Consider the following 57,671-nt stretch of genomic DNA (forward strand, 5'->3'; position numbering starts at 1 on the left):
GCATGAGCTTTAAAATATTAGAAAAGGGTTTTCAACACTTTTATCAGTGAACATTTTAGTATCAAATATCAATAGTATCTATGTGGAATAAGCCTTATACTCTGAAAGAAGGTACAGCAATCGTCGCTGGATTATTGGTTACAGGCGGATTATTACAGGTAACATTAGGTCCCTTAGAGTGGGGACTCTTCGCTTGGCCGGCCAATTTTATCACTCTCATCTTATTCGTTTTCCTTCTTATCGTAGCATATTTGTTACGTAAGCGGTCGTATTTCTGCCTCTTCATGTCCACCATGCAAGCGGCGATACCTGCTATTGCAGCTGCGGCAATACTCACTCTTATCATGGGAGTTACCAAGCAAGTGGCAGAAGGAAAGCGTCCTATGGATCCTGTCGGACTAACGAAAATGCTCAGTTTCTGGCCATTTATCTTAGTCTATGTATGGATGACAGCTATCGTAGGAGAGGTTACTATCAACCAGATAGCACGTTTCTCATGGCGTCGTTTCCCTACATTGGTAAGCCATGTCGGACTGTTTCTCATTCTGACATGCGGCACACTCGGTAGTGCAGACATGCTTCGTGTGAAGATGTATTGCGAAACTGGTCAGCCAGAGTGGCGTGGTTTGGATGCGTTTAACAATGTTCATCAGCTTCCTGTGGCTATACAACTGGAGAAGTTCACCATTGATGAGTATCCTCCCAAGCTCATGTTGATTGACAAGACTGGGCGTCCTCTTCCTCAGGACAAGCCCGAGAACCTACTTGTTGATAATGGAATGAAGAGCGGACAACTGCTTGATTGCAAGATAGATATACTCAAACGTATTGACAATGCAGTACCTGTTATGCTCAGTAAGATGATCGGTAAGATGCCCGAAGGTATGATGGGTAACATCCGTATGGACTCTTTAGGACAGGCAAGGAACAAGGATGGCTACATTGCCAGTGATGCTTCCGGTTCAGCTTGTGCGTTATTGGTAAGAGTGACGAGAGGTGTCAATGCCAACGGCAGTAGTGATTCGAATCTGATAAAAGGTCAGAAGCAAGTTGTGACAGGCTGGATTACCAGTGGCAGTTACCTCTTCCCTTATCAAGCATTGCGCCTGAAAGACGGCCGAATGTTAGCCATGCCCAACCGCGAACCACGTCGTTTCGCTTCACTTGTTAATATTTACACCCAAAGTGGACAAAACATTCAGACGGAGATAGAGGTCAACAAGCCTTTCACCATTGAGGGTTGGAAGATTTATCAGCTCAGTTATAACGAGCAGATGGGCAAATGGAGCAATCTGAGTGTCTTCGAATTAGTGACCGATCCTTGGTTACCAGTAGTTTATATAGGTATATTCATGTTATTAATAGGTGCCGTTGGGATGTTCCTGACAGCAAGTCGTAAGAAGGAGGTAGAGCCATGATCTGGAGTTATTTCATTATTTTCGCATTGGTATCAGTAGTCTTGTGGGCAACAGGCGCATGGGCTGCATGGCGCAATCGTCGTGCTTTGGCTTTTGCCACCACAGGCTTTGGACTCGCCATTTTCTTTGCTTACATCCTTATTATGTGGATAACTCTGGAGCGTCCGCCGCTCCGTACGATGGGCGAGACGCGTCTTTGGTACAGCTTCTTCCTTCCTTTGGCAGGCGTCATTGTCTACAGTCGTTGGCAATACAAGTGGATATTGAGTTTCTCAACACTCCTTGCAACCGTCTTTGTATGCGTCAATCTCTTCAAACCAGAGATTCATTCCAAGACCCTTATGCCTGCTTTGCAGAGTCCATGGTTTGCTCCTCACGTCATAGTCTACATGATGGCGTATGCACTTTTGGGTGCTGCGGTGGTCATGTCAGTGTATCTGCTCTTCTTCAAGAAAGGCGATGACACTGCGAAAGAGATGGAGATTACTGATAATCTCACCTATGTTGGATTGTCTTTCATGACCCTTGGCATGCTCATGGGTGCCCTTTGGGCGAAAGAAGCATGGGGACATTACTGGTCATGGGACCCTAAAGAGACGTGGGCAGCCATCACCTGGCTTTCCTATCTGGTCTATGTACACTATCGTCAGTACCGTTCACGCGACATTCGTCCTGCGTTGTGGGTGCTTATCATTGCCTTCTGTCTGCTTCAGATGTGCTGGTGGGGAATCAATTACCTTCCTTCTGCACAGGGTGTGAGTGTACATACGTATAACTTAAGCTAAGTATTGTTGTGCTAAGAATTACCTTTACAAAACTAACATATATATAAATTCTAAAATCAAACGAAAGCGTTCATTTTCTGATTTGTAACTTTAAGACTATCAGTAGGTTATGAATAGGGTTGTAAAAGACGCCCTTTTGACCTGCGAAAGGTGCCCTTTTACACTTCAAAAGGGCACCTTTTACAATGCAAAACATGCCCTTTTGGAATGCAAAAGGGCATGTATTGTTTTATACACTACGATTTTTTATTACATAATGTCTTCTTCCCGCCCTGCCAGGTACTCCTGTCTGCCGATTGAAAGCAGGACATCCGATGCTGTCTTCTGCAATGTTACAGCATGTAGCTTTGTGTCATATAATCTGTGGAAGAAGCCCATCAATCGGCATTTTTCCATAAAACGCTTTGTCTTTCCATATCTTTTTTATACTTTTGACACCTGAAAAAGAATACATATTATGCGACAAATTATCCAATATTTCACAGATGATGACCTCTACAAGTTGACCATGTGCTGTGCCGTCATTGACAATTTCCCACGTGCACACGTATGTTATCAGTTCGTAGACCGTGATGATACGGTTTATCCAGAGGGCTTTGCGCGTGAAGTGGAACACCAGATAGCATTGCTTGAGTCCGTCATTATCACCGATGAAGAGATCCGTTTCCTCCGCAGAAAATGCAATTATCTTCCAGAATGGTTCCTTACTTACCTCCGAGGATTCCGCTTTTCACGTGATTGGGTGAAGGTTTGGCAAAGCGAAGAAGGCCATTTGCACATTGAGTTTGAGGGCTTATGGGCTGATACAATCCTACTTGAAGTGAAGGTTTTGGCTATTGTTTCAGAGTTGTTTTACCTCTTTAATGAGCAAGCACAAGGCTTTGATTATCAGGAACTATATGATAAGACCTATCATAAGGCTGAACGTTTGCTTGAAGCAGGGTGTGTTTTCTCCGACTTTGGTACACGTCGTCGTGCCAGTTTAGTGGCTGAAGACACTGCCGTCCGTGCTATGAAAGACTGCTATGAGAGCCGTCAGTGGAAGGGAAGGTTCGTTGGAACGAGTAATATCCACCTTGCAATGAAGTATGATCTGATGCCTGTCGGCACCATGGCGCATGAGTTTATCTGTGCAATCGGTGGTATGTTCGGTCCGCAAATGGCGAATTACATGGCTATGGAAGCATGGCGTAAGACCTATCGTGGTGCACTTGGAACTTATCTTTACGATTCTTTCGGGTGGGATATCTTCTCTTATAACTTCTCAGAGGACTTTGCCAACCAGTTCAAAGGGCTTCGTGTTGACTCTGGAGACAACATTGAGCAGTTGGAAAAGATCATTGATAAGTATAAATCCTTCGGTATTGACGCCCGTGACAAGCAGGTGTTGTTCTCCAATGCGTTGGACACTGACCGTGCGATAGAGATACAGAAGTATGCTGAAAGTAAGGTGAAACCATCCTTCGGCATCGGTACTCACTTCACGAATGACTTCCCTCACGTGAAGCCAATGAATATTGTTATCAAGCTGGTGTCGGTGAAAATAACGGAGTTATGGCCTTTCTATAACGATACTTGCAAGATATCAGAGGACAATGGCAAGCATACTGGTAAGCCAGAAGTCATCCAACGGTTCATGGAAGCAATCCATTACAAGGGTTAAAACCGTCAGAAAACAGTTACCCCCAGCGTCTTTCCTTTCGGAGAGGAGCTGGGGGTAATTGTTTTATCGTGCTTCAATCTGTCTTAATCCCTTCTTATAATAGAGGTAATAGAGCACGCCTGCCGTCGTAAGACCAAATGGGAAGGCAAACCATATACCTACTAATCCATAGCCTAACTGTATTCCCAACAAGTAACCTAAGGGTAGGGAAACAATGAAAAAGGCAATGAAAGCAATCCATATCAGTGGTTTCACATAGGCTATTCCACGCATGGCATTGGCGTAATTGCACTGCAATCCGTCACCAAACTGATATACCATAAAGGGTATAACGGTCAAAGACACCATGGATGTAACGGCTGCATTGTCGGTAAACAACCCTCCAATGCTGTTGCGGAGCAGGAAGATTGGGACCGAAGTAGCCACAGCAAGTAGCAGAACAAGGTGGAATCCAGCTGTGACATTGCGTCTTACGGCTTCATAATCACGCTGTCCCATGAAGTTGCTGACGCGTACTGCCACAGCAGAAGCCAGTCCGTAGTAGATCATATAACCCAACTGTGAGATGGTCAACATCACCTGATGCGCAGCCAAAGCCGTCGTTCCGATCCATCCAACCATAAGACTTGACAGGCTGAAGGCTGCCGTCTCCATACCCATCTGCAGTGCAAGCGGTAGTCCGATAGATGTGATCTGTCTGAAATCAGTACGGTTAATCTTGCCTTGTTGCCATCCCTTGTGATATTCTTTATACCTTTTACTAAAGAAAAAGATCGTAGCCATCACGACAGTCATCATGATTCTGGATGCCATAGTGGATAGTCCTGCACCGTCCAGTCCCATCTCTGGGAAGCCGAACTTACCATATATAAGCACCCAGTTGCCGCATACGTTCATCACGTTTCCTGCTATCAGTACCCACATAGGGAGCCTTGTGTCGGTTATTCCATCAGCAAACTGCTTGAAAGTATTGAACCAACACACGAAAGGTAGCGACACTAACTGTATCAGAAAGTAGGAACGCATCAGCGGAAGGAGCTCCTCCGGCTGTCCTAAACGGTGCAGATTAAGGTAGAGTAGGGACATTCCCGCTACCAAGATCAGTGCCATACACGTGTTAGCAGCTACTGCACTCTTCATCAATTCACCAATTCTTCCCGTCTTTTCCTGCCCATATAGGTTGCCAACAAGCGCTGTTACGGCATAAGTAAAGCCCAAAGCGAAGATGATAACGAGGTTGAACATGTTGTTAACAAAGGCTGCTGCCGCCAATTCCTGCGTACTATGATGCCCGATCATCAGTGTATCGGCAAAGCTAAGGATGATGTTTCCCAGCTGACCAATGATGATTGGGACGCCTAAATAAGTGAGATTACGATAGTGGGTTGCGTATTTCGCAAACTGATAGCTCATAAAGTTAATTTTAAATGGACTGATACAATCGGCCGCAAAGGTACGAAAAAAAACTGTATTTTCATACAAATAGAGCCTTATTTAGTCTCATTCGTGTGTTATTCATTGACTAAAAACAAAAAAGAGGACGATAAATCGTCCCCTCTTTTATGGTTTATGATGTGTAATTTTGATTACAAATCGAACTTATAACCAAGTGTAATCTGGAATACACTGTTCTTATCTTTACCGTTCTCAAATACCTTTGTGAGGCCCCAGTTGTAACGAGCATCGAGCTGGAAGTTGCTGTATTCGTAAGAAACACCTACTGGAATTGAGAAATCAACAGACTGTGCTTTGATGTCATGGCTACCAGTTCCTGTGCCAAAAGGAGTGCTAGTGTCTGTCTTTACAGAACTACTAACCTTGAAACCGGGCTGAATACCCAACTTAACAGCAAGACCTTTGACAACATAAACGTTTGCCATGATAGGTACATTGATGTAATCAAGCTTCGTAGTAGCTGTTGTTGATGCGACAATAAAGTCTGATGTGCCTTTCGCACCTTGCATAGAATAGAGTGCACCAGCGCTAATTGAGAAGATATCGCTAACCTGATACTCTCCTTCAACACCTGCAACGAGACCTACACGTGGGTCAGAATCCTTTATATCAGTAAGGTTTGCGATACTAACACCAATCTTTGGCTGAAGATTAAATGAACCAACTGCGTGCTGAGCGAATGCTCCTACTGATGAAAACATCATCAATGCTGCAAATAAAACCTTTTTCATAACTTTCTTTTTTTAGTTTAGTAAATATCTAATGAATACAATTTACTGATTTCTTATTACTCTTTAAAACGGGGCAAAGATATAGTAATAAATATAATCTTCAAAGAATTGCGCGTTAAATAGTATTTATTATCGTTATCTAAGGTGATTACATATACGAATGCTTTACGTGTATTACGTGATAAGGTGGGCACTTTGCCATACTGCATGTGCCCACCTTATTATATATATGCATGATGATACATTATGTATATGTGCAACGAATCTGTTGAAAGAAGCGGTGATTCGCACCCAAAGAACAGTCCGTTTCAAGCTTCGTTCACTTCCTTTCGAGTTTAGAACCCTGCTTTTAGGGAGTTCTTAATACCTCTTTTTCAAGTCCGAAAGTTTATCTTCTTGAAGTTTCAATCACTTCCTTTCGAGTTTAGAACCCTGCTTTCTTCAGACTCTTAATGCTTCACTTCACAGCTCAGTTCCTTACCTTCTTCAAACTCTTTCACACTGTTGAGCGTTGAAACGGCAATGTTATAGAGAGCCTCTTTGGTGAAGAATGCCTGGTGAGAGGTGAGAACCACGTTTGGAACCATGAGTAAACGAGCCAAGACATCATCGTCAATCATCTTGTCACTCTTATCCTCATAGAAATATTCTTTCTCCTCTTCGTACACGTCAAGACCTGCTGATCCAACCTGTTTTGTGCGCAATCCCTCGATAAGATCCTCTGTATGAATAAGCTGACCACGACCAGTATTGATGATCATCACGCCCTTTTTCATCTTGGCGATGCTGTCTTTGTTGACCAAGAACTTCGTATCTGGCGTCAACGGACAGTGTAATGAGATGATATCACTATTGGCATAGAGTTCATCCAACTGTACAACCTTCACGCCATATTGCTTTGCAAACTCCTCATCTGGGTACAAGTCGTACGCCATCACATTCATTCCGAAGCCGTGAAGAATCTTGATTAGCTCCTTGGCAATGCGTCCCATACCGATGACACCAGCCGTCTTGCCGTACATATCAAAGCCTAACAGACCGTGCAAGGTGAAGTTTCCGTCACGTGTACGGTTCACAGCACGATAGATTTTACGGTTCAGACTCAGCATCAATGCCACTGCATACTCTGCAACAGCATGTGGTGAATAAGCAGGAACACGTGTTACTCTGATGCGACCCTCGGCTGCTTTGAGGTCAACATTGTTGAAACCAGCACAACGAAGTGCAATAAGTTTAACACCATTTGCCACCAACTCGTCAATCACTTGTGCGTCACACTCAGCGTTAACGAAGATACATACCACGTCAGCTCCCTTTGCCAAGGGTACAGTACTGATACTTAAACGCTCCTCGTAGTAGCGAATATCGAAATTAAAATCTTTGTTTACCTCATCAAATGACTCTCTGTCATACGATTTTGCATCGAAAAAAGCTATCCTTGTTGCCATGAAACCTGTTTGTTTTTAATAATTATAATTGTGTTTTAGATAATCCCTTGCATCTTAATGTCTAAGAGAGTTCTTTACATTTTCTAATGTCTCAGGTAATCTACTATCTTCAAGTTATCCAGTGTCTTGCGTAAGACTCTACAAAGTTACGTATTATTTGTAATATTTGCAAGTATAGAATTAGAAAAAATAGGGAGGAAAATGGGCTATAAATAACGCAGATTATCCATGTTTATAATGATTCTATAGATATTAAAGTACCAGTCTGTTAGACTCAAAAAGAACGAAAGTGTAAAGCAAGAAACTGACAAATTCATCGCGGAGGTTGCTCCTTTCTTTTCGTGCTTATATAGAACCAGAGAGCGAGGAAGGACAGTGTATGTAATAGAATTTCATGGTATGCTAACCAATACATGCTCTTTTGCAATGCAAAAGGTGCCCTTTTGCATTGTAAAAGGGCACCTTTTGATGAGTAAAAGGGCATGTTTTGCAACGCAAAAGGGCACCTTTTACAAGCCTCTTTGTAACCTTTTGATTCCTTGATAGTTACAAAGTCTGTTTTAATAGGATTTACTCTGATTTTCAATCAATGGCGAGTTGAAATATGTAAGGTTATTTCAAAAACACCATTTGCATATCTTTCTTCTTTCAGGAGCAAGCCATGAAGATGAGTCTTACAGCTCCCTTGCAATCGTAACTGTCAGAGTTTCCCCACCTCGGAGAGCACTTCAGCCACGTCTTCAGGCGTATTAAAGAGCATACCTTCCTCCAGTTCTTCATCTGAAAGTTGGCGAAGAAGCTCCTTAGCTGATGCTTCATCAAAGCGTGGTTCGCCCTTTTTGTTCTTTACATTGAGGAGTATTGAGAGGATTTCTTGGCGATATTCTTCTATTGACATGATGTGAATTGATATTTAAGAATTGACTTTTGCGGTTGGAATCTGTTATGCTCTTAAGATGAAATGTGGGTGTTCGGCATCGCCATAGTTGGCTTGATACGTAAAACCTTCGTACTCAAAACCCAGTAAATCAGTAGGTGAGGAGAGTCGGTTGCGCAGGATGAAGCTCGTCATTGCTCCCCGACAACTCTTTGCATAGACGCTGACAGCCTTCAACCGAGTACCCTGGTCGACCATGAAAAGCGGCTGGATGACATGCACTTCCTTCAGGATTCTTTTCCAATCGAAAAGATGTTGAAACTCCTCCGTAGCCAGATGAACAAGCGTTCCGTCGTCCTTCTTCACCGCATCAATCAGCATATCCGTCAGTCGGGGTTTCCAATAAGCAAACATATTGGCCCCATCAGCCGATGGAAGTTTCGTCTTTCCTTCCAGCCGATAGGGATGAATAAGGTCTAAAGGACGCAGCAGCCCATAGAGAAAACTCGTTATCCAAAGATGAGAATCAGCATAACGAAGGTCGTCTTTACTGTATTCCTGTGCCTTCAGACACTTGTATGCCTGTCCATAATACGCCAATATTGCAGGCAAAGCCGCTTTTTCGTTGAAGAAATCCTGGCATCGCAGCTTGTTCTCCACGGCTATCTTCTTGTTGCAATGCAGCTCTGTAGCAAGCTCTTCTGCTGACATCTCACCCAATTCCAGCGCCAATTGTCCCGCTTCTTGTCGGAAACAAGGCTGATGAGTGTTGGGTACTTGCACCTCAGTGGTGCTGTTCATTATCTTTGCTGATGCCAGTATGATTTGCATTTCTTTCTTTTTAAGCCTTAAACTCTTTCACTTCTCTAACTCCTTTTCCACTTGTTTATCAATACTTTAGCCCCATGTTATAAAGGATAAAGCCGTAGATGTCAGCCTGTTCCTCCAACTGTTTCGACAGAGGTTTCCCACTTCCGTGTCCTGCTTTGGTGTCAATACGGATGAGTGTTGGTGTGTTTCCTGCATTATCAGCTTGTAAAGTAGCTGCAAACTTGAAGGAGTGTGCAGGTACAACACGGTCATCGTGGTCCGCAGTAGTAATGAGTGTGGCAGGATAATGAGTGCCTGGTCGGAGGTTATGGAGTGGGGAGTAGCCCTTCAGATACTCGAACATCTCCTTCGAGTCAGCACTTGTTCCATAGTCAGGAGCCCAGTTCCAACCGATGGTGAACTTATGATAGCGCAGCATATCCATTACTCCCACCTCTGGAATACATACTTTGAAGAGGTCAGGACGCTGTGTCATGCAGGCTCCAACGAGCAATCCGCCGTTCGAACCACCCACGATAGCGAGGTAATCCTTGCTTGTATATTTGTTCTTTATCAGCCATTCGCCAGCTGAGATGAAGTCATCAAAGACGTTCTGCTTGTTCATCTTCGTTCCAGCAAGGTGCCATTCCTCTCCGTATTCACTACCACCACGCAGACAAGCTTGGGCATATATGCCGCCAATCTCAAGGAAAGGAATGCGATTTGATGAGAAATGAGGAGGCATAGCGATGTTGAATCCACCGTAAGCATATAGATAAACAGGGTTCTTACCATTGCGTTTCAAACCCTTCTTATAGGTGATGAAGAGTGGAATACGTGTGCCATCCTTGCTTGGATAGAACACTTGTTCGCTGACATAGTCGCTCTCATTGAACTTAACCTTCGGTGAAACATACACCTTACTGGTGTTCGTTGCGAGGTCATATTGGTAGATTGAACCTGGAACGGTGAAGGATGAGAAGTAGAAGAACACTTCCTTACGGTCCTTTTCACCATAGAAGCCCGCGCTACCAAAGGTTGGGAACTTGATTTCCGACAGTTGTTTACCATCTAAAGAGTAAACAAAAGCGTGGCTTGAAGCGTCTTTCATGTAGTTAAGAATCATCTTTCCGTCGGCAAACGTCACACTTTCAAGCATGTCTTTAGCCTCTGGAACAAGCGTTTTCCACTCGTTGAAGCCCGGATGAGCAAGGTCTGTAACCATCAAACGGTTCTTTGGAGCACCGTCATTGGTAAGGAAATACATTTTATCTCCGATGGTTTCAACCAGACTATACTGTAGATCGAGGTTGGATGTCATCTGAATGAACTGGCTGTTGGGCTGGCGTAGGTCGCGAACATATACGTTATTACCTGATCCGGCACCGCTTTCCGTGAGGAACATCATCGTCTCTTCCTGGTTTACATACACCGAATAGAAGCGCATTGGGTTAGCAGGATTCTGATAAAAGAGGACATCCTGCGACTGTGGAGTGCCTATTTTGTGATAGTAAATCTTCTGAATTGAGTTGACATTGCTGAACTCTCGCCCCTTCTGTGGTGCGTCATAAGCACTGTAATAGAAGCCATCTCCCTGCCAGGAAGCACCTGAGAACTTCGCCCAAACAATGTGATCATCAAGTAATTTGCCCGTCTTTGCATCCATAACGTAGAACTCTTGCCAGTCACTTCCGCTGCGTGAGATACTGTAAGCAGCGTATTTCCCGTTGTGAGAGAAGCTGATTCCCTTCAAAGCTACCGTACCATCATCTGACAGTTTGTTAGGGTCGAGGAAGACACGGGCGTTCTTTTCATCGCCCAAACGGTCCATAACGTACATCACACTTTGGTTTTGTAGACCGCTATTCCTATAGAAATACCACTTACCAGTCTGCTTTATGTAAGACGGAGCAGACACTTTCTCGTAGTTTACAAGCTCTTTCATGCGCTTAAGGAGCTTAGAACGGAAGGTAATACGGGACAGATAATCCTGTGTTATCTTGTTTTCAGCCTTCACCCAGTCGGCAGTTGCGCGTGAACTATCGTTCTCTAAAGGACGGTAAGGGTCAGGAACTTGCACGCCAAAGTACGTATCTACTGTGCCATCTTTGGGTGCTTGAGGATAAATAATCTTCTGTGCTACCATGTTTGTTGCGGTTAATATTGCCGCTGTTAACAATAGATGTTTTCTCATAATAGTAATAGTTTTTGTGAAATTATAGGTAGATGTTATGATTATCGGCATTGAAAAGCATCGTATTCCCTTGTAAGAGAGGGTTGATTTCATGTGTGTGGGCAATGAGAAATCCATCAGCAACACTCGCAACTTCAATACTTTGTCGAGTATTTCATGTGTGTGGGCAATGAGAAAGCTCATCAGCAACACTCGCAACTTCAATACTTTGTCGAGTATTTCATGTGTGTGGACATTGTGAAATCCCATCAGTAACACTCGCAACTTCAATACTTTGTCGAGTATTTCATGTGCTTGGGCAATGAGAAATCCCATCAGAAACACCATGAAAAGTATGAAAACAAGATGTCTTCCACCCCTTCTCATGCGATGAAAAAGGATGGAAGACACTTCATTTTACTTCAAACTTTGTTGATACCATTCGTAAAGTTTCTCCACACCATCGGCTATTTCAACCTTATGTGTCCACCCTAAGCGATGGAGTTTCTCAACATCAATGAGCTTACGGGGCGTTCCGTTGGGCTTATCTGCATCCCAAATGATGTCTCCAGTGAAGTGAACTGTCTTCTTAACAAGTTCTGCCAGCTCCTTAATGGTCAGTTCTTTACCCGTTCCAACATTGATGTGACAGTTGCGGATCTCGCCCAATGAAGGGATAGCACCCCCTCTTCCTTCCGAGTTATTACGGTCTACAGCACCGTCAATCTTTGCTCCATAGAAGACACTTGAGTACTTCTCGATACCTATGATGTCCTTAAAATCGACATTCAACAGCACATGTACGCTGGCATCAGCCATGTCTTCACTCCACAGGAACTCACGAAGTGGACTGCCATCGCCCCACAATGTCACCTTATTATCTTCTATTCCGTAGAAGGCAAGAGCCTTTAGTATGCGCTCTTCCGTGTTCTTTCCGTCCACATTTCCTTCTCCAATCTCAGCCCGAAGCTTGTCAGTTGGGTTGATAGGACGCTTGTTCATGTCGTTACGAATAGCCTCCCAATCATGCTCATGGATAAGTTTTGCGAGGTAAATCTTGCGCATCATCGCTGGCATAACATGTGAATTCTCCAGATGGAAGTTATCATTCGGACCGTAGAGGTTGGTTGGCATGACAGCGATATAGTTCGTTCCATACTGCAGATTATAGCTTTCACACATCTTCAGTCCGGCAATCTTTGCAATGGCATACTCCTCATTGGTATATTCAAGAGGTGATGTGAGCAACGAATCTTCCTTCATTGGCTGTGGAGCATTCTTAGGATAGATGCACGTACTACCAAGGAATAGCAGCTTTTCTACGCCATGTAGATAGCTTTGTTCAATGACATTGCACTGCATTTTCATGTTTTGCATGATGAAATCAGCGCGATATAGCGAGTTAGCCATGATACCTCCGACGAAGGCTGCAGCCAAAACGACAGCGTCAGGACGCTCTTCATCGAAGAATTTCTTTACTGCCTGCTGATCAGTCAGGTCGAGTTCCTTGTGGCTTTTGCCCACAAGATTGGTGTAACCTCTTTGCTTTAGGTTGTTCCAAATGGCTGATCCAACCAGCCCATGGTGCCCAGCAATGTATATTTTACTATTCTTATCCATAAGAAAAAAGCCCCGTCTCAACCCTCCCTGTGGGGAGAAAGCGCCTAAGGGGATGTGGTTTCACTTTACGAATGTCCCATATATAGGTGCTGTAACCTTCTATATCAGAAGCGGAAAGATGGCGGAATATACCTTATTATATTATTGTTTAAAACTTACATGTGTTCGAAGTGCTATCTGAGTCAGTCTGATGTTGCCTGTATGACCCCCTCCATCGACTCCAATCATCATCTTCTTCTGAAGACAAAAGAGCCCAATGAAGTGTTCTGTTTCTTACTCTTCAACTGTCCATACCCCAACACATCACCCTCCCAAAGGGGAGGGATGGGGCTGCACTCCGAGCCTTATTGCTACTTCACGATACCCTTTTCCAGATACTCTTCAAGGTTCGTTCTAACCTTTTCAGCGGCACCTTCAGATGCGACCTTAGCCATATCGCTGTCTACCATCAGGTTGACAAGCTCCTCAAAGCTGGTACTGTTAGGATTCCAACCAAGCTTTGCCTTTGCCTTTGTTGGGTCACCCCAGAGGTTCACCACGTCAGTTGGGCGATAGAAATCAGGACTTACCTCGATGAGAACATTACCTGTTGCCTTGTCAATACCCTTCTCATCCATGCCTTCACCTTTGAATTCGAGTTCTATTCCGACACGTTTGAAGGCGTGATAGCAGAACTCACGTACACTGTGTTGCACACCTGTAGCAATCACAAAGTCCTCTGGTTTGTCCTGCTGGAGTATCAACCACATACATTCTACATAGTCTTTGGCATATCCCCAGTCGCGAAGTGAACCGAGATTACCCAAATAAAGCTTATCCTGCTTCCCTTGTTTGATGCGTGCAGCAGCAAGTGTTATCTTACGGGTAACGAAGGTTTCGCCACGACGTTCGCTCTCATGATTGAACAAAATACCTGAGCAGCAATACATGTTGTAAGCCTCACGGTACTCTTTCACAATCCAAAAGCCATACTGTTTAGCCACAGCGTAAGGGCTATAGGGATGGAATGGGGTGTTCTCGTTCTGTGGAACTTCCTCCACTTTACCATAGAGTTCGGATGTGGAAGCCTGATAAATGCGGCATTTCTCCGTCATTCCGAGCTGGCGAACAGCCTCAAGGATACGCAGAACGCCCACTGCATCAACGTCAGCAGTGAACTCTGGAGAGTCGAAACTAACCTGAACATGGCTCTGAGCAGCGAGGTTGTAAATCTCTGTTGGGCGTACCTTGCTGATCACACCGAGGATACTCATTGAGTCGCCAAGGTCGGCATAATGCAAGTGGAAGTGTGGTTTTCCTTCCAGATGAGCGATACGTTCACGATAATCAACCGATGAGCGACGAATCGTACCATGTACTTCATAACCTTTACTGAGTAATAACTCTGCTAAATAAGAGCCATCCTGACCAGTTACGCCAGTGATAAGAGCAATCTTTCCCATTCTATGTGATGTTTATATATTATGTTTCTTTCGTTAGTTATATTCCCTAAAGAATGCACAAAGATACGAATTAAATTTAAATATCATACTATACGATGGGGATATTCTTTCATGTTTACACCTTATTATATAATATAGGGGAGTGGCGAAGCTGTTCTTTGGCAGTGCAGGAAAGGGTGTTTCCAATGCCGATGGATATCCAATGAAAGCAGGGAAGATATGGGGTGATTGTAAGATAAATTCCTATTCGGAAAACAAAAGAGGCCCTTTTGCATAGTAAAAGATGCCCTTTTGCAATGTAAAAGGGCATCTTTTGAAGTGTAAAAGGGCATGTTTTACAACGCAAAAGGGCACCTTTTACAAGCCTATCTGTAACTGCTTGATACTCCAAAGGTTACAAAGACGTTTTTTAGTGATTATTGTCTACGCGAGTTCGGGATAAGAAAAGGCTTGAAAAAGTTGGTAATCTCGTCAAAAATTCGTATCTTTATAGGTGAAAATCAATAGATTACAAGATTTTTGAACGATGATTACCAAGGACAAAGTTACTGAAATTTTCTGTATAATCGACGAGTTTGATAAGAATTTGAGTGCCGAATTAGCGAAAAACCTGCGTCTACCGTCCCATAACAGTGACGGCAAACGCTACCGAAACCGCAAGGGCAGACTCTCGGAAAGTGAGATTATGACCATTTTGGTATGCTATCATTTCGGCGCATATCGCAATTTCAAGGAGTATTATTTGAATTGGGTCAAAGGGGTGATGCGTCAGGATTTTCCCGACGCGGTTTCCTATAACCGCTTCGTTGAACTCATGCCAAGAGTGTTCTTTAAGATGATGCTGTTCATGAAGCTCTATGCCTTCGGCAAGTGTACGGGTATAACATTCGTTGACAGCACAATGATACCCGTATGTCACAATGTACGACGATATTACAACAAAGTCTTTGCCGGCCTCGCCAAGGACGGAAAGGGTACCATGGGCTGGTGTCATGGATTCAAGCTGCACCTGCTATGCAATGATTCTGGTGAAGTGATAACGTTCTGTCTTACAGGAGCAAATGTGGATGACAGAGATAGCAGGGTATGGACGGTATTTGCAAAGGTCTTATTTGGGAAGATCTTTGCTGATAGAGGGTACATCAAGCAGGAACTCTTTGATAGTCTGTTCAGTCAAGGTATCCAACTCGTTCATGGGCTCAAGGCTAAGATGAAGAACAAACTGATGCCTATGTGGGACAAGATTATGCTGAGGAAAAGATACATTATCGAGTGCATTAACGAACTACTCAAGAACAAAGCCAACCTTGTTCACTCAAGACACCGCTCGATACACAACTTTATCATGAACTTGTGTTCTGCCCTTACAGCATACTGCTTCTTTGAGAACAAGCCAGAGGCACTGCCAGTGTATGTGGAAAAATCAAGGCAGTTGGAACTTTTTTCATACTAAACTTATCCCGAACTCAAGTATTGTCTGATTTGGGAACAATACTTCTTTAATTTTTGTAAGGGTATTTCAAGACAAAAAACTGCGCCTGTTGCATTCGTTGCAGGCGCAGTAATCTGTGACGAGAGACAGTAGATTAGAAGTGAGAAGAGATCTTCTCTTGTTTTAATCTATGCTCCTTCTCCTCCTTTCCTTGAGTTTCCTTTATATCTTCGGTGGGTTTTTCCGCTCGTGTTCTGTGAGGAATCCCGACCGATAAGCATAGAGAAGCTCCTTCAGAGCATCAATCTGGTGACGTAATTCCCGACCCTTATCAGTGTCCTCAACACGCAGACGACGTTCGTTCATCTCCACAATCTGCATCGTAGAAACAATGTCTGTCCCACGCTCAATGGCATCTTCTGTGGAGGTAAACGGTTCGTGCTGAACGAGCTGGAAGCCACGTGAATGGAACACAAGGGTGTATCCAGCAATACCAGTTTCCTTGTGGTAAGCCTGTGAGAAGCCCCCATCAATGACCATCAGTTTACCGTTTGCCTTGATAGGGTTCTCTCCTTTCACCACATGAACAGGTACATGGCCGTTGATGATGTGGCGATTAGGCTGTTCAACACCGAACTCATCGAGTATCATATCCACTACTTTCTCATCATTACGCATACTGAAGTAATAGCCTTTCTCCTCTTGATGCGTCTCCTTGTCAGCAATGAAATAGCGTTCAAAGGTAGCCATCTTATCCTTATCGAAGAGTGGACTGTCTGGTCCACACCACAGATAAAGGAAGTAATCAATGGCATAATCACGCTCTTCCTCGCCCTCTTCGTCCGTCGGAACTTGGAAAGCTGAGCGGATAAGCATGCCCGTCTGATACATCAGCTCCTTACCTTTCAGTTTCAATCCGGGCTTCAGTTCAACCTCTTTCAGCTCCCCGTCTTTCGTCAAAGGGATGGAAGCATGATAGAGCAGGTTATGATTGAAGATGTTATACATACAGCCATGCCGCAGCAAAGAGCGTATATGCCCACGCAGTTTCTCACTTGATGTGAACGACTGGTGCAGTTTTTCAATGATAGCCTCTTCCTCTTTTGTCAGCTTATCAGGGTTCTTCGGATCGATAGTAGGGAAGTTGCACGACCGCATGGTGTATTCTTTCCCGTTTATTTTGATTGTTCCTTTCTTGTAATCAATGCTGTTCAGCAGTCGTCTGTCGTCCATTTTCCATTCAGGATGCCTACTGATGATCTGCGATTCAATCTTGAATTGCATGATACTGATGGCTTTGTGCATCTGTGCAGTAAGTGTTTTACTGCGTTCATCGAGTGGGTTATCCTTTGAAACCTTCGGCATGAACTCCTCACAAGGGTCGTTTGCATACGCATCCATAGCGAAAGTAGCCAACTGAATGAGGTTGATACCGTATCCATCCTCAATGGTTGTCATGTTAGCATAGCGTAGTGCGATACGGATAACGTTGCATATGCAGGCATCATTTCCGGCATAAGCCCCCATCCACAGTACGTCATGATTACCCCATGTGATGTCCCATGTGTGGTAAGCCTTCAGTGTATCCATGACGATATGTGCCCCTGGACCACGGTCATAGACGTCGCCAAGGATGTGAAGTTGGTCGATTACCAACCGTTGTATCACCTCACAGATGGCTATAATGAAGTCATCTGCGCGCCTTGTTGATATGATTGTGGAGATGATAGCACTGATATAGTCGGTTTTGTCCTTGTCGTCAGCATGCTCATGCAGTAGCTCCTGGATGATATAAGAGAAGTCAACAGGCAACGCCTTGCGTACCTTTGAACGTGTATACTTGCTTGATACGTCTCTACAAACCTCTACTAAGCGGTATATTGTGATGTGATACCAGTCCTTGATGTCCTTCTCCTCGCGCTTCACCAGCGCCAGTTTCTGTTCCGGATAATAGATAAGTGTGCACAATTCCCGCTTCTCCGTGCTTCGCAAAGTGTCTCCAAAGAGTTCGTTAACCTTACGTTTTATGTTTCCCGAAGCATTCTTCAGCACATGCTGGAACGCCTGATATTCACCGTGAATATCGGCAAGGAAGTGTTCAGTTCCTTTGGGAAGGTTGGCTATTGCCTCAAGGTTTATGATCTCAGTACTGGCATCTGCTATCGTAGGAAACGACTGTGAGAGCAGCTGTAAGTAACGTTCGTCTTTCTTTAAGTCGTATTTCTTATATGTCATTGAATAATCTTTCTTTTTCTTGTTCGTAATGTTTTAGTCCTTCTTTCTTAGTGTCTTTGTGTGAAGTTCTGCCTGATGATGCCCCTTGTTGTACGGTCGTTCAGAGGTTTGATGGGCATGTATCCTTCTTCCAACCGCAGCTTATCAGCAAGTAACTGGATGATACGCCGTGCGAAACTGTATAACCTCATGTGGCGCAAAACATCAGCCAGTCGGTCCTCATCGTAGTCATTGTACTTGATGATTGTGTACAGATCAGCCAGATGACGGAGTGATAACATGCGCTTCTTCTGCACCTGTTGGATGTTAGCTATCATGATAGCAATCTGTCGAATGAGCTTTTCTTCCCGCTTGGTGTTGTCATTCAGTCGTTGTTTTGTCAGTGGTCGTCTGCCCACAAGCTTCTTGTCTTCAATCGCTTTTGCCTCCTTTGGCGCCATCAAGGCATAGCGTTGTATGCGTTCAGTATCAATGTTTGGGGCGTTGAGTTGCATCATTTCAATGCCTTTATCAATGATATCTCTTATTCCTTCATCATCCGCATAAAGCAGAATGCGACGCCATTGTTCCGGCTTCAGACTACGAAGGTTCAGCAGTTGGTCGCTTGGTAGGATGTTATGTATCGACTCCTGCGTCAGACCAACGTGTAGTAGCGCTGGTATAGCATCCTGTTCCATGCTGCCCATAGCCGACTGATAGCGTGTGTCAAGCACCTTTTTATAAAAGGCAACAGCGCTTTTTGCCATGTCATCATCGCTGAATTGGCTGTTGAGAATACTGTCTGGAACCACGTCAATACGCTTTTTCCATCCCAGACGGTTGATGGTTTGCTTCTCACGTTCCGTACTTACCATGATTGCATCGACCTTATGTACCATCTTATATTGGTAGATCATGGACTTCATAAACTTCCTTATCTTCTGTTCTTTGGTACGAATACGCTCCTCAAGTCCCCAGTGTGGAGAGAGAACGACGGCAGTTCCTGTCGCCAAAGCCCATCGTGTGCGCAGTGAAGCCTGATAATCCCAGCAGGCATGGATGTGCACTACGTCGGGCTTTTCCTTAGAAATGATCTTCTTGAAGTCGTCATTGCGTGTGACAGTCAGCACATCAGCGTATTCCTTCTCAGCCGTTGTGAGTCGCAGAATACTGTCTGTTAGTAGGTCACCTGCCTTTAATCTGTCAATGTAATGGATGATTCGCATTTATATTTTATGTGAAATGAAGTCGTTTTTATCCGCTTTGTGATACATCATCTTGTAACTTATGTAGTGCCAAATGATGGCTATCTCGTAAGGAACAACCCTCCATGTGGGGATATTCTCATTGAATTGGTTCAGCTTTTTCTTTGCTATCACCGTGCGAAGGACCATCGTCAGCAGTAGTGATAACGCCGCTGCAACAACGATTGTCAGCTGGTTGAGCAGCAAACCAGTGATGATTGCAGCTATCTCCATGAGGTAATTGAGATGCAGAACCACCTGATCAAGACATGGAAGGATCCTGTGTCGTGGTGTTCGTAACATGTGTTGACGGTTCTCCATATAGAAAAGATGTTTGTTTTTCCATATCTTTTCCGTTGGAATCTCCTCTATAAGCGTTCCTTCTGGTGTGTTTTCGAAGGCAAGGTTACGCCCTTTGGCGTATTTGTTTACCATGAAATCATATTCACCCCGTAGGTATTTGAGGTTTCCCCGGAAGCCTTCTTCCTTCAAGAAGATACCTTTTCGGAAGAGAAGAGCAGTGAAACAGCAACGGTAAGCCTTGTCTTTCTGATACTCACGCATGATATATAACGCACGAAAGAGCCGTTCGAAGCGTCGATAAGCAGGTGTTTCATCCTCGTAACGGGTGTAACCAACGACGAGATCCTTGTCTTTTGTGCAGTTTCTGGCTATGGTCTGCAACCAATTCTCCGTCTGTGGATAGCTGCAGATGTCTGCCATTAGTACCCAATCATACCTTGCAGCCTTGACACCTAAGGTGATTGCGAGCTTCTTTCTGCTCATGTATCGGGACGATTGGGGTATGAATGTGGTGTAAAGATGCTCATTATCGGCAAACCTTTTCAGCACATCTTCGGTCTCATTGTCCTTCTGTGGCGCCACAACAATGACCTGAAAGGGAGCTTCATATTGCTGATTCAGGTAAAGTGGGAGGTACTTTGATAGTTCTTCAGCATTGTCATCAGGTGCGAAGATGATGGAGATTGGGGGTAGTTTTGCCTCGTTCTTCTCCTCTTCTGTGTCTGTTTCATCCTCCAATACAGGCTCTGTCATCCTCACTTTTCTAAAGAAAGGACTGACAAGAGGCGTCAACAATGCCATGACAAGCAGCACTGCTGAGAGGATGATGGTCGTATTGTCAAAGGTAAACATTCGTATTTTTTATTCTTTTTTTCTCGTCTTTTGTGGGTATAAGGTGCTGATGCGCCATCTTTCCCGTATTGTTTTGGATGCCGACTGGCAGCATCCTGTGTAGCATTTAGAGTTCGTCCGACATGTAACCAATGGGTAGTTTCCTACAGTTATACTGTGAAGCCATGATCTCACCATAAGCTCCTGCAGAGCGAAGTGCTATGAAATCGCCGCGATGAACCGTGTTTAAGTCTACAGCCTTAGCGAAAACGTCACTCGATTCACAGATAGGTCCGACGACATCGTAGGTCTGTTTGGGGTCATCATTGGATATATTCTGAATCTTATGATACGCCTGATAGAGAGCAGGACGTATGAGATCAGTCATTCCAGCATCCACAATGGCGAACTGTTTGGCCGTTCCTTGCTTCACATAGAGTGTCCTTGTGATGAGTGAACCCATCTGTCCTACCACGGAACGACCCAACTCGAAGTGCAGTTTCTGACCTTCTCTCAGCTTCAAATGATGTGCATAAGTATTGAAATATGCCTTGAAATCAGGGATAGGTATGCGATCCGGATGTTGATAATCAATACCTAATCCACCGCCAACGTTGATGTTTTCAACCCTGATATGCTGCTTTTCCAAGTTGTCTTGTATGTCATTGATGCGGTTACAGAGTGCTTGAAAGTCGCTCATGTCCAATATTTGCGAGCCAATATGGAAGTGTAAGCCAACGAAACGGACGTTATCCATCTCCAAAGCAGTATGGATTGCTGCCTCCATGTCCTGCATTGCGATGCCAAACTTGTTCTCTGCGAGTCCTGTAGTAATCTTTGCATGGGTGTGAGCACCGACGTTTGGATTGATGCGGAAGCATATATTAGCCACCTTTCCTTTCTTTCCTGCCAGTTCGTTGATGACCTCAAGCTCTGCAATACTCTCTACATTGAAGCAGAAGATGTTACGATCAAGTCCTAAGTTTATCTCCCAATCAGCCTTACCAACACCTGCATAGACAATCTTTTTGGCTGGGAATCCACTGTCAAGGCTGCGTTGTATCTCACCGCCACTAACACAATCGGCACCTAAACCAGCATGATTGATGATGCTAAGTACACGTGGGTTGGCATTAGCCTTTATGGCATAATGCACTACAAAGCCCTCATGTCGTTTTACTTCTTCGTTGATTTTCTCTAACGTCTCGTGTAGAAGATCACTGTCATAATAGTAAAATGGTGTCTCAATATCCTTGAATTTGTCTGTGGGAAATATCTTTTGCATCTGTCTTGTGTCGTATTTTGAAATATTACCGGGTGCACTCTCATGTGCACCCAGCCTGTTTTTTGTCCGTTATCCTTCTGCTTTTCTCTTGTTTAGAAGAGCACTTTTGACAGTGATTGCAGTGCACGTTTCTTGTCAGAGTCCTTGATGAGGAATGAGATATTATAGTTACTACCACCGTAACTGATCATTCTTACAGGGATATCCTTCATTGCATCGGTGGCTAAAGTCTCAAAACCGAGGTTGCTCCAGTCAAGATCTCCTACCACACAGACGATGCACATGTTTGTATCTACAGTCACTGTACCGTACTTTTTCAGCTCATCAACGATCTCATTCAGATGAGTTGCGCTCTCAATAGTCATGGAAACGCCCACCTCACTGGTTGCAATCATGTCGATAGAGGTCTGATAACTCTCAAAGATCTCAAACACTTTGCGGAGGAAACCAGATGCTCCGAGCATGCGACTGGACTTTATTTTGATGGCTGTGATGTTGTCTTTGGCTGCGACAGCTTTGATTTTGCCTCTTACCAGTACGTTATCAATGATGGTTCCTTCGGCATCTGGCTCCATGGTGTTCTTCAGTCTGACGGGTATTCCAGCGTATTTGGCAGGCTGAACACAGGTAGGATGGAGGATTTTAGCACCGAAGTAAGCCAGCTCTGATGCTTCTTCGAAGTTCAGTTGGCGTACGGCTTCCGTGTTTTCTACCACACGTGGGTCGTTGTTATGCATTCCATCGATATCTGTCCATATCTGTATTTCCTCGGCATTGATGGCTGCTCCCACCAGAGAAGCGGTGTAATCAGACCCTCCACGCTGCAGGTTGTCAATCTCGCCATAGGCATTCCGACAGATGAACCCTTGTGTGATATATACCTGATAGCCCTCATTCTGCTGCATGATGGCGGTCAGTTTCTCCTTAATATATTGTGCATCGGGTTCTGCATTCTTATCTGTGCGCATGAAATCGAGTGCAGAAAGTAATGTAGCCTTTACCCCTTGCTCCTGCAGATAGTTCACAACCATGTTTGTTGAGATGACTTCTCCTTGTGCAACGATGCTCTTTTCTTCGAAGGAAGTGAAGAGATCCTTGGTGAAGGAACGCAGGTAATTGAACTCCTCTACAATGAAATCGTGTGTCTTCTGCTTGTATTCCTCTGTTGAATACAGTTCTTCAATGTGCCCGAGGTACTTCCTTTCAAGATTGTTGATTACCTCGTTAGCACCTTCAGGGTTCTTTCTGTAAAGGTAATCGGATATCTCTATGAGTGTATTAGTTGTACCACTCATGGCTGAGAGTACTACGAAAGTAGGCTCTCCTGACTTTGTTACTAATGAAGCTACACCCTTCATGCGCTCTGGAGAGCCAACGGATGTTCCTCCGAATTTCATTACTTTCATAATCTTCTATTGTTTTCTTTGTAGATTTCCAGTATGTTTATTCTTTCGAATCCTCTGCCTGTGCCTCTTCTTCGAGCACGGGTTCAATCAGCGGTTCAACTGAAGTGCTGTCTTCCTCAAGGTCTTTTGTCTGTGCTTCATTCGTCACTGGGACCAGTGCCTGTTCCATGCAGCGATACACTTTACCTGGGAATTGACTCAGAAGGTTGATGTTATGGGTTGACATGATGACCGTTGTACCGTTCTTACAGGTATCTTTCAGGATGCTGACGATGTTTGATGCCGTCTCAGGGTCGAGGTTTCCCGTTGGCTCATCAGCAAGAATGATCTTTGGATTGTTGAGGAATGCACGTGCAATGGCGATGCGTTGCTGCTCACCACCCGACAGTTCGCTCGGCATTTTGGCTGCTTTGTCAATCATACCCACCTGCTCCAGCACTTCTCTGATGCGTTGTTTGATTTTCTCTTTGTCCTTCCATCCTGTTGCCTGAAGCACGAACTTGAGGTTCTTAGCTACTGAACGGTCATGTAAGAGTTGGAAGTCTTGGAAGATAATACCCATCTGTCGGCGCAGTGCTGGGATGCGTTTCTGCTTGATATCAAGTACACTCTCGCCCAGCACCTCAGCCTTTTCGGCATCTTCCTGGTCGATGTCAAGCTCACCGTAGAAGGTCTTCAGCAGTGAACTCTTGCCCGAACCGACACGTCCGATGAGATAGATGAACTCGCCTTCTGTGGCTTGAAAGTCGATATCCTTCAGTATCAGACGCTCGTCTTGGTATATGTTTACCTTCTTAAAGTCTATTAACATGATTCTCGCAAACTGTTTTTTGATTATCGTTTTATTTTCTTTTGTTCTTTGTTCATAGCCGTTCGGTGCATCTGAGCCTCGTCAGGACGGTGGCTTGTGGGCATTGTCGCTGTGGCGATGGCTGGCAGAACGGCGTCATTAATGGGGTGTTTCGGATAAGCAGCAATGGAGTTTTCCTTTTTTAAATCTTGTTACCTCGGAGCTGATATCCTGTTGGCTGAAGTGCGGCAATGACTGTATTGCCGTTGGCTTCATAAGCTTCATTATATGAATATATACCTGCAAAGATACTAATAATCTTCCGAATCCTTATCTTTGGTTGGTGAAAAAAGCAGGAATAATCACAGTTATCTATATTTATCCATTAATTATTATGACTTTGAAGATTGCGCTTTACCCTTTATTTTCGTGGTCTTTCGCTTTGTTATCAGTGGTTGGGGGAGTGGGAAACGTGGGCTGTTTTCAGGATGATAGATTCGTGTTGTGTGCAGGGAATCATATTTTTTGCTGAGGCTTTAGGGATTCTCTGGCGTATCCGTCAGCCTGTGACGTCTGTGGCATAAAGGTGCAATGAATGGTGAAGAGCGTCTTGCACGGATCATACATAGAAACCGATTCAGAGGTGAAGGATGCTGTCTGTTGTAAAAAGAAATGATAGTTGGCAAAACAATACATGCCCTTTTGCATTGTAAAAGGGCATGTATTGCATTGCAAAAGGGCATCTTTTGATGTGTAAAAGGGCGTCTTTTACAATGCAAAAGGGCGTCTTTTACGAGCCTCTTTGTAACCATTTGAAAACGTGGAGGTTACAAAGCTGATATTTAACCATTATCCCTTGAAATGTGGTTAATCGGAGTTTGATTTCTGTAAAATCTTTTCCTGTCTGTAGATTCTGGCTCTTTTGGTATCATCAAAGCCGTTACAACAGGTTCTAAACATTATATAATAAAAAGACGTCTCCCCACTTTTACGTGGAAAGACGTCCTTATAGGATAGCTTTTATGTGATTAACGGTTTATCCAACCATTGTCTTGAGGTCTTCCTCAACAGTGGTAATCGTACCCAAACCGAAGTTATCAATCAGAACTTTCAGTACGTTTGGAGATACAAAGCCAGGGAGCGTAGGACCGATATGGATGTTCTTGATGCCCAGAGAGAGCAATGCAAGCAGTACGATAACAGCCTTCTGCTCGTACCAAGCGATGTTAAACTCGATTGGAAGGTCGTTGATGTCGTTAGCACCAAAGATCTCTTTCAGCTTCAAAGCAACAACAGCCCATGAGTAAGAGTCGTTACACTGACCTGCATCCAACACACGTGGGATACCGTTTATATCACCAAGATTGAGCTTATTGTACTTGTATTTAGCGCAACCACTGGTCAAAATGACTGTATCCTTTGGTAGTTGAGCAGCAAACTCTGTGTAGTAGTCACGGCTCTTCATGCGTCCGTCGCATCCACTCATCACGATAAACTTACGGATAGCGCCACTCTTGACAGCCTCAACAACCTTGTCTGCCAGTGCGAAAACCTGTGCATGAGCAAATCCACCAACGATCTCTCCCTGCTCAATAGCAGTTGGAGCCTTGCATGTTTTAGCCAGTTCAATCACCTCTGAGAAGTCCTTATGACCGTTCTCATCAGCCTCAATGTGCTTCCAACCAGGGAATCCTGAAGCGTTAGTGGTGAAGACACGATCCTTGTAACTTGCCTTTGGAGTTGGAGGAACGATACAGTTTGTTGTGAAGACGATAGGACCGTTGAAGGTCTCGAACTCCTCTTTCTGCTTCCACCACGCGTTACCATAATTACCAACGAGGTGCTTGTACTTCTTCAACTCTGGATAATAGTGAGCTGGAAGCATCTCACTGTGGGTGTAAACATCAATGCCTGTACCCTCAGTCTGCTCAAGAAGCATCTGAATATCCTTCAAATCGTGACCTGAAATCAAGATACCTGGACGGCTGCCTGTACCGATATTCACCTTAGTAAGCTCTGGATTGCCATAAGCCTGTGTGTTAGCCTTGTCGAGAAGCGCCATAGTATCAACGCCAAACTTGCCGGTTTCGAGAACAATAGCAAGCAAAGTGTCCATGTCAGCGGCTGGATTGCTGATCGTTGCCAGTGCTTTCTCCATGAAAGCAACAATCTCTTCGTTGCGCTGATCAAGTCTTGAAGCATGCTCATAGTAAGCTGCCATACCCTTTAAGCCCAATACTGTGAGCTCTTTCAGCGAACGAAGGTCCTCATTCTCATTACGAAGAATGCTCTCACGGTTACCTTCTGCCTCGTAATCAGACTTCTCTCCGCCCCATTTTACTTCTTGATAGTCGGGAAGAGAGACATTATTCTTAACAGCAAGGTCGAGCAAATCGCGCTTTATTTGTACACCTTTGTCAACCTTATTAAGTATAGCTTGGTCATCAAAATTGGCATTCGTAATGGTCACAAAAAGTGAGTCAACGATGTAATCGCCTACCTCTTGACCTGTTTTCACGCCTGCTTGACGAAGGGAATCAGCAATTGTCCCAATTCCACGAACCACACTCAGCAGGAGATCCTGCCAACGACTGGTGTCTGCCTTCTTACCACATACACCTTGAATAGTACATCCTGTACCCTTTGCTGTCTCCTGACATTGGAAACAAAACATCTTGTTTTCTGCCATAATCTGTTTTCTTGTTTTCTTCAACGAAATAAATGTGAGTGCAAAATTAAAGCCTGTAAGCAACGCAAAAGGTAACATTTGTGCCCATGATACGTTAATAAATGCTAAATAAAAAAATCGCCATTTTATAGCGCAAAGGATGTATTGGGTGTAAAAAGGAATATAAAAAGGAAAATGGGAAACTCCTTTATGTACAACCAACTGGGAAAGATTGACAAAAAAATTAAACCTAAAAAAAAGCTAAAAAATAAGGATTTACGCTTTAAATCATAATAACTAAAGGATATTAAAAATATCGTCTTAAACTTGACAATATTAATTAATTATACTATATTTGCATCATATAACAAGAGTGGTAACTAAAACCTATATGTTATGACTAAGTACAATTTAACAGAAAGAAAAGAGAAGGTAGCCGCCTACCGTAGTTTGGTCAGTCCACAATTGATGGATGAACTTAAGGAAAAGATACTCAATATCATCCTTATTCAGCAACGTTACAAGGACAAAAACTATTCAGCCAAGCAGCTCGCAGAGGACTTGGGGACCAATACACGCTACATCTCAGCCGTTGTAAACGTGCGCTTTCACATGAACTATACATCATTTGTAAACAAGTTCCGCATTGAAGAGGCGATGGCATTGCTGGTAGACAAGCGCTATCAAGACTTAAACATGGAGGATATCAGCGATATGGTAGGCTTCTCCAACCGTCAGTCATTCTATGCTTCATTCTATCGTATTAACGGCGTAACGCCACGTGACTACAAGATGCGCCATCTTTCACAGCATCCATCAGAAGAAACACGCATGAAGAAGGCACCGAAACGATAGAGGCGGGGTGGTAATTAATCGTATGAATAATACAAAAGAAGAAGAAACATTTAGTTTTCAGGGAGAACAATTTGCCGATATTCAGATGTTACATTATCGGCTGCCGGAATTCGAAACATTATCTTTACGGCAAAAGAAGTTAATCTACAGCCTCTCACAGGCAACACTATTTGGACGTGATATAACGTTTGATCAATTTGGAAAGTACAACCTCCGCATCCGAAAGACGCTGGAGGCTGTTTATAAACACTATCAGGGAGAAAGCACTGACTATGAATTCCAAGCCTTAGGGGAGTACTTAAAGCAGGTATGGTTTGCCAGTGGCATTCATCATCACTATGCTTGCGATAAGTTTATACCGTCATTTACAGAGCAATTCTTTCGTGATGCTGTCCTTTCTGTGGATAAAAAGCAGCTACCTTTACGTGAGAATGAAGACGTAAACGAACTCCTTAACGAGCTTTGTCCCGTAATTTTTGACCCTACATTACACCCTAAGAGGGTGAATAAGGCTGATGGCGTAGACCTTATATGTACTTCCGCATGTAATTATTATGACGGTGTGAACCAGCAGGAAGTGGAGAATTACTACGCAAAGATGAAAGCTGAAGGCCCTGATAGTGAACAACCTTCTTATGGACTGAACTCTACTCTCATCAAGAAGGGCAACTCTGTTCGTGAAGATGTTTGGAAAGCAGATGGTAAATATGGTGCTGCTATCAAGCAAATCATTGTTTGGTTGGAGCGAGCAAAGGCTTTCACAGAGAACGAACAGCAACATAAGGTTATCAGTTTACTTATAAAATACTACGAGACGGGTGACTTACGCGATTTCGATCGTTACTCTATTGAGTGGCTACATGAGCAAGATGGGATGATAGATTTCATCAATGGCTTCATTGAAGTGTATGGTGACCCCATGGGATTGAAGGGTTCTTGGGAAGGAATAGTGGAATATAAGGACCTAAAAGCTACCCATCGGACACAGACTATCTCTGCAAATGCGCAATGGTTTGAGGACCATTCACCTGTCAATCCAGCCTTCCGCAAACCTAAAGTGAAAGGAGTTACGGCAAATGTCATCTGTGCTGCGATGCTGGGAGGTGATGAATATCCAGCTTCAGCAATAGGTATTAATCTGCCAAATGCCGACTGGATCCGTGCGGAACATGGCTCGAAGAGTGTGACTATCTCTAATCTTACCCATGCTTACGACATGGCTGCAAAGGGAAATGGCTTCCGTGAGGAGTTCGTTATAGATGAGGCTACACTCCGAATGATGAACCTTTACTCCGACAAGACGGATGATTTACACACGGATTTGCATGAGTGTTTAGGCCATGGGAGCGGCAGATTGCTTCTAGGAACAGACCCTGATGCGCTGAAAAACTATGGTAATACGATAGAGGAAGCACGTGCCGACCTCTTCGGTTTGTATTATATTGCGGATGAAAAGCTACTTGATTTAGGCCTACTTGACTCCTCTGAGGCTTATAAAGCACAGTATTATGGTTATATGATGAACGGATTGTTGACGCAGCAGGTGCGCATCAAGCTCGGAAAGAACATCGAAGAGGCTCACATGCAGAACCGTGCGCTCATCGCATGGTGGGCTATGGACCTTGGAAGTAAGGACCATGTAGTTGAACTTATCAAGCAGAAAGATGCTCAAAGTGGCAAGGTTAAGACCTTCGTACGTATCAATGATTATGCGAAACTACGTGATATCTTTGCACAGGAGTTGGCTGAAATACAGCGTATTAAGAGTGAAGGCGACTTCGAAGCAGCACGGAAATTGGTTGAGACTTATGCTGTGAAGCTTGACAACGAGCTGCATGCAGAGGTTCTTCAGCGCTATGAACGACTGAAGATTGCTCCTTATAAGGGTTTCATCAATCCTGTTTTGAAGCCTGTATGTGATGCAACTGGTGAAGTAACCGACATCATTGTCGACTATTCGGAGGGCTATACAGAGCAGATGTTACGCTATTCTGCGGAGTATGCGACGCTGATATAAGCATGTTTACAGTATGAAAAGGAAAAGAGTGAAGAATAAGTTACATTATTCTTCACTCTTTTTTTGTGCCGTTTTTCTATGTTCCTACATGCTGAAAAAATGTCTTTATGCGTTTCTATGAGCTGAAAAATGATGGGGAAGGAGAGCCTTTAACTCTGTAAGATGTTGTTTAATAGGAGGATAAATGCTTTCGCTTCTACGTGCAGACCACCTGAAAAGCTTTGTTGTCCACACCGTATTCCAAAGAAGTTTATTCACAAAACCAACCTACAACACACTCTATTCATAATGTAACGCATAATGAATTTCGATACAATTCATGCAAAATCTTAGCGAAAACCACACCATATTCTAACGTAAGATACATGATATTCAAATCGTAACGCATAATGAATCCCGATACAAATCACGCGGAATTTAATCGTAAAACACACAATTTCCCAACGTAAAACACATGATATTCAAAGCGTAACGCATAATAAGCTCCCATACAATCCATGCAGGATCTTAGTATAAACGCACAATACTCATAATGTATTGATCGGCGAATGCGCATGCAAAACATCACCCAGGAAGAATAGTAAAAGGATATTACAAATTTAAGGCCATGATGAAGTGCGAAACGAAAGAAAATGGTTGATTTCCGGTTTTGTAACCTACAGATTTTCAATTGATTACAAGTAGGCTTGTAAAAGGGCATCTTTTGCGTTGCAAAAGGGCGTCTTTTACACATCAAAAGGGCACCTTTTACCATGCAAAAGGGCATCTTTTACAACGCAAAAGAGCATCTATTGTTTTGTGATAGATGAAATAATGCAACAAAAAGGGGCGTTTAACCTCTTCTGATAGGTAAATGACTGGCAATCTAACAGTCATTGTTTTAACAGCTATTAGCGTACGAAAAAGGACAATTATTCAGACAAAAAGAATAAAAAGGATAAACTTTTCTTGTATAATACTTGCAAATGTTGCAGATAATTCCTAATTTTGCGCATGATATTTGCCTTGTGCAATCTGATAAAATCACTAACAATTAAGATATGTCAATATCTAAAACAAGACAGAAACTCGTTGATGTGGCACGCCAACTCTTTGCCAAGAACGGCATTGCCAACACCACGATGAACGATATAGCCAAGACTTCGGGCAAGGGAAGGCGCACACTTTACACTTACTTCAAGAGTAAAGACGATGTGTATTACGCCGTTATCGAGTCTGAATTAGAGCGTTTGTCGGACAAATTAGACGAGGTTGCAGCAAAGAAAATCAGTCCTCAGGACAAGATTATAGAGCTTATATATACGCATCTCAGTATGATTAAGGAGACGGTTATGCGCAATGGCAACCTCAGAGCAGAGTTTTTCCGCAACATCTGGATGGTTGAAAAGGTAAGAAAGAACTTTGATGAGGATGAGATAGAACTCTTCCGTAAGGTCTATTCTGAAGCCAAAGAGGATGGAGAATTCGACATTGACAACGTTGAACTCGTTGCAGATATCACGCACTATTGTATCAAAGGACTTGAAGTTCCTTTCATCTACGGTCGTTTAGGACATGGACTGACCGAGGAATCATCACGCCCACTGGTGGCAAAGGTGGTCTATGGTGCGCTGGGGAAAAGCAATATAAAGTTTTAAAGGAAATCATCTTATACAATAAATAAAGTATCACAAAATGAAATTATTGGAAGGTAAGACAGCACTCATCACTGGTGCTGCACGCGGTATCGGTAAGGCTATCGCATTAAAGTTCGCTGAAGAAGGTGCAAACATTGCTTTTACTGATCTCGTTATCGATGAGAACGGTAAGGCAACAGAGGCAGAAATTGCAGCTAAAGGCGTTAAAGTAAAGGGTTATGCAAGCAATGCTGCAGACTTCGCACAGACAGAAGAGGTGGTAAATCAGGTGAAAGTGGACTTCGGTACTATAGATATCCTTGTTAATAATGCTGGTATTACGAAGGACGGACTTATGCTCCGCATGACCGAACAGCAGTGGGATGCTGTCATTACAGTAAACCTTAAGAGTGCATTCAACTTCATCCACGCTTGTATTCCAGTTATGTTACGCCAGCGTTGTGGTAGTATTATCAACATGGCAAGCGTCGTTGGTGTTCATGGTAACGCTGGTCAGGCTAACTATGCAGCATCAAAGGCTGGTCTTATTGCCCTCGCTAAGAGTGTAGGACAGGAGATGGGACCTAAGGGTATACGTGCTAATGCCATTGCTCCGGGCTTTATTGACACCGCAATGACTCAGAACTTGCCTGATAAAGTACGCAAAGAATGGATCTCAAAGATTCCTCTTCGTCGTGGCGGTACAGTAGAAGACATCGCAAACACAGCTGTTTATCTTGGTTCAGACTTGTCAAGTTACGTGTCAGGTCAGGTTATCCAGGTTGATGGCGGTATGAATATGTAAGAAAGAAAACCTCCCCAACGCCCTGAAAAGGGGTGGGGAGGTGCTTTAATTATGCAAGTACTTTACGAAGATAATCACTTAATCATTGTTTACAAGGAGGCAGGTGAGATTGTCCAGGCTGATAAGTCGGGTGATATTCCATTGTCAGAAATCGTCAAACAATGGCTGAAGGCGAAGTATAATAAGCCCGGTAACGTCTTTCTGGGTGTCGTTCACCGCCTTGATCGTCCAGTGTCTGGACTCGTTATCTTCGCTAAAACATCAAAGGCTCTTACCCGTTTGAACAACATGTTCCGCAATGGTGAGATCCATAAGACCTATTGGGCAATCGTTACTCGGCCGCCTTTTGAACCTGAAGCAACGCTGACCGACTGGCTTGTACGCAACGAACGACAGAACAAGAGTTATGCTTATAACCATCAGGTGCCCACGTCGAAGAAGTCAATCCTGCATTATAAGGTCATCAATCAGACGGACCATTACACACTTTTGGAGGTAAACCTCATGACAGGTCGCCATCATCAGATACGCTGTCAGCTGTCAAACATGGACTGTCCTATCAAAGGTGACTTGAAATATGGTGCTCCTCGCTCCAATCCTGATGGGGGAATCAGTCTGTTAAGTCACCGCGTTGAGTTCGTACACCCAGTATCTAAAGAGACCATTCGTGTAGAGTCTCCATTGCCAAAGGACAATCTTTGGCAGGCAATAGGTAATATCTAAAGCCGTATTGTATAACCTTAATACCATCTTAAAAACGCTTCCTTTTCTGCTAAAGGCTTTCTTTATCAGACTTATAATATGTGCCTTTTCATTTTTTTTCATTATCTTTGTCGGCACATTTCACGAACAAAGATTATTTAATATAGTATCTCTATGAATATAAGAAAAATGCTTTTCTTCTGTCTGATGGCAGGATTTATGTTCTCTTCTTGCATCAAAGACGAACCACTTAACGCTGAAGCTGACATTACAGGCATCACTGTAGATGGTCCAGAGCTTATTCGACAACCGGTAATAACGAACAATGAAGTGCATTTCTACGTGAATGGATGGGAAGATGTGACGCATCTGGCACCGAAATTCACACTCACTGAGGGTGCAACCATCGAACCTGCAAGTGGCACGGAACGTGATTTCACGCAGCCACAGGTCTACACTGTCACCTCACAGGATGGTAAATGGAAGAAGACTTACACGGTCTCTTTCACATCAGATGACGTTGTAACAAGTTATCATTTCGATGATATTAAATGGTACGAGTACAAGGATGAGTGGGATGTCAACGCACAACCACAGAAGCTTTTCCACATCTTTACGGAGAAAACACCTAATGGTGACACCTTTGAATGGGGCAGTGGAAACGCCGGATATATGATAACTGCCAGCGGACAGCCTGCTGAAAGCTATCCAACCAGCCAGTCTCCTGATGGTTATAAAGGTAAATGTGCTAAGTTACAGACTGTCAGTACGGGTTCATTAGGGGCTATGATGAAGTCGCCAATAGCTGCTGGTAACCTCTTTTTCGGCCAGTTCAAGCTGGATATTGCCAATGCTGCCAAGTCAACCCACTTCGGTATACCTTTCAGAAAGGTACCAAAAGAGTTGACAGGATACTACAAATACAAGGCAGGAGAGAAGTTTACGGACAAAAACAGTAAGGAAGTTGCTGGAAAAAAGGACGACTTCACCATCTATGCCGTATTCTTTACGACGGATAAAGGGGCTGATTATCTTGACGGAACGAACTCACAGACAAGTGAGAACATCGTCATGAAGGCTGAACTCAACGACCGTAAGGAGACCGATAAGTGGACACGTTTCTCCATTCCGTTCAAGAAATTAAAGCCAATAGATAAGCAAAAGCTCAGAGAAGGGAAGTATAGTCTGGCTATTATCATGTCTTCAAGTAAGGATGGAGCAACCTTCAACGGTGCAGTAGGAAGTACACTGTATGTTGATGAACTGCAGTTGTTCTGTGAATAATTGGACGAACAATTCATCTTTTATAATCTAAAGCAAAGAAACAATGAGACGAATAATCATCGCTATAGCAGCACTTTCAAGTATAATGACGGCTTCCGCACAGACAGACCGTACTCCAGCACTCGTTTCATCCGACCATAATGGATGGGAATATGAGGTGAAAGCAGGTGTAAACATCGGTGGTGCTACTCCGCTTCCATTACCTGCTGAAATAAGAAAAATAAGCAGTTACAGTCCAAAGATGAATGCTTCATTGGAAGGAACAGTGACAAAATGGATTGAAAAGGACGGTCCTTGGGGCGTATCTACCGGTCTGAAGTTCGAGGTAAAGGGCATGAAGACGGGTGCAACGGTGAAGAATTACAGTACAGAGATTGTCAGAGACGGAAGTAAAGTGGCTGGTTACTGGACGGGTTATGTGCAGACCAACTATAACTCTACGTTCCTTACCATCCCTGTTATGGCTAATTATCGCTTTAATGAACAGTGGAAGGTGCGTGCAGGAATGTACTCTTCCTTCAAACTTGAAGGTGAATTCACGGGTCAGGTGAGTGATGGTTACCTGCGTGAAGGTACTCCCGTGGGTGAGAAACTGGTCTTTGAGAATGGCAACAGTGCCTCTTACAACTTCTCATCTGCACTCCGCCACTTCCAATGGGGTGCACAAGTAGGAGCTACATGGCGTGCTTTCAACCATTTCACTGTGAATGCTGACCTCACATGGGCATTCAATAACATCTTTGAAAGCGACTTTAAGACCATCAGTTTCGGACTGTATCCCATCTATCTTAACCTTGGTTTCGGTTACAGATTCTAAAGGAAAAGAGTGGGGGTGAGCGTCAACCATCTGGCAGATGTATGTGCGTTGTGGACTGTTCCATGGAAGAAAATGACTCAATACGCATACCGTCGCATCAAGGTTAAAGACGTACTCTTGTAAAAGAAATTACTTATTGATTTTCAAAAGGGCATCTTTTAGTTTGTAAAAGATGCCCTTTTGCATGGTAAAAGATGCCCTTTTGAAGTGTAAAAGACGCCCTTTTACAACGCAAAAGGGCGTCTTTTAGAATGCCATCTATAACTCGTTGATAAACAATAGGATACAAAGTCGGGTTTTAACAGTATGAGATAGATTTATAGATGTACTGCTTCCATTTATTGTAAACATATTTCCAATTAGACAGTAATGGGCAGATAGCACGGGAAGGGATATATAAACAAAAAAGAAACAGCGTTGTATCTCCTCACCACCAACGGTCATACCTGATAACAATCAGCAGCTTTTATCCAATCAAAGACTGAAGCAGACCACATACTATCTACAGTATTACCGTCAGACGGAGCATAAAAAAAGAGTGTATCAATGCCTAAAGCGTTGATACACTCCTTGTTTTTAAGTCCTGTTTTACTTTATTAAATTGACCATAAGCAGGCAATCTATCTCCGTAATACCATACAAATCAAGAACTTTCTGGTCGTTACGAATCTCTTCAAGCAGTCGGTCTTTATTGCCTTTCGTCATTGTTATCCATGCCTGAAAGCTATTTTTGGCTTGTCCAATGTTACCTTTTGCCCACCAACAATAGCCAGAATTAAGATAATCTTCTGCCATAGGAGCATCTGCAAGGATACGATCATAGAGCTGTGAAGCCTTGTCAAGACTCTTATCCAAGAGCATCGTCCATGCAAAGACACGCTTCACATTCATATTATCAGGGTACTGATAGTCGAGACGGAACAGTTCTTCACGTGCTTCAGCATAACGTTCTGTCTTCAGAAGTGTTACACATCGTTTTACAGCATAGTTGATATTGTCAGGTTCCAAGCGCAATAACTGCGAATAAGTATGCTCTGCCGTGTCGTAATCTTCGCAATCCATGGCAGCACGCGCCATCCCTTTCAGTGCCCATTGGTTCTCTGTATCCTCCTGCAAGACCATATTAAAGATCTGATAAGCCACATCAGGCTTGCCAAAATACAGGTTTATGTAGCCCATTAAGATGTTATAATTGGCGTCTTCCACGTGGAAAGTAGACATCAACTCCACGAGTTTATCCATATTTTTGTGCTTGTACAGATAAAGTGCAAGGCGCATTTTATATTCATCCAGTCCTGTTCCGATGAATGATTTATAGACAAAGAAGAACGTATCTGCCACGAAACTGCTCTTATGATTGTCTATAAAAGGATTGATAAGTTCGTTGGATGAACGATAAAGTCTGAAGAAACGATAGAGATCCTGTATGTAAGCCCTACAAATATAGGTGGGATTGCTCTTGTCTAAAGTTGTTCCCATAGGGGCAAAGGCACCCTCTGAGCCCATCATCTCCTTGATATTCCCAGGTATTTGGTTGATGATACTCTCCATAGCAAACGCCAAAGAATACTTATCCGACTCACAGAAGTTGCCCTGATTGGTAATAGTTTCCAAGATATTAGGTTGCCCAATCCGTTCTATAGTAGTACGAAGTGCAGGGTGATCAATATAGAAAGGAGTGAACCAATTGGCTAAATCATTGAAGAAAGGAAAGCGTTTCATCTGTCGGAAGCCACCGAAATAGATGTCAGAGCCCTGCTTTTGCATCTCCATCATCTTACGAACCTTCTCTTCCATCTGCTCCATTCGCTTGTCTTCAGCATCCTGATTCAGGATATTCTCAAGTGAATCCTCTTCCTTTTCAACGATTCCGAGTCGTCCAATGGTAATGTTTGAACCGTCAACAAGGTAGGGCATGATGTCTCTTTGTAGCTTCTCGTTGTCCTTTTCAGTGTCTTGACTATAGAAAAACTGTATCTGCAAGGTATATAACTCCCGTATAGTATCCTTGTTTTCACACAGTTTCCGAATGATTTCATCCTGCTCTGGGAAGATATCCATCCCTTCAAAGACAGACAAAACCCAGCCGACAAGTGCACGTTGGCGCACCCTTTCATCCGTAGATTGCTGATAAACAGTGGTTAATGCCTTAAACTTATTGATATCAAACTGGTTCATTGCGCCCAGCGTTACCGCACTTACGAGTAGCTGTTGGTCAACAACGTCAACCATAGGGGACAACATCAGTCCTGTATAAAACGCACAATCATCATCCGACCATTGGCAAGATGTCCACAAAGTATTGAAGAGTCGGTTGATAAAAACCTGATGTCTGTCATATAAATCCTTTGCTTTCTCAGTCCTTTCAGCCTCTGGTAGCAACGAAAGCATGGCTACATCAGAGACAAAAGACTCCAAAACAGAGCGTATAAAGTCATGACTTGTGTTCAGATGGTCACTGATCCGGAAGGCATCAACATAGACTATGACATTCTTACAACGCCAACTGATCTCCAAATCGGCTGCAACGCGATAGAGACGTTGGAGGAGTGAGAGATAAAGAAAGGCCCTTTTGTCATCTGTAAAACCACGTTCCATATAGTCAACCATCAACTGATAGTCGTTTTTCACTGCCTCCAGCTCACTATGTCCTATCAAAGTAGGGCGCTGGACATAAAGTTGTTCTAACAATTCGATGGCAACATCCAATCGTTTATCCATCAAATTGTTTATCGCACTACTAAGGATTTCGTCTACGTTCACAGTCTTTTGTCTATGTTTAGTTTCTAATTATACTTTCAAATCATCTTCTTTTCATAAGAAAATCACGCGCCATCTGAATGTCAGACTTGCGAGGTGGCCCCACTTTCGTGTATTTTATATCAGGTAAAGCACGTACTGTTGCATCGTCAACCTTCATATATTTCTTTATCAAAGCAGCATAATACTTCACGCCATTCTTGTTAATCAGGTCGACAGCCTTATCATATGCTTTGGCAAGAGCCTCTTCTTCTGCAGGCAAACGGTGCTTATCCATTATCGCCAACACACCCAGATGCACACCAGCATCAGCCGAATTGAATATCACGTTATTATCACCTTGCAATGCTTGGGTGGCTTGTGGCTCTGAAAACCAGTATGCGTCAATCTCGTGATTCTGCAACATTTTCAAGCGAATCAGTACGTCATTGACCTGAACACGGAACACTTGATACTTTGGTTTACCCTTCTTGACAACCAAATCACTCAGCAAATCCGTACCAGAGAAGCGTGTCATAGCTATGATCTTATCACTTAAATCAGACAGTTTCTTAAGCTTTGACTGTCTGTCAGCAATGAGTTGCCAACCCAGATTGGTATCTGTCAGATAATGCATCAGCACCTTTTGTCTGTGTTTCAAGCGTTCAGCACGTACAAGATCAGTGAATCCAGCCTGCACACTACCGCCTGCCATGGCTGTATCACAGTCCATCTGCGCATTAAACTCCCGTACACGTAAGTCTACTTTGGTTGTATCATACAGCAAACTGTCTGTCAACAGATAGGCAGGAAGGCAATCCATCGTAGGCATAACAGCTATCTTGAAAGCCTTTTGATAGGCAATCTGTTCAGCTTTCTTGCGTGCTTGTTGCTCAGCCTGTAGTTCTTTGTCAGACTTACCACAGCCTACAAGCATCAAAACGACAACTATTAGGATGTAATTAATACGTTTCATATAGTTGCAAAAGTAAGAATAAATTTTGTAACTAAGAAAAAACTCATTACTTTTGTCCCATATATGGCAAAGGACAAGATAGCTTATGTCTGCAGCAACTGTGGACAAGAGAGTACTAAATGGATTGGTAAATGCCCGAATTGTGGGCAATGGAACACCTTCAAAGAGATTCGTATCGCTGGTGATACGGGGTCTCAAGCTGCCCGAAATGCTGCTACGACACTCCGAAATGCTGCTTCTGGAAGCTCTGTTTCGGCGTTAAACAATAAGCCACAACGCCTGCGCGACATCTCATCTCATGATGAACCACGCATAGACATGCATGATGGGGAACTCAATAGGGTGCTTGGCGGTGGCTTAGTACCAGGAAGTATTGTCCTGTTAGGTGGTGAACCGGGTATCGGAAAGAGTACTTTGACGCTCCAGACAATCCTTCACATGACACAAAAGGTGCTTTATGTGAGTGGAGAAGAGAGTCCTCACCAGATCAAAATGCGTGCTGAACGCATCACAAAGGACATTGCTGAGAACATAGTTATCCTCTCTGAGACCTCATTAGAGCATATATTCGAACACATAAGGGATGTTCAGCCAGACTTAGTAGTGGTAGATTCGATACAAACGATATCCACTGAAGATGTAGACAGTAGTCCTGGAAGCATCAGTCAGGTACGTGAATGTGCGTCAGCATTGCTCCGTTTTGCCAAAACAAGTGGTGTTCCTGTCATCCTCATAGGCCATATTAATAAGGAAGGGAGCATAGCAGGACCAAAGATTCTCGAACATATCGTTGATACAGTCATACAGTTTGAAGGCGATCAGCACTATATGTACCGCATACTTCGTAGCATTAAGAACCGCTTTGGGTCCACTTCCGAACTCGGAATATACGAGATGGAGCAGCAAGGACTGCGTCAAGTGAGCAATCCTTCAGAGCTTTTACTCACCGAAGACCACGAAGGTTTGTCGGGAGTAGCCATCTCAAGTACTATTGAAGGCGTACGTCCGTTCCTCGTTGAGACACAGGCGCTTGTGTCATCTGCCGCTTATGGCACTCCACAACGTTCTGCTACAGGTTTCGATCAGCGCCGATTGAACATGCTACTTGCCGTTCTTGAGAAGCGAGTTGGCTTTAAACTCATGCAGAAAGACGTCTTTCTGAACATTGCAGGAGGCCTTCGTGTGACGGATATGGCTATGGATCTCAGTGTTATTGCTGCTGTTTTGTCATCAAACGTGGACACTCCGATAGAACAAGGATGGTGTATGTGCGGTGAAGTAGGCTTAAGTGGTGAGGTTCGTCCTGTCAGTAGGATAGAACAACGCATTGCTGAAGCTGAGAAATTGGGCTTTAGCCACATCATTATACCAAAGTATAACCTCCAAGGTCTTACTGGTAAGTATTCAATTCAGCTCCATCCGGTCAGGAAAGTAGAAGAAGCACTACGTGATTTATTTGGATAAGACCAATCAATAAAGGCATATTTCTTTCAGGAAATATGCCTTTATTGTTTTACTATACTATTATGTGAGAGACAGTTATATACTATTTATTGAACAAAATAACGTTATGCACTGTATATAAGCATGTTATTCATCCATAAAATGTCTTATAATATTCGCCCAGATAGCGTATCCTTTATCCGTCAGATGGAGCCCATCTCTACAATATTCAGGCTGCATCCGATTGGTATTTACATTCAATAGCGGTGTATAGAGGTCGATAAAAGGAAGCGAATGATGGTCACAATATTCTTTCAACTTACCATTCAACTGTACAATCATTTCCTCTTTGCCCTTCAAAAGCTTCCAAACTCCAACCTTATCATTCAACGGGAGCAGACTCTGGACATAGAGTTTAGTTTGTGGACAATGGCTTCGAATGGTCTCAATCACCTTGATAATACCTTGAAAAGAGCGTTCCACACTCCATCCATGGCTCAGATCATTCGTCCCACATTCAAAGAATATCTTGCTAGGGTTGCATGTCAGCACTTGATTTAAGCGGTTTTGAATCCCTCTACTATCATCACCTATGATCCCACGATTGAAGATCATCGGTGCATCAGGGAAGTGTCTGTTCCAGTCTCCACCGTATTCAGAATGACTATCTCCCAACATTATAATGGCATTATCAGGCAAAACGCCCTCCTGTTCAAACTGTTTCATACGCGTGTTATAATGTTTTGAGCCACGATAAGGGACTTGTTGGGCATGAGTCATAATACCTACAACACATAAAAGAATAGTTGTCAAAAGGAAAGACTTACTCATATAACCATCAATTTACACTGCAAAATTAACAAAAAAGCGACAGATAATAAAAGAAAAGCCCGGTTATCTACTCACAAGGGAAGATAGCCGGGCTTTTAATAAGAGGTTCTTTCTTAATATTCTGGCGTGTATTAACGCATGATTTGCATTACTTTCCGAAGATAAGCCTGAGTCTTTGCAATGTTATATCGTATACCTCCGCTCCAAAGGCGAATGGCCTTTTCAACACTATTCAGTGGATTATGGAACGACTGAATGATGACAAACATCTCTCTTGACTTCGTTGCGTTGTAACGATCAGAGAGTGAAAAGCGCTTCTTACTGCCTTTACTCTTCAGGATATTGTTACACTCTTTTACGATGACAGGGGAGATTTGCAGCACACCAACGTATGAACCGTTGACTGCCATAGCATTTCCTTTACTCTCAAGCTGGATAATTGCGTCCATTACTGGGCCCCAATTAAATCCGTCACCTTTCACGAATACGTTGGCATGAACCGTAGTTGATGCCAGAATCATTAAGAAACAAATACTTACTACTTTAATTATTCTCATCATAAAAAGCTTTCCGGAACCTTGGAAAAGTACTTCAAGTGAGGTACTCTCTACGGCGTGTTCCTATGTGAGAATGAGTTACCACCACGCCTGAGTTCCATGTTAACGGCGACAAAGATAAGAAAAATATTCCTGAAAACCAACTCTTTAGCATAAAAATTACAAAGTAATACAAGAACAAGGCGTACAGACGGGTAGTGTTTTTCCCTCCATAACATGGGGAAAATCCTATACATATTTATGGATTCCACCGTGAGGAAGCTGTCATTTAAACCTTATTTTTGCTGCGTCAAACAATGTTTAACCACATCCGAAAGGATGATAAAAGAAAGAACAAACTATGCAAAGATTAATTAGATTAGCACTTTTTGCTATCATGATGGCAAGTGTGACAGCGGGGTTTGCTCAAGAAAACACAACTTTTGAGCGTGATCAGGCACGAATGAGACAGATTGATGCAGAAGCACGTAGGGCTATGCAACAAAGAAGATATGACCGAAGATACGATAGAAAACGGAGTTCTACGGCTTGGAACAGAGGACAATGGGTGTGGGACGGCGGCAGATGGGTATGGGTTCCATCATCAAGACAGCAAAATCCTTACGGCTCCAGCGTTCCAGCTCACCAACACAGATTCGATGACGGACGCTGCTATATATGCGGTATACGCAAGGATGACGCTAAGAAATGGGAGAAAAGAATGCGGAAACGTTATGACAAACGCTGCTATAAGTACAAAAGATACGATGACGACGATGATGATGACGACGACTAAATATATATAGCTGATTAGCAAAGGCTTTGACTTTCTTGTTTAATAAGAAGTCAAAGCCTTTTTCTTTGGCTATAACAGAATGTCCACAACGGCACTTGCCATTTCCGAAAACTTTATCTACCTTTGCGCAAGTTTAGGACAAACGGATGCTCAGAAGGCGTCATTGTCTATCTACACACGAATCAGCTATGGCAAGAAAGAGACGCAGACGCAGCAGGAAAGGGCGTAACAACAAGAACAGATGGGTATGGGTTGGTATAGCAATACTGGCTCTTGCCACTATTCTCATCATCGATCTCAAGCCATGGCACAAGCATCACGAGACCATAAGTGACCAGTGGCCTTTTCATGACCTGACGAAAGGACCCTACTCAAAGGACTTTGAAGGACTTGACATATCGCGTCATCAAGGTAAAATCCACTGGGATGAGCTGGTTGATGAGAACCCTCAGCTGCAGTTTGTCTACATAAAAGCAACGGAAGGCAGCTCGATTGTTGACCCATTCTACAAACGAAACTTTGATGAAGCCAAGAAACATGACCTCCTCGTGGGCTCTTATCACTTCCTGTCTCGGCGTACTTCCATGGCAAAACAGGTGGATAACTTCCTCTCAAACATTGACCTTCAGGCACAGGACCTGCTCTTATTGGTGGATATTGAGGAGGATGGGACACGCGGTTGGAGCCGTTCCATCATTCAAAAGAACCTCGCTGAATTCATTCGTTTGGTAAAAGAACGCACGGGAGTATCACCAATGATCTATACCAATGAGGCATATTACCATCTAAACCTGTACCCTGAATTCAATCATTATCATCTTTTCATTGCCAATTACAACCTTCCTCCCGAACTGGGGACAGCAAAGTATGACATCTGGCAGTCGAGTAAGCGGGGCAGGGTACGTGGTATCTGGAACTATGTAGACATCAATCAGCTACGCGAAGGGGTGACATTGGAGGATATTAAACAACCATAGACATGGCTATCAGCATAGTCTCATCAATACAAGAAGAACACATCACTGTAAAATATATTCACATTGGGAAAACAAAAGAGGCTCTTTTGACTTCTAAAAGACGCCCTTTTGTAAAGTAAAAGATGCCCTTTTACACTTCAAAAGGTGCCCTTTTGCAACGTAAAAGACGCCCTTTTACTTTGCCTTTTGTAATCGTTTGAAACACTGAAGGTTACAAAGACGAAAATAAAAGGATTTCCCCTTATTTTCACGTAAGCATGTTTCTTTTTCTGTAAGATTATTTCGTAGCATCAAACAGTGTTATGATTTATCTGTCGAAAAACCACACTTCATAACAACAACAACGGCTGATAACCATGTTATCAGCCGTCGGATTTGCAGTAATCTATAATCTTTTGATTAAAGAAATACTTTAATTAAAATCTAATTATCAATAGTTTTAAATCATTTACAACCGTCTATTATGCCAGACCTTCTATCTGTCCACGCACAATATCAATCTTTTCTGCCTGCGGAATCTTAGGCAATCCAGGCATACGCATCATGTCTCCAGCAATGGCAACAATCATCTCTGAACCGCCATTGATGACAAAGTCACGAATAGTTATGTCGAAATTCTTAGCTACACCAATCTGTGTTGGGTCCTCACTGAAGGAGAATTGCGTCTTAGCAATACATACTGGGAAACGCTCCATGCCCCAGGCACGAATACGAGCGAGCTTCTTCTGCGCTGCTTTCTTCAGGATAACCGAACGTGCACCATAGACATTCTGGGCAATCTTCGTCACCTTCTCCTCAATTGTCTCATCATCAGCATAGCTCATGTTGATAGCCTTTGCACCGCGCTTATCAATCGTTTCAACAACAAGACGTGCCAGGTCCTCAGCTCCTTCACCACCTTTCATGAAGACATTGTTCTCTGCAAAGCCAACACCTAACAGCTTACAATGCTCTGCAAGGAGAGAGATTTCCTCGTCAGTATCGTCTCCATAGCGGTTAAGGGTCACTACTACAGGCTGACCAAAGCGTTGCATGTTCTCTACATGACGGTCAAGATTGGCAAAACCTTGCACCAATGCTTCGCGTTCCTGCTCACGTGTGTTGCCTTCAGTGAGCCCTCCGTGCATCTTCAAGCCACGCAATGTGGTGACAAGAACAGTCACACGAGGATATATCTCAGCCTTACGACACTTGATATCAAGGAACTTCTCTGCACCTAAATCGGCTCCGAAGCCAGCTTCAGTGACGGCATAATCGCTCAAAGACATTGCCATCTTCGTTGCAACAAGACTGTTACAGCCATGCGCAATGTTAGCAAACGGACCGCCATGTACGAACGCTGCCGTCCCTTCAAGCGTCTGTACAAGGTTTGGTTTCAGTGCATCCATTAACAGAACGGTGATAGCCCCAGCCACACCAAGGTCCTTAACGGTAAACGGTTCATCATTGAACTTGATGCCCAACACCATGTTTTCGATACGACGACGTAGGTCGGCTTCACTGTCAGCAAGGCATAATGCAGCCATAATCTCACTTGCTGGTGTGATATCAAAGCCCGATTGACTTGGTAAACCATCCGTTGCAGCCCCTAAACCAGTAACAATATTACGCAAACTACGGTCATTGACATCCAGAACACGCCTCCAAAGCACTTCTTTCAGTGTGAATCCTTCGCTCCGATGCTGGTAGATGTAATTGTCAAGTAGCGCTGCTATCATGTCGTGAGCACTGGTAATGGCATGGAAATCACCCGTGAAATGCAGGTTGATCTTCTCCATTGGTACCACCTGGGCATATCCTCCACCAGCTGCACCACCCTTCATTCCGAAGCAAGGACCAAGACTTGGCTCACGAAGAGCCAACACTGAGCGCTTACCGATACGGTTCAGCGCCATAGAAAGGCCTATACTAACCGTTGTTTTACCAATACCGGCACGAGTAGGGGAAATAGAAGTAACAAGAATAAGCTTGTTACGGGATACCTGGTCTTCGTCAATCAAAGAGAGAGGGACCTTTGCCATGTATTTACCATAGTGTTCTAACTCATCCGATGCTATGCCAACTGACTTAGCAACGTCCTCGATCCGCTTCATTTTACATGAGCGTGCAATTTCAATATCAGATTTCATAGTTACATAATATATTGATGATGCGACAAAGATAGGTAATATTTTACATAAAAAAAGCATATGGATGATTTTTTTCATCCATATGCTTTCTATTTCTTATTTACGTCCCCCTGACCTATCTTTCGGTTGGAGTTATCAGCGAGGACATCATTGACAATATTGTTAATCTGCTCTTTTAACTCGTTGATAAACTGTCCGGCATCATATTTCTTATGCTCTATATCACGTAGTTTCTTCTCCCATATACCTGTCAACTCAGCCGAAATGAGTAGTTTCTCACGTATGGTATCAATGAGAGCGATGCCTGTTTCTGTTGCTTCAAGGTTCTTTCTCTTCCTACATATATAATGTCTCTTGAACAAAGTCTCAATGATTCCCGCACGGGAAGAGGGTCGACCGATACCGTTTTCCTTCAGTGCTGCACGCAAAGTGTCATCATCTACCAGCTTACCAGCCGTCTCCATGGCACGCAACAAGGATGCTTCAGTGTAATGTTTGGGTGGTGTGGTTTGCTTTTCAGTGAGTGTTGGGGTGTGAGGACCCGTCTCTCCTTTGGTGAAAGAGGGTAGGGTGACTTCGCTCACAGGCTCTACAGCAGAGGAATCCTTGGCAGATGCATCACCGTTTCCTGCTGATTGTTCCTCCGTTATACCCGTTTCCTTTGTAGCGTTTGGAGTAGCAAACACCACACGCCAGCCCTGATCGAGGATCTCTTTGCCCGTAACCTTAAACTCAATCCCGTCCACTTCGCCGATGACAGTGGTCGTTGAGAACTTACAATCAGGATAGAAGGCTGCAATGAAACGCCGTGCTATGAGGTCATAGACGTTCTTTTCCGCATCAGTAAGCCCCTGTGGCGGTATGCCAGTAGGGATGATTGCATGGTGATCGGTCACCTTTGAGCCATCAAAAACACGCTTCGACTTTGGTAAAGGCTTACCTCCCAGTGCCTTCACAAGCTCTGCATAAGGGCGTTTCCCAGCAAAAGCAGTCTGGAAAAGTCCGTTCATTGTCTGTGGACACTTGGGGTAAACATCATCAGGAAGGTACTGTGTATCCACACGTGGATAGGTAGTAAGCTTCTTCTCATAGAGACTTTGAATCGTGTTCAGCGTCATTTCGGCAGAGTACCCATACTTCCGGTTACAGTCAACCTGCAATGAAGTAAGGTCATAAAGCTGCTTAGGCTGTTCCGTTCCCTTCTTCTTCGTAACATTAGTGATGGTAAAAGGCTTCCCTTCAATGGTGGAGAAAGCCTTCTCTCCTTCCTCTTTAGAAGTGAATTTACCCTTTGTTGCCGTGAACTGTGTATCCCTATACACCGTAGCAAGCACCCAATAAGGTTCGGGTTTGAAGTTATTTATCTCCTTTTGTCGCTGTACAATAAGCGCAAGCGTTGGTGTTTGCACACGTCCGATGGACAGAACCTGTCCCTTACCATAGTTATTATTGCCATATTTAAGCGTATAAAGGCGTGTGGCATTCATACCTAACAGCCAGTCACCAATGGCACGTGAGAGTCCGGCAAGGTACAGAGGCTGATACACATCCTGCTCTTTCAGACTTGCAAAGCCCTCACGTATAGCCTCATCTGTCATAGATGAGATCCACAATCGCTTCACGGGGCACTTCACTCCAGCCTTTTGCATCACCCAACGTTGGATAAGTTCACCCTCTTGTCCAGCATCTCCGCAGTTAATAATCTCATCTGCGGCATGGTAAAGCTTCTCTATTACAGCGAATTGTTTCTTGATTCCTTCATCTTCTATTAGCTTTATGCCAAACCGAGGAGGAATCATCGGGAGGGCAGCAAGGCTCCAATGCTTCCAATTCTCGGAATAATCATTGGGTTCCTTCAGCTCACAAAGGTGGCCAAAGGTCCAGGTTACCTGGTAACCATTGCCTTCCATATATCCGTCACAAGACTTATTGGCACCGAGAATACGGGCAATATCCCTTGCAACACTTGGTTTCTCTGCTATACAAACTTTCATTGTTTCTTCTTATTCGGTCCTCTTTTCACCTGTGCAAAGATAAGAAAAATATTTCACAGGTGCGTTACATGGAAAATTTTAGGGGCTATTTTTTCTGTAATTCCTTTCATATAATGGTTTTATTTCGTAAATTTGTAGCACGCAAACGAACAAGAAAATATATCATTATGAGAGTTGGACTCTTTATTCCTTGCTACGTCGACGCCCTGTTTCCACAGGTTGGCGTAGCAACTTATAGGCTTCTAAAGAAACTAAAGGTAGATGTTGTATATCCCGAACACCAGACTTGTTGCGGGCAACCAATGGCAAACGGCGGTTTCCAACGTATGTCAGGACATTTAGCAGAACGCTTTGAGAAGAACTTTAAAGAATTTGATTATGTGGTAATACCAAGTGTATCATGTGCTGCTTTTGTACGTGTTAACTACCCACAGATACTCGATCACGAATGTAAGACGCCTAAGAAAGCAATAGAATTGGTTGAATTCTTGCATGATGTCTTAAAGGTTAAGGAACTACCAGGTAGTTTCCCACATGTCGTATCAGTACATAATTCCTGCCACGGAGTACGAGAATTACTCCTTAGTGCACCTTCAGAAGAGAATATTCCACCTTATAATAAGATTTTAGACCTACTGAATCTTAAGGAAGGAATAACCGTTAAGGAACCCGAACGCAAGGATGAATGCTGTGGTTTCGGCGGTATGTTCGCTGTAGAAGAGCCACAAGTAAGCACCAGAATGGGTACTGACAAGGTTCAAAGACACATGGCTACAGGCGCAGAGGTCATCACGGGTTCTGATAGTTCATGTCTTATGCACATGCAAGGGATAGCTAATAAAAAGAAATATCCTATTAAATTCATGCATGTAGCAGAGATCTTGGCTGCTGACTGTAATATATTAAAAGGTGATATATAATAAGGAAGAAGAAAAAAGATAATATGTCAACATATCATTCAAAGCGAGCTGCGGAGTTCTTAAAGGACCCTGAGAAGGTAACACGACATGATCAGACGTTCTGGTCATTGCGTCAGAAACGTGATGACAGGGCACATGAACTGCCAGAATGGGAGGACTTACGCGAACATTCCAGCCAGATTAAAGCGCATACAGCCACACATTTAGCTGATTATATTGACCAGTTTACTGAAAATCTTAAGAAAAACGGAGTCATAGTGCACTTTGCTAAGGACGCACAGGAGTTCAATGAGATTGCTTATGGCATACTTGAGGACCACAATGTGAGGAAACTTGTAAAGTCGAAGTCCATGCTTACGGAGGAATGTCAGCTCAATCCATACCTTATTAAAAGAGGTATTAATGTCGTGGAGACCGATCTCGGTGAGCGTATTCTACAGTTAATGCACTTAAGACCAGCCCACATTGTTATGCCAGCCATCCATCTTACACGTGAAGAAATAGGTAAGATGTTTGAAGAAAAGGGTATCTCAAAGGAGATTGGTAACTATGATCCGACTTATCTTACACGCTGTGGACGTGAGAATTTAAGGAATGATTTCATGGATGCTGATGCTGGAATGACAGGTTGTAACTTTGGTATTGCAGCCACAGGTGACTGTGTTGTATGCACCAATGAGGGCAACGCAGATATGTCAACATCACTTCCTAAGCTGCATATAGTAGCTATGGGCATAGAAAAGGTCATCCCTGACTATGCATCCTTAGCCGTTTTCCACCGTCTTCTCAGCCGAAGTGGTACCGGACAACCCTCTACTGCCTTCACATCTCACTTCCGTAAGCCTCGCCCAGGTGGTGAAATGCATGTCATTTTGGTTGATAACGGAAGAAGTAACATGATAGCTAACCCAGAACATTGGCAGACATTGAAGTGTATTCGTTGTGGTGCTTGCATGAATACGTGTCCCGTTTATCGGCGTTCTGGTGGTTATTCATATAGCTATTTCATCCCAGGTCCTATCGGAGTCGATCTCGGAATGATACATGATCCTAAGAAATACAGTGGCAATGTGTCTGCATGTTCACTCTGTTTGAGTTGTGATTGTGTCTGTCCTGCTAAGGTTGAACCAGGCAGTCAGATATATCGGTGGCGTCAAAGTCTTGAGAAATACGGCACAGAGAACAAGGAAAAGATGGTAATGGCGGAAGGAATGAAAGCCGTTTATGAGAATTATCATGTCTATGATGCCCTCCTTCGGAACTCACCAATAGCCAATCACATCCCAGAATCATTGGCTGACATCAAGCTGAACCCATGGAGTATCGGGCACACCATGCCTCATTTCGCACAGAAATCATTCCATGCCATCTTCAAACAAGCTATGGATGAACTCAAAAAGGGTAAGAAGTAATCATTTATAATTACTTATAAACGCATTATAACACGGCAATGTACAAAGAAGATTTACTAAAGAAACTGCGTAAAAACACTACTCTGCAGTTCGATATGCCCAAGACAACCGTTAAAGGGATAACCTATCCAGACGTTGTTAAGCAATATATAAATATGTGTGAGACCGTCGGTTGCAAGGTAATAGAAGCCAAAAAGAATGACGATTTCAATGCTATCATCCGTAAAGCTTACCCTAATGCGAAGGTGTTTGCATCGAATGTAAAAGGAATCAAGGCTGATCGAAACCCGGATACGGTCGGATCCGCACAGGAACTCAATGGTACTGACGTCGGAATCATCGAAGGTGACGTCGCAGTTGCAGAGAATGGATGTGTCTGGATACCACAAACCATGAAGGAAAAGGTCATCTGTTTTATTTCAGAAGAGCTGGTAATCCTCGTACATCGTGACAAAATTGTCAACAATATGCACGAAGCTTACGAACGTATCACCATGCCTGAATATGGCTATGGGTGTTTTATATCAGGTCCAAGTAAGACTGCTGACATTGAACAGGCACTTGTTATGGGTGCACAGGCAGCCCGTGGTGTAACGATTATACTGATCGGTTAAACGTTAATTTTGGCAAAAAGAGAAATATAAGATACTCACACAATCCCTTTTCCATATTTTTTATTACCTTTGCAGGGTATAAAGGAATATTTAAAAAACAACTATTTTTAAACAAACTATAAGTTATGAAGATTGAAAAAGTACATGCTCGCGAGATTCTTGACTCACGTGGCAATCCTACAGTTGAGGTAGAAGTAACTCTTGAAAATGGTGTAATGGGTCGTGCAAGCGTACCATCTGGTGCGTCTACAGGCGAAAACGAGGCACTCGAGCTTCGTGATGGCGACAAGAAACGCTTCTTGGGCAAGGGTGTTCTCAAGGCAGTTGAGAACGTAAACAACCTCATCGCTCCAGCATTGAAGGGTGACTGCGTATTGAATCAGCGTGCTATCGACTACAAGATGCTTGAGCTCGATGGTACTCCAACTAAGAGTAAGCTTGGTGCTAATGCAATCCTTGGTGTTTCTTTGGCTGTTGCTCAGACTGCAGCTAAGGCTCTTAACATTCCTTTGTATCGTTACATTGGTGGCGCTAATACCTATGTATTGCCTGTTCCAATGATGAATATCATCAACGGTGGAGCACACTCTGACGCTCCAATCGCATTCCAGGAGTTCATGATTCGCCCTGTTGGTGCACCTTCAGAGAAGGAAGGTATCCGCATGGGAGCTGAGGTTTTCCACAATCTTGCTAAGCTTTTGAAGAAGCGTGGTCTCTCTACTGCAGTAGGTGATGAGGGTGGTTTCGCTCCTAAATTTGATGGTATTGAGGATGCACTCGACTCTATTATCCAGGCAATCAAGGACGCTGGCTATGAGCCAGGCAAGGATGTGAAGATTGCTATGGACTGTGCTGCTTCTGAGTTTGCTGTATGTGAGAATGGCAAGTGGTTCTATGACTATCGTCAACTGAAGAATGGTATGCCTAAGGATCCTAACGGTAAGAAGCTGACAGCTGATGAGCAGATTGCTTATCTTGAGCATCTTATCACCAAATATCCTATCGATTCTATCGAGGATGGTCTTGATGAGAACGACTGGGAGAACTGGGTTAAGCTTACAGAGGCTATCGGTGACCGTTGCCAGCTTGTAGGTGATGACTTGTTCGTAACCAACGTTAAGTTCCTCGAGAAGGGTATTAAGATGGGTGCAGCTAACTCTATTCTTATCAAGGTTAACCAGATTGGTTCTCTTACAGAGACTCTTGAGGCTATCGAGATGGCTCATCGTCATGGTTATACAACCGTTACTTCTCACCGTTCAGGCGAGACTGAAGATACAACTATCGCTGATATCGCAGTTGCAACGAACTCTGGTCAGATCAAGACTGGTTCTATGTCTCGTACAGACCGTATGGCTAAGTACAACCAGCTCATCCGTATTGAGGAAGAACTTGGTGCTTGTGCTCGCTATGGTTACAAGAAATTGAAGTAAGAAAGCATATTGCTTTGGTCCTCATCTGTTGAGGATTAGCATTCAAATAAGAAGGGATTATCCTAATGGGTAATCCCTTTTTTCGTGCACTATGGCGTGTGTTGATTTGTATAAGGATTGTGTTTGACATGCAAATGAAGAGATAGAGGAAGGAAAAAGATTGTATTCTCTGCATTAAGAAAATATATTACGAAAAGAAGACTATGGGAAAGTGAGTTTTAAAGGGAAATCAAGTTTTTCATACTTTGTAACCTATTGATAAACAAAAGGTTATAAAGAGGCTTGTAAAAGGTGCCCTTTTGCGTTGTAAAACAGGCCCTTTTACACATCAAAAGATGCCCTTTTACATTGCAAAAGGGCATCTTTTACTATCCAAAAGGGCGTAGATTAAAAGGAAGAAGGGAAATAAATTGACAAAAGAGGTGGCCTCCCCAAGCCCCTCCGAAGGAGGGGATGTTCAGATAAAAGTGGGGTAATAGTTTGTTAAAAAGCCCTCCCAAATACCGCCAACGGGGCGAATGTGCATGACGGAATACCGTGTAGGGAAACTTATTCTATAAGTACAAAGACTAATGAAAAGCGAACAATGAATTGGGCAGAGGGGCGAATGTGCATGACGGAATACCGTGTGGAGAAAGTTATTTTATAAGTACAAAGACTAATGAAAAGCGACTGATGAAGCAGGCAAATGGGCGAATGTGCATGACGAAATACAGTGTGGCGAAACTTATTATTAAGTATAAAGATTAATGAAAAGCAACTGATGAAGCAAGCAAAGGAGCAAATGTACATGACGGAACACGGCATTTCTTATTAGGGGTTATAGCAATTAGAGAGCTAAAGGAGTCGAGCCAACGGGTTAATATTAAAGAAATAGGAGAATAAAAGAATAGAATTTAATCTTCAAAGTTCAATGATTTGAAAGGTAGAAAGACAAAAGAATAAAGCGCTAAGAACGCAATTTGAAAGGTAAAAAGATGAAAGAGTAAAGCGCTAAGAGTGTACTTTGAAAGATGAAAAGCTCAAAGAGTAAAACGCTAAAAACGCAATTTGAAAGGTAAAAAGATGAAAGAGTAAAGCGCTAAGAGCGCACTTTGAAAGATGAAAAGCTCAAAGAGTAAAACGCTAAGAACGCAATTTGAAAGGTAAAAAGACAAAAGAATAAAGCGGCAATAAGCAAGATGTAATTGTAGAAATATGGTCTTGTTTAGCAATAGAAAGGGGCGCATCGTCTGTCATTCTTCAGCCATTATCAACCAGCAGAAGACTCTTATGGATTCAAAACAAGAATGTATCAATAGCCACTTTGGGCTGCTTTCTTTAGTATTATCAGCTTATATATCTAACACTTCCATACAAACAGGTTAATGACTGTATATCAGTTGTTTAATAAATGATGTCTTAATCATTTCTTAAATGCTCTTGATACATGCGCGGAGTAATACCCGTCTCACGCTTAAAGAACTTAGAGAAGGCAGAAGCAGTGGGGAAATTGAGTCGGTCAGCCACCTCATACGCCATCAGTTCGTTGGTCTTCAGCAGGATTTTTGCTTCCTGAATCGTAGCCCGATTGATCCAATACATCACACTTTGGTTGCTTATTTTCTTAATCAATGCCGACAGATGATGTGGCGTGACATGGAGTTCGCCAGCATAGAAAGGTATAGACCGTTGCGCCTTACAGTGCTGATGAACGAGTCGTTTGAACCGAATAAAAAGCTCTTCGGCACGTGTCAGTCCTCCACTTTGGATGGTATCGTCCTCCGCACCCTTTATCTCCTGAACGCCAGAGATCACAGTCTGCAGAAGGTTCTGCACTGTTTTACAGCGATAAGGCTTAAGTTGGATGACATCCCAGAGCAGGTATATCAGTCGAAGTACCCATGTACTTTCTGTCGGAGAAGTCTTCAGTACAATCTCTTCTGGTACTTCAATGCTCTCACGGAACACTATTCCAGCTATCCGAGCATCGTCAGAAATTTCATTTACCTCAATGATTGTGTCGGGACCAGTGATGATTATGTTTCCTTTCTCTATGTGATAGTTCTGCAGATTGATACAAACATCGCCCCAACCCTGCATCGCCAGAAGGAAACGAGGCTCCATTAACTGATAGATCTCCTCTTTATTGAAGAGCTGAGCCTTATGAATATCGCCATTAATAATGACAATTGCGTCATCACTCATGCGGAAGTAATCCTGCTTTGATGCTTGTTCCTCCAGATTCAGACGGTCTAATGACAGCAGATTGATTGTCTTCACCTTGTCCATTGGCTTTCCTTTTTGTATGATTCGATTGCAAATATAACATTATTCTCTTATATTTCAAGTTCATTTTTACGAGAATCGTACAATAAGACAATTCGTTCTGTGTATCGGATAAGCACATAACATAATTATAACATTACCTTTGCACAAAAGAAACAGATACATATCAGACATTAATATATAAAAGATGGGAAAAAGAATCCTGACATTTATCATTATAATCCTTGCTGTTTCAGCCCATGCACAAACGCTGGAGGAGTGTCAACAGGCTGCAGAAAAGAACTATCCAGTTATCAAACGGTACGACCTTATAGGGCGAACTACGGAGCTGACGGTTAGCAATTTGCAGAAAGAATGGCTGCCTCGGATAACGGCTTCAGCACAAGCCACCTATCAGAATGCCGTTGCTGCATGGCCAGAGAGCATAAAAAGCGTTTACCAACGCATGGGATTGGACATGAAAGGACTGAAGAAAGATCAGTACAAAGTGGGCATTGACGTTCAACAGACGCTCTATGACGGTGGAGTTATCAGTAGTCAGAAACGTATCGCACGCCAAGAAGGCAAGCTGCAGGAGGCTCAGAACGACGTAAATCAGTATCAACTGCGGCAGCGTGTCAATGAGATGTACTTCTCATTGTTGCTCCTCAACGAGCAGATTCGGCTCAATGACGATGTCAAAGCACTGTTGCTCTCAAGCGAAAAGAAGCTTGCTGCCATGGTGAAAGGGGGCACGGCAGCCACAAGTGACTATGAAAATGTCATGGCAGAACGCCTTGCTGCAGAGCAGCAGAACAGTAGTTTGAAAGCCCAACAACAGATGTTACAACGTCTGTTGAGTGTGTTCTGTGGTATGGAAGTGAACCATTTGCAGAAGCCAAAGCCTGCTGAAGTAAGCACAACGACCAACAATCGTCCCGAACTAAGCATGTTCGACAGTCAGATAAAGCTTGTTGAAGCAAAGGAAAAAGCATTAAACGCACGGTTAATGCCGAAGTTAGGACTCTTTGCACAGGGCTATTACGGCTATCCGGGATACAATATCTTCGAAGACATGATGGACCGTAAGTGGACACTTAATGGCATTGTAGGCATCAAGATGTCATGGGATTTGTCAGCATTCTATACCCATAAGAATGACAGAGAACGGCTGAATATGGAACGAAAGATGGCAGAGAACGCCCGTGAAGTATTCCTTTTCAACAGCAGATTAGACGAGATACAACACACAGAGGACGTTGATCGGTATCAGAAGATGGTACAAGCAGATGAAGAAATCATCACTTTACGCACCAATGTACGCAAGGCTGCAGAGTCAAAGTTGGCACATGGCATCATTGATGTCAATAGTTTGCTCAGAGAAATCAACAACGAGAATGCTGCAAAGGCGCAACAAGCCATCCATGAGATAGACATGCTCAAGGAGATGTACAATCTTAAATACACCAATAACGAATAAAAACAACAAGCAACAGATATGAAAAAGATAGTTTTATTGGCTGGTTTTGCCCTTATAATGGCATCCTGTGGGGGTGATAAGAAGGACTATGACGCTACAGGAACGTTCGAAGCAACGGAGGTAACAGTGTCGGCAGAATTGTCAGGGCAGCTTCTTCACTTTAATGTCAGTGAAGGACAAGTGCTCAAAGGTGGGCTTTCCGTGGGACAGATAGACTCCCGTCAGTTGGTACTCAAGCGTGAACAGCTCTCTACAAGCAATGAACAACTGGCAGCAACGCACGGTCAGTTGGATGCAAACAAGCGTCAATTAAACGCAAACAAGCAGGCAACGACAAGCAAACAGCTTGACTTACGGAAGCAAGTGGCTGCCCTTCACCAGCAAATAGTCAACCTTCAGCGTGAACATCAACGTTTTTCAGAGCTGTTAAGTGATGGTGCTGTACCCCGAAAGCAGGTAGATGACATTGAATATCAGATAGAAGTGCTACGCAAACAACTTACTGCTACAGAAGAACAGATAGCCAGTCAGAACGCAGCATTGGCTGATCAGAACAAAGGAATAGCTGCTCAGATAGAGGGAATCAGCTCCCAACAGGCTGGAATAAACGCCCAACAGGCTGGTGTTCGGAGCCAACAGGCACAGATAGATGACCAGATTTCACACACGTTTGTGAAGAGTCCGATCACCGGAACAGTGTTGGAGAAGTATGCAGAGCAGGGAGAATTCGTTGCGATTGGCAAGCCTTTGTTCAAGATTGCAGACACAAAAACGATGTTTATAAGGGCATATGTCACCTCTGAACAGCTGAAAAACGTCAGGATAGGACAGCATGTTACGGTCATGGCAGACTATGGTAAGGGTGAGAAAAAGCGTTATTCGGGTGTCATAACATGGATATCAAACCAGTCAGAGTTCACCCCTAAGACCATTGTTACCGATGATGAACGTGCCGATCTGGTCTATGCTATCAAGGTAAAGTTCATCAATGACGGTTATATTAAGATTGGAATGTATGGTGAAGTAAAGTTCTAAACGGTGCACATGACGATGAATGCAATAGAGGTAAACAACATATCGAAACACTATGGTAAGGTAAAAGCCTTGCAGAATGTCAGCTTCTCTGTGGGGGAAGGTGAGATTTTCGGACTCATCGGACCTGATGGTGCAGGGAAAACGTCGATGTATCGCATCCTCTGTTCTCTGCTTCTGCCCAATGAAGGTAGTGCTTCCGTGTGCGGATATGACGTGGTAAGCGGTATGAAAGAGGTGCGCAAGCGTGTTGGATACATGCCCGGTAGGTTCTCACTCTACCAAGATCTGACGGTAGAAGAGAACCTTAAGTTCTTCGCAACACTGTTTAATACGACCGTAGAGGAGAACTATGACTCCATAAAAGCCATCTATTCACAGATTGAAAGGTTCAAAACCAGAAGGGCAGGAGCACTCTCTGGCGGAATGAAACAGAAGCTCGCACTCTGTTGTGCACTTGTTCATAAGCCTCAAGTGTTGTTCCTTGACGAACCAACAACAGGTGTCGACCCCGTCAGTCGTAAGGAGTTTTGGGAGATATTAGCCCACTTGAAGGAGCGTAACATCACCATTATAGCCTCAACACCCTATATCGATGAGGTGCAGAAATGCGAACGTGTGGGCTTTCTTTCAGATGGTATCTTGAAAGGAGTAGGTACTCCCGACGCTATTCTTGACACCTTTAAGGATATCTTTAATCCACCTCCTATAGAGCATAAGCAGAGAGATGACACGGAAAAAGAGACTGAAAACGTCATCGAAGTGGAACATCTGGTCAAAGCTTTCGGCAGTTTTCATGCTGTAGACGACATCTCTTTCACGGTAAAGAAGGGTGAAATATTCGGCTTTCTCGGTGCTAACGGAGCCGGAAAGACCACTGCTATGCACATGCTTACGGGTCTTAACCAACCCACAAGTGGGACGGGAAGGGTGGTAGGGTTCGACATTCGCACCCAATATGAGCAGATAAAGCAGCACATTGGATACATGAGTCAGAAGTTTTCATTGTACGAAGACCTCACAGTAGCAGAGAATATACGCCTCTTTGCAGGCATTTATGGTATGCAGGATGATGACATTCGGCACAAGACAGACGACCTTCTGCAGCGTCTGAAGTTCTCTGAACACCGCAACAGCTTGGTATCTGAGCTGCCATTAGGATGGAAACAGAAGCTGGCTTTCTCTGTAAGTATCTTCCATAACCCAGGCATTGTGTTCCTCGATGAGCCTACTGGAGGTGTTGATCCAGCCACTCGCCGACAGTTCTGGGAACTGATTTACGATGCTGCAGAGCGTGGAATAACGGTTTTTGTCACCACGCATTACATGGACGAAGCGGAGTATTGCGACCGAATATCCATCATGGTGGATGGTAAAATAAAAGCTTTGGGAACGCCTGATGAGCTGAAACGCAAGTTGAA

Annotated in this window: 44 protein-coding genes (1 of these 44 running past the window's edge); 21 read left to right on the forward strand and 23 right to left on the reverse strand. The window is 43.5% G+C overall.

What is annotated here, in order from left to right:
• The first annotated feature begins 80 nt into the window (after positions 1-80).
• Positions 81-1,418: a cytochrome c biogenesis ResB family protein gene (locus tag ACZ48L_RS08800; protein ID WP_025793005.1), complete on the forward strand. Its 1,338-nt coding sequence runs from the start codon at positions 81-83 to the stop codon at positions 1,416-1,418.
• On the forward strand, positions 1,415-2,203 hold the full coding sequence (ccsA, locus tag ACZ48L_RS08805; protein ID WP_025793003.1) for a cytochrome c biogenesis protein CcsA: 789 nt from the start codon (positions 1,415-1,417) through the stop codon (positions 2,201-2,203). The genes ACZ48L_RS08800 and ccsA overlap by 4 nt, the downstream gene beginning before the upstream one ends.
• Positions 2,204-2,452: 249 nt before the next feature.
• Here ccsA and ACZ48L_RS08810 read toward each other — a convergent pair whose 3' ends face one another.
• Positions 2,453-2,599 carry a hypothetical protein gene (locus tag ACZ48L_RS08810; RefSeq protein WP_159102225.1) on the reverse strand — a complete coding sequence of 49 codons (147 nt, stop codon included), beginning with the start codon at positions 2,597-2,599 and terminating at the stop codon, positions 2,453-2,455.
• Between the two features lie 61 nt (positions 2,600-2,660).
• Between ACZ48L_RS08810 and pncB the strand changes: the two genes are divergently transcribed.
• Positions 2,661-3,866: a nicotinate phosphoribosyltransferase gene (pncB, locus tag ACZ48L_RS08815; RefSeq protein WP_025793002.1), complete on the forward strand. Its 1,206-nt coding sequence runs from the start codon at positions 2,661-2,663 to the stop codon at positions 3,864-3,866.
• Between the two features lie 63 nt (positions 3,867-3,929).
• Here the strand turns inward: pncB and ACZ48L_RS08820 are convergent, their stop codons facing one another.
• The 8 genes from ACZ48L_RS08820 to gmd all read right to left on the reverse strand — a co-directional run bounded on the left by ACZ48L_RS08820 (position 3,930) and on the right by gmd (position 14,422).
• The gene (locus ACZ48L_RS08820; RefSeq protein ID WP_219450235.1) at positions 3,930-5,279 is read right to left on the reverse strand and encodes an MATE family efflux transporter; all 1,350 of its coding nucleotides are present in this window, start codon (positions 5,277-5,279) and stop codon (positions 3,930-3,932) included.
• A 173-nt stretch (positions 5,280-5,452) separates the two neighbouring features.
• Entirely contained in the window at positions 5,453-6,052 is a 600-nt protein-coding gene (locus ACZ48L_RS08825; protein WP_025793001.1) for a porin family protein, read from the reverse strand.
• A gap of 449 nt (positions 6,053-6,501) precedes the next feature.
• Entirely contained in the window at positions 6,502-7,500 is a 999-nt protein-coding gene (locus tag ACZ48L_RS08830; protein WP_008823029.1) for a 2-hydroxyacid dehydrogenase, read from the reverse strand.
• A 700-nt stretch (positions 7,501-8,200) separates the two neighbouring features.
• On the reverse strand, positions 8,201-8,398 hold the full coding sequence (locus ACZ48L_RS08835) for a hypothetical protein (protein WP_025792998.1): 198 nt from the start codon (positions 8,396-8,398) through the stop codon (positions 8,201-8,203).
• Between the two features lie 45 nt (positions 8,399-8,443).
• On the reverse strand, positions 8,444-9,208 hold the full coding sequence (locus ACZ48L_RS08840) for a YaaA family protein (protein ID WP_464722063.1): 765 nt from the start codon (positions 9,206-9,208) through the stop codon (positions 8,444-8,446).
• A gap of 58 nt (positions 9,209-9,266) precedes the next feature.
• Complete coding sequence (locus tag ACZ48L_RS08845; RefSeq protein WP_025792996.1) at positions 9,267-11,381, reverse strand: prolyl oligopeptidase family serine peptidase; 2,115 nt, start codon at positions 11,379-11,381, stop codon at positions 9,267-9,269.
• A gap of 396 nt (positions 11,382-11,777) precedes the next feature.
• Positions 11,778-12,980: a GDP-L-fucose synthase family protein gene (locus ACZ48L_RS08850; protein WP_025792995.1), complete on the reverse strand. Its 1,203-nt coding sequence runs from the start codon at positions 12,978-12,980 to the stop codon at positions 11,778-11,780.
• Positions 12,981-13,330: 350 nt separating this feature from the next.
• The gene (gene gmd / locus ACZ48L_RS08855; RefSeq protein ID WP_008823035.1) at positions 13,331-14,422 is read right to left on the reverse strand and encodes a GDP-mannose 4,6-dehydratase; all 1,092 of its coding nucleotides are present in this window, start codon (positions 14,420-14,422) and stop codon (positions 13,331-13,333) included.
• A gap of 526 nt (positions 14,423-14,948) precedes the next feature.
• Between gmd and ACZ48L_RS08860 the strand changes: the two genes are divergently transcribed.
• A complete protein-coding gene (locus ACZ48L_RS08860) occupies positions 14,949-15,875 on the forward strand; it encodes an IS982 family transposase (RefSeq protein ID WP_006045714.1) in 927 nt (308 codons plus the stop codon).
• A gap of 201 nt (positions 15,876-16,076) precedes the next feature.
• On the opposite strand, the gene ACZ48L_RS08865 is transcribed toward ACZ48L_RS08860, so the two are convergent.
• The 7 genes from ACZ48L_RS08865 to hcp all read right to left on the reverse strand — a co-directional run bounded on the left by ACZ48L_RS08865 (position 16,077) and on the right by hcp (position 26,616).
• The gene (locus ACZ48L_RS08865; RefSeq protein ID WP_025790906.1) at positions 16,077-18,089 is read right to left on the reverse strand and encodes a fructose-bisphosphatase class III; all 2,013 of its coding nucleotides are present in this window, start codon (positions 18,087-18,089) and stop codon (positions 16,077-16,079) included.
• A gap of 47 nt (positions 18,090-18,136) precedes the next feature.
• On the reverse strand, positions 18,137-19,294 hold the full coding sequence (locus ACZ48L_RS08870; protein ID WP_025790904.1) for a glycosyltransferase: 1,158 nt from the start codon (positions 19,292-19,294) through the stop codon (positions 18,137-18,139).
• A complete protein-coding gene (locus ACZ48L_RS08875; RefSeq protein WP_025790902.1) occupies positions 19,295-20,467 on the reverse strand; it encodes a glycosyltransferase in 1,173 nt (390 codons plus the stop codon). It lies immediately after the preceding gene.
• Positions 20,468-20,573: 106 nt separating this feature from the next.
• On the reverse strand, positions 20,574-21,731 hold the full coding sequence (lysA, locus tag ACZ48L_RS08880) for a diaminopimelate decarboxylase (RefSeq protein ID WP_025790900.1): 1,158 nt from the start codon (positions 21,729-21,731) through the stop codon (positions 20,574-20,576).
• 92 nt (positions 21,732-21,823) lie between these two features.
• Complete coding sequence (locus tag ACZ48L_RS08885) at positions 21,824-23,137, reverse strand: aspartate kinase (RefSeq protein ID WP_008823040.1); 1,314 nt, start codon at positions 23,135-23,137, stop codon at positions 21,824-21,826.
• 37 nt (positions 23,138-23,174) lie between these two features.
• Positions 23,175-23,948 carry a cell division ATP-binding protein FtsE gene (locus tag ACZ48L_RS08890; protein WP_008823041.1) on the reverse strand — a complete coding sequence of 258 codons (774 nt, stop codon included), beginning with the start codon at positions 23,946-23,948 and terminating at the stop codon, positions 23,175-23,177.
• Positions 23,949-24,963: 1,015 nt separating this feature from the next.
• On the reverse strand, positions 24,964-26,616 hold the full coding sequence (gene hcp, locus ACZ48L_RS08895; RefSeq protein WP_025790897.1) for a hydroxylamine reductase: 1,653 nt from the start codon (positions 26,614-26,616) through the stop codon (positions 24,964-24,966).
• Positions 26,617-26,991: 375 nt separating this feature from the next.
• Here hcp and ACZ48L_RS08900 point away from each other — a divergent pair, with 375 nt between their 5' ends.
• The 7 genes from ACZ48L_RS08900 (at position 26,992) to ACZ48L_RS08930 (ending at position 34,691) form a co-directional block, all read left to right on the forward strand.
• Positions 26,992-27,450: a helix-turn-helix domain-containing protein gene (locus ACZ48L_RS08900; protein WP_008823043.1), complete on the forward strand. Its 459-nt coding sequence runs from the start codon at positions 26,992-26,994 to the stop codon at positions 27,448-27,450.
• 22 nt (positions 27,451-27,472) lie between these two features.
• Positions 27,473-29,467: a dipeptidyl-peptidase 3 family protein gene (locus tag ACZ48L_RS08905; protein WP_025790895.1), complete on the forward strand. Its 1,995-nt coding sequence runs from the start codon at positions 27,473-27,475 to the stop codon at positions 29,465-29,467.
• 1,040 nt (positions 29,468-30,507) lie between these two features.
• Positions 30,508-31,104 carry a TetR/AcrR family transcriptional regulator gene (locus ACZ48L_RS08910; RefSeq protein ID WP_025790893.1) on the forward strand — a complete coding sequence of 199 codons (597 nt, stop codon included), beginning with the start codon at positions 30,508-30,510 and terminating at the stop codon, positions 31,102-31,104.
• A gap of 37 nt (positions 31,105-31,141) precedes the next feature.
• Positions 31,142-31,888, forward strand: coding sequence for a 3-oxoacyl-[acyl-carrier-protein] reductase (gene fabG, locus ACZ48L_RS08915; protein WP_025790891.1), 747 nt, complete (start codon positions 31,142-31,144; stop codon positions 31,886-31,888).
• A 51-nt stretch (positions 31,889-31,939) separates the two neighbouring features.
• Positions 31,940-32,611 carry an RluA family pseudouridine synthase gene (locus ACZ48L_RS08920; protein WP_008823108.1) on the forward strand — a complete coding sequence of 224 codons (672 nt, stop codon included), beginning with the start codon at positions 31,940-31,942 and terminating at the stop codon, positions 32,609-32,611.
• Between the two features lie 153 nt (positions 32,612-32,764).
• The gene (locus ACZ48L_RS08925; RefSeq protein WP_025790890.1) at positions 32,765-33,874 is read left to right on the forward strand and encodes a PCMD domain-containing protein; all 1,110 of its coding nucleotides are present in this window, start codon (positions 32,765-32,767) and stop codon (positions 33,872-33,874) included.
• Between the two features lie 43 nt (positions 33,875-33,917).
• Positions 33,918-34,691 carry a porin family protein gene (locus ACZ48L_RS08930; protein WP_464722064.1) on the forward strand — a complete coding sequence of 258 codons (774 nt, stop codon included), beginning with the start codon at positions 33,918-33,920 and terminating at the stop codon, positions 34,689-34,691.
• Between the two features lie 588 nt (positions 34,692-35,279).
• On the opposite strand, the gene ACZ48L_RS08935 is transcribed toward ACZ48L_RS08930, so the two are convergent.
• Both ACZ48L_RS08935 and ACZ48L_RS08940 read right to left on the reverse strand, forming a co-directional pair.
• Entirely contained in the window at positions 35,280-37,454 is a 2,175-nt protein-coding gene (locus ACZ48L_RS08935; RefSeq protein ID WP_025790889.1) for a tetratricopeptide repeat protein, read from the reverse strand.
• Positions 37,455-37,494: 40 nt separating this feature from the next.
• Positions 37,495-38,406 carry an ABC transporter substrate-binding protein gene (locus ACZ48L_RS08940; protein ID WP_025790887.1) on the reverse strand — a complete coding sequence of 304 codons (912 nt, stop codon included), beginning with the start codon at positions 38,404-38,406 and terminating at the stop codon, positions 37,495-37,497.
• A gap of 63 nt (positions 38,407-38,469) precedes the next feature.
• On the opposite strand from ACZ48L_RS08940, the gene radA reads away from it, so the two are divergent.
• Entirely contained in the window at positions 38,470-39,870 is a 1,401-nt protein-coding gene (gene radA / locus ACZ48L_RS08945) for a DNA repair protein RadA (RefSeq protein ID WP_008823103.1), read from the forward strand.
• Positions 39,871-39,996: 126 nt separating this feature from the next.
• On the opposite strand, the gene ACZ48L_RS08950 is transcribed toward radA, so the two are convergent.
• Together ACZ48L_RS08950 and ACZ48L_RS08955 are read right to left on the reverse strand one after the other, a co-directional pair.
• Entirely contained in the window at positions 39,997-40,575 is a 579-nt protein-coding gene (locus tag ACZ48L_RS08950; RefSeq protein ID WP_464722065.1) for a GDSL-type esterase/lipase family protein, read from the reverse strand.
• A 236-nt stretch (positions 40,576-40,811) separates the two neighbouring features.
• Positions 40,812-41,240 (reverse strand): hypothetical protein, encoded by a 429-nt coding sequence (locus ACZ48L_RS08955; RefSeq protein ID WP_025790883.1) that lies wholly within the window; start codon positions 41,238-41,240, stop codon positions 40,812-40,814.
• Between the two features lie 337 nt (positions 41,241-41,577).
• Between ACZ48L_RS08955 and ACZ48L_RS08960 the strand changes: the two genes are divergently transcribed.
• A complete protein-coding gene (locus ACZ48L_RS08960; protein WP_044113776.1) occupies positions 41,578-42,012 on the forward strand; it encodes a hypothetical protein in 435 nt (144 codons plus the stop codon).
• Between the two features lie 188 nt (positions 42,013-42,200).
• Positions 42,201-42,989, forward strand: coding sequence for a glycoside hydrolase family 25 protein (locus ACZ48L_RS08965; protein WP_025790880.1), 789 nt, complete (start codon positions 42,201-42,203; stop codon positions 42,987-42,989).
• A gap of 461 nt (positions 42,990-43,450) precedes the next feature.
• Here the strand turns inward: ACZ48L_RS08965 and ACZ48L_RS08970 are convergent, their stop codons facing one another.
• Both ACZ48L_RS08970 and ACZ48L_RS08975 read right to left on the reverse strand, forming a co-directional pair.
• Positions 43,451-45,118, reverse strand: a complete 1,668-nt coding sequence (locus ACZ48L_RS08970) for a formate--tetrahydrofolate ligase (RefSeq protein WP_025790879.1) — start codon at positions 45,116-45,118, stop codon at positions 43,451-43,453.
• An 89-nt stretch (positions 45,119-45,207) separates the two neighbouring features.
• Positions 45,208-47,112, reverse strand: a complete 1,905-nt coding sequence (locus tag ACZ48L_RS08975) for a DNA topoisomerase 3 (protein WP_025790876.1) — start codon at positions 47,110-47,112, stop codon at positions 45,208-45,210.
• Between the two features lie 167 nt (positions 47,113-47,279).
• Here ACZ48L_RS08975 and ACZ48L_RS08980 point away from each other — a divergent pair, with 167 nt between their 5' ends.
• From ACZ48L_RS08980 to eno, 4 genes are all read left to right on the forward strand, one after another.
• On the forward strand, positions 47,280-48,032 hold the full coding sequence (locus ACZ48L_RS08980; RefSeq protein ID WP_025790874.1) for a (Fe-S)-binding protein: 753 nt from the start codon (positions 47,280-47,282) through the stop codon (positions 48,030-48,032).
• 23 nt (positions 48,033-48,055) lie between these two features.
• On the forward strand, positions 48,056-49,444 hold the full coding sequence (locus tag ACZ48L_RS08985; protein ID WP_025790872.1) for a lactate utilization protein B: 1,389 nt from the start codon (positions 48,056-48,058) through the stop codon (positions 49,442-49,444).
• Between the two features lie 38 nt (positions 49,445-49,482).
• Positions 49,483-50,058, forward strand: coding sequence for a LutC/YkgG family protein (locus ACZ48L_RS08990; RefSeq protein ID WP_025790870.1), 576 nt, complete (start codon positions 49,483-49,485; stop codon positions 50,056-50,058).
• Positions 50,059-50,183: 125 nt separating this feature from the next.
• A complete protein-coding gene (gene eno / locus ACZ48L_RS08995; protein ID WP_008823093.1) occupies positions 50,184-51,491 on the forward strand; it encodes a phosphopyruvate hydratase in 1,308 nt (435 codons plus the stop codon).
• A gap of 1,401 nt (positions 51,492-52,892) precedes the next feature.
• Here eno and ACZ48L_RS09000 read toward each other — a convergent pair.
• The gene (locus ACZ48L_RS09000) at positions 52,893-53,762 is read right to left on the reverse strand and encodes a helix-turn-helix domain-containing protein (RefSeq protein WP_025790867.1); all 870 of its coding nucleotides are present in this window, start codon (positions 53,760-53,762) and stop codon (positions 52,893-52,895) included.
• A 184-nt stretch (positions 53,763-53,946) separates the two neighbouring features.
• On the opposite strand from ACZ48L_RS09000, the gene ACZ48L_RS09005 reads away from it, so the two are divergent.
• The 3 genes in view from ACZ48L_RS09005 to ACZ48L_RS09015 are tightly spaced (at most 18 nt apart) and all read left to right on the forward strand, a layout consistent with a single transcriptional unit that may run on beyond the window.
• The gene (locus ACZ48L_RS09005) at positions 53,947-55,218 is read left to right on the forward strand and encodes a TolC family protein (RefSeq protein WP_025790866.1); all 1,272 of its coding nucleotides are present in this window, start codon (positions 53,947-53,949) and stop codon (positions 55,216-55,218) included.
• 18 nt (positions 55,219-55,236) lie between these two features.
• Positions 55,237-56,253 (forward strand): HlyD family secretion protein, encoded by a 1,017-nt coding sequence (locus tag ACZ48L_RS09010; RefSeq protein ID WP_025790865.1) that lies wholly within the window; start codon positions 55,237-55,239, stop codon positions 56,251-56,253.
• A gap of 15 nt (positions 56,254-56,268) precedes the next feature.
• Positions 56,269-57,671: the 5' portion of an ATP-binding cassette domain-containing protein gene (locus ACZ48L_RS09015; RefSeq protein WP_025790863.1), read on the forward strand. The gene runs 64 nt beyond the window's last position; only the first 1,403 of its 1,467 coding nucleotides appear in the window; its start codon is at positions 56,269-56,271; its stop codon lies off the right edge, out of view.

Source organism: Prevotella histicola (assembly GCF_055385135.1).

Coding starts and splice junctions, on each gene's coding strand:
- pncB (WP_025793002.1), top strand. CDS start 2,661: ATGCGACAAATTATCCAATATTTCACAGATGATGACCTCTACAAGTTG.
- ACZ48L_RS08865 (WP_025790906.1), bottom strand. CDS start 18,089: ATGACATATAAGAAATACGACTTAAAGAAAGACGAACGTTACTTACAG.
- ACZ48L_RS08975 (WP_025790876.1), bottom strand. CDS start 47,112: ATGAAAGTTTGTATAGCAGAGAAACCAAGTGTTGCAAGGGATATTGCC.
- ACZ48L_RS08920 (WP_008823108.1), top strand. CDS start 31,940: ATGCAAGTACTTTACGAAGATAATCACTTAATCATTGTTTACAAGGAG.
- ACZ48L_RS08890 (WP_008823041.1), bottom strand. CDS start 23,948: ATGTTAATAGACTTTAAGAAGGTAAACATATACCAAGACGAGCGTCTG.
- ACZ48L_RS08980 (WP_025790874.1), top strand. CDS start 47,280: ATGAGAGTTGGACTCTTTATTCCTTGCTACGTCGACGCCCTGTTTCCA.
- radA (WP_008823103.1), top strand. CDS start 38,470: ATGGCAAAGGACAAGATAGCTTATGTCTGCAGCAACTGTGGACAAGAG.
- ACZ48L_RS08970 (WP_025790879.1), bottom strand. CDS start 45,118: ATGAAATCTGATATTGAAATTGCACGCTCATGTAAAATGAAGCGGATC.
- ACZ48L_RS08875 (WP_025790902.1), bottom strand. CDS start 20,467: ATGTTTACCTTTGACAATACGACCATCATCCTCTCAGCAGTGCTGCTT.
- ACZ48L_RS08825 (WP_025793001.1), bottom strand. CDS start 6,052: ATGAAAAAGGTTTTATTTGCAGCATTGATGATGTTTTCATCAGTAGGA.
- ACZ48L_RS09000 (WP_025790867.1), bottom strand. CDS start 53,762: ATGGACAAGGTGAAGACAATCAATCTGCTGTCATTAGACCGTCTGAAT.
- ACZ48L_RS08900 (WP_008823043.1), top strand. CDS start 26,992: ATGACTAAGTACAATTTAACAGAAAGAAAAGAGAAGGTAGCCGCCTAC.
- hcp (WP_025790897.1), bottom strand. CDS start 26,616: ATGGCAGAAAACAAGATGTTTTGTTTCCAATGTCAGGAGACAGCAAAG.
- ACZ48L_RS08910 (WP_025790893.1), top strand. CDS start 30,508: ATGTCAATATCTAAAACAAGACAGAAACTCGTTGATGTGGCACGCCAA.
- ACZ48L_RS09005 (WP_025790866.1), top strand. CDS start 53,947: ATGGGAAAAAGAATCCTGACATTTATCATTATAATCCTTGCTGTTTCA.
- ACZ48L_RS08985 (WP_025790872.1), top strand. CDS start 48,056: ATGTCAACATATCATTCAAAGCGAGCTGCGGAGTTCTTAAAGGACCCT.
- ACZ48L_RS08960 (WP_044113776.1), top strand. CDS start 41,578: ATGCAAAGATTAATTAGATTAGCACTTTTTGCTATCATGATGGCAAGT.
- ACZ48L_RS08860 (WP_006045714.1), top strand. CDS start 14,949: ATGATTACCAAGGACAAAGTTACTGAAATTTTCTGTATAATCGACGAG.
- lysA (WP_025790900.1), bottom strand. CDS start 21,731: ATGCAAAAGATATTTCCCACAGACAAATTCAAGGATATTGAGACACCA.
- gmd (WP_008823035.1), bottom strand. CDS start 14,422: ATGGGAAAGATTGCTCTTATCACTGGCGTAACTGGTCAGGATGGCTCT.
- ccsA (WP_025793003.1), top strand. CDS start 1,415: ATGATCTGGAGTTATTTCATTATTTTCGCATTGGTATCAGTAGTCTTG.
- ACZ48L_RS08905 (WP_025790895.1), top strand. CDS start 27,473: ATGAATAATACAAAAGAAGAAGAAACATTTAGTTTTCAGGGAGAACAA.
- ACZ48L_RS08835 (WP_025792998.1), bottom strand. CDS start 8,398: ATGTCAATAGAAGAATATCGCCAAGAAATCCTCTCAATACTCCTCAAT.
- ACZ48L_RS08965 (WP_025790880.1), top strand. CDS start 42,201: ATGGCAAGAAAGAGACGCAGACGCAGCAGGAAAGGGCGTAACAACAAG.
- ACZ48L_RS08840 (WP_464722063.1), bottom strand. CDS start 9,208: ATGCAAATCATACTGGCATCAGCAAAGATAATGAACAGCACCACTGAG.
- ACZ48L_RS08845 (WP_025792996.1), bottom strand. CDS start 11,381: ATGAGAAAACATCTATTGTTAACAGCGGCAATATTAACCGCAACAAAC.
- ACZ48L_RS08925 (WP_025790890.1), top strand. CDS start 32,765: ATGAATATAAGAAAAATGCTTTTCTTCTGTCTGATGGCAGGATTTATG.
- ACZ48L_RS08810 (WP_159102225.1), bottom strand. CDS start 2,599: ATGGAAAAATGCCGATTGATGGGCTTCTTCCACAGATTATATGACACA.
- ACZ48L_RS08820 (WP_219450235.1), bottom strand. CDS start 5,279: ATGAGCTATCAGTTTGCGAAATACGCAACCCACTATCGTAATCTCACT.
- ACZ48L_RS09010 (WP_025790865.1), top strand. CDS start 55,237: ATGAAAAAGATAGTTTTATTGGCTGGTTTTGCCCTTATAATGGCATCC.
- fabG (WP_025790891.1), top strand. CDS start 31,142: ATGAAATTATTGGAAGGTAAGACAGCACTCATCACTGGTGCTGCACGC.
- ACZ48L_RS08990 (WP_025790870.1), top strand. CDS start 49,483: ATGTACAAAGAAGATTTACTAAAGAAACTGCGTAAAAACACTACTCTG.
- eno (WP_008823093.1), top strand. CDS start 50,184: ATGAAGATTGAAAAAGTACATGCTCGCGAGATTCTTGACTCACGTGGC.
- ACZ48L_RS08885 (WP_008823040.1), bottom strand. CDS start 23,137: ATGAAAGTAATGAAATTCGGAGGAACATCCGTTGGCTCTCCAGAGCGC.
- ACZ48L_RS08800 (WP_025793005.1), top strand. CDS start 81: ATGTGGAATAAGCCTTATACTCTGAAAGAAGGTACAGCAATCGTCGCT.
- ACZ48L_RS08850 (WP_025792995.1), bottom strand. CDS start 12,980: ATGGATAAGAATAGTAAAATATACATTGCTGGGCACCATGGGCTGGTT.
- ACZ48L_RS08830 (WP_008823029.1), bottom strand. CDS start 7,500: ATGGCAACAAGGATAGCTTTTTTCGATGCAAAATCGTATGACAGAGAG.
- ACZ48L_RS08955 (WP_025790883.1), bottom strand. CDS start 41,240: ATGATGAGAATAATTAAAGTAGTAAGTATTTGTTTCTTAATGATTCTG.
- ACZ48L_RS08950 (WP_464722065.1), bottom strand. CDS start 40,575: ATGAAACAGTTTGAACAGGAGGGCGTTTTGCCTGATAATGCCATTATA.
- ACZ48L_RS08930 (WP_464722064.1), top strand. CDS start 33,918: ATGAGACGAATAATCATCGCTATAGCAGCACTTTCAAGTATAATGACG.
- ACZ48L_RS08870 (WP_025790904.1), bottom strand. CDS start 19,294: ATGCGAATCATCCATTACATTGACAGATTAAAGGCAGGTGACCTACTA.
- ACZ48L_RS08940 (WP_025790887.1), bottom strand. CDS start 38,406: ATGAAACGTATTAATTACATCCTAATAGTTGTCGTTTTGATGCTTGTA.